The sequence below is a fragment of the Budvicia diplopodorum genome, from assembly GCF_009800925.1.
GTDB classification, from domain to species: domain Bacteria; phylum Pseudomonadota; class Gammaproteobacteria; order Enterobacterales; family Enterobacteriaceae; genus Budvicia; species Budvicia diplopodorum.
Map to the genome: position 1 here is coordinate 1 of NZ_WOYF01000014.1, position 57,671 is coordinate 57,671.

The 57,671-nt window shown below is 48.6% G+C and carries 50 protein-coding genes and 1 riboswitch (1 of these 51 running past the window's edge); of the genes, 30 read left to right on the plus strand and 20 right to left on the minus strand.

All coding sequences use genetic code 11. From position 1 onward, the window contains the following. Positions 1-198: 198 nt before the first annotated feature. Both murI and btuB read right to left on the minus strand, forming a co-directional pair. Positions 199-990, minus strand: coding sequence for a glutamate racemase (murI, locus tag GVI43_RS12285; RefSeq protein WP_159567154.1), 792 nt, complete (start codon positions 988-990; stop codon positions 199-201). A gap of 29 nt (positions 991-1,019) precedes the next feature. Continuing rightward, positions 1,020-2,882, minus strand: coding sequence for a TonB-dependent vitamin B12 receptor BtuB (gene btuB / locus GVI43_RS12290; protein ID WP_159567155.1), 1,863 nt, complete (start codon positions 2,880-2,882; stop codon positions 1,020-1,022). Positions 2,883-2,955: 73 nt separating this feature from the next. Next, a riboswitch (cobalamin riboswitch) is annotated at positions 2,956-3,174 on the minus strand. A 166-nt stretch (positions 3,175-3,340) separates the two neighbouring features. On the opposite strand from btuB, the gene trmA reads away from it, so the two are divergent. Next, a complete protein-coding gene (trmA, locus tag GVI43_RS12295; RefSeq protein WP_159567156.1) occupies positions 3,341-4,441 on the plus strand; it encodes a tRNA (uridine(54)-C5)-methyltransferase TrmA in 1,101 nt (366 codons plus the stop codon). 90 nt (positions 4,442-4,531) lie between these two features. On the opposite strand, the gene GVI43_RS12300 is transcribed toward trmA, so the two are convergent. The 3 genes from GVI43_RS12300 to oxyR form a co-directional block, all read right to left on the minus strand. Next, positions 4,532-4,891, minus strand: coding sequence for a YijD family membrane protein (locus GVI43_RS12300; RefSeq protein ID WP_159567157.1), 360 nt, complete (start codon positions 4,889-4,891; stop codon positions 4,532-4,534). A gap of 21 nt (positions 4,892-4,912) precedes the next feature. After that, complete coding sequence (gene fabR, locus GVI43_RS12305) at positions 4,913-5,548, minus strand: HTH-type transcriptional repressor FabR (protein ID WP_170324332.1); 636 nt, start codon at positions 5,546-5,548, stop codon at positions 4,913-4,915. 147 nt (positions 5,549-5,695) lie between these two features. Beyond that, positions 5,696-6,613, minus strand: a complete 918-nt coding sequence (gene oxyR, locus GVI43_RS12310) for a DNA-binding transcriptional regulator OxyR (RefSeq protein ID WP_159567159.1) — start codon at positions 6,611-6,613, stop codon at positions 5,696-5,698. A gap of 159 nt (positions 6,614-6,772) precedes the next feature. Here oxyR and GVI43_RS12315 point away from each other — a divergent pair, with 159 nt between their 5' ends. Both GVI43_RS12315 and GVI43_RS12320 read left to right on the plus strand, forming a co-directional pair. Beyond that, positions 6,773-7,504 (plus strand): glutathione peroxidase, encoded by a 732-nt coding sequence (locus GVI43_RS12315; protein ID WP_159567160.1) that lies wholly within the window; start codon positions 6,773-6,775, stop codon positions 7,502-7,504. Positions 7,505-7,658: 154 nt separating this feature from the next. Beyond that, a complete protein-coding gene (locus tag GVI43_RS12320; protein WP_159567161.1) occupies positions 7,659-9,107 on the plus strand; it encodes a dihydrolipoyl dehydrogenase in 1,449 nt (482 codons plus the stop codon). A gap of 174 nt (positions 9,108-9,281) precedes the next feature. Here the strand turns inward: GVI43_RS12320 and GVI43_RS15990 are convergent, their stop codons facing one another. Beyond that, on the minus strand, positions 9,282-9,437 hold the full coding sequence (locus tag GVI43_RS15990; RefSeq protein WP_343032123.1) for an RNA 2'-phosphotransferase: 156 nt from the start codon (positions 9,435-9,437) through the stop codon (positions 9,282-9,284). A gap of 410 nt (positions 9,438-9,847) precedes the next feature. Between GVI43_RS15990 and GVI43_RS12330 the strand changes: the two genes are divergently transcribed. The 3 genes from GVI43_RS12330 to GVI43_RS12340 all read left to right on the plus strand — a co-directional run bounded on the left by GVI43_RS12330 (position 9,848) and on the right by GVI43_RS12340 (position 12,899). Next, the gene (locus tag GVI43_RS12330; RefSeq protein WP_159567162.1) at positions 9,848-10,426 is read left to right on the plus strand and encodes an Ail/Lom family outer membrane beta-barrel protein; all 579 of its coding nucleotides are present in this window, start codon (positions 9,848-9,850) and stop codon (positions 10,424-10,426) included. A 380-nt stretch (positions 10,427-10,806) separates the two neighbouring features. Further along, positions 10,807-12,090 (plus strand): MFS transporter, encoded by a 1,284-nt coding sequence (locus GVI43_RS12335; RefSeq protein ID WP_159567163.1) that lies wholly within the window; start codon positions 10,807-10,809, stop codon positions 12,088-12,090. A 56-nt stretch (positions 12,091-12,146) separates the two neighbouring features. Then, positions 12,147-12,899 (plus strand): GolD/DthD family dehydrogenase, encoded by a 753-nt coding sequence (locus tag GVI43_RS12340; RefSeq protein ID WP_159567164.1) that lies wholly within the window; start codon positions 12,147-12,149, stop codon positions 12,897-12,899. Positions 12,900-12,982: 83 nt separating this feature from the next. Here the strand turns inward: GVI43_RS12340 and argH are convergent, their stop codons facing one another. The 4 genes from argH to argC form a co-directional block, all read right to left on the minus strand. Further along, complete coding sequence (gene argH, locus GVI43_RS12345) at positions 12,983-14,359, minus strand: argininosuccinate lyase (protein WP_159567165.1); 1,377 nt, start codon at positions 14,357-14,359, stop codon at positions 12,983-12,985. A gap of 139 nt (positions 14,360-14,498) precedes the next feature. After that, on the minus strand, positions 14,499-15,719 hold the full coding sequence (locus tag GVI43_RS12350) for an argininosuccinate synthase (protein ID WP_159567166.1): 1,221 nt from the start codon (positions 15,717-15,719) through the stop codon (positions 14,499-14,501). Between the two features lie 85 nt (positions 15,720-15,804). Beyond that, complete coding sequence (gene argB / locus GVI43_RS12355) at positions 15,805-16,578, minus strand: acetylglutamate kinase (RefSeq protein ID WP_159567167.1); 774 nt, start codon at positions 16,576-16,578, stop codon at positions 15,805-15,807. 11 nt (positions 16,579-16,589) lie between these two features. Continuing rightward, positions 16,590-17,594 (minus strand): N-acetyl-gamma-glutamyl-phosphate reductase, encoded by a 1,005-nt coding sequence (gene argC, locus GVI43_RS12360; protein ID WP_159567168.1) that lies wholly within the window; start codon positions 17,592-17,594, stop codon positions 16,590-16,592. A 212-nt stretch (positions 17,595-17,806) separates the two neighbouring features. Here argC and argE point away from each other — a divergent pair, with 212 nt between their 5' ends. Together argE and ppc are read left to right on the plus strand one after the other, a co-directional pair. Continuing rightward, complete coding sequence (argE, locus tag GVI43_RS12365) at positions 17,807-18,964, plus strand: acetylornithine deacetylase (protein WP_159567169.1); 1,158 nt, start codon at positions 17,807-17,809, stop codon at positions 18,962-18,964. 146 nt (positions 18,965-19,110) lie between these two features. Beyond that, positions 19,111-21,747, plus strand: a complete 2,637-nt coding sequence (gene ppc / locus GVI43_RS12370) for a phosphoenolpyruvate carboxylase (RefSeq protein WP_159567170.1) — start codon at positions 19,111-19,113, stop codon at positions 21,745-21,747. Positions 21,748-22,025: 278 nt separating this feature from the next. Here ppc and metF read toward each other — a convergent pair whose 3' ends face one another. The 3 genes from metF to metB form a co-directional block, all read right to left on the minus strand. Beyond that, the gene (gene metF / locus GVI43_RS12375; RefSeq protein ID WP_159567171.1) at positions 22,026-22,913 is read right to left on the minus strand and encodes a methylenetetrahydrofolate reductase; all 888 of its coding nucleotides are present in this window, start codon (positions 22,911-22,913) and stop codon (positions 22,026-22,028) included. A 232-nt stretch (positions 22,914-23,145) separates the two neighbouring features. After that, positions 23,146-25,581, minus strand: coding sequence for a bifunctional aspartate kinase/homoserine dehydrogenase II (locus GVI43_RS12380; protein WP_159567172.1), 2,436 nt, complete (start codon positions 25,579-25,581; stop codon positions 23,146-23,148). 9 nt (positions 25,582-25,590) lie between these two features. Further along, complete coding sequence (metB, locus tag GVI43_RS12385) at positions 25,591-26,745, minus strand: cystathionine gamma-synthase (protein WP_159567173.1); 1,155 nt, start codon at positions 26,743-26,745, stop codon at positions 25,591-25,593. Positions 26,746-26,996: 251 nt separating this feature from the next. Between metB and metJ the strand changes: the two genes are divergently transcribed. Beyond that, the gene (gene metJ / locus GVI43_RS12390) at positions 26,997-27,314 is read left to right on the plus strand and encodes a met regulon transcriptional regulator MetJ (RefSeq protein ID WP_159567174.1); all 318 of its coding nucleotides are present in this window, start codon (positions 26,997-26,999) and stop codon (positions 27,312-27,314) included. 153 nt (positions 27,315-27,467) lie between these two features. Here the strand turns inward: metJ and rpmE are convergent, their stop codons facing one another. After that, the gene (rpmE, locus tag GVI43_RS12395; RefSeq protein WP_159567175.1) at positions 27,468-27,683 is read right to left on the minus strand and encodes a 50S ribosomal protein L31; all 216 of its coding nucleotides are present in this window, start codon (positions 27,681-27,683) and stop codon (positions 27,468-27,470) included. 232 nt (positions 27,684-27,915) lie between these two features. Between rpmE and priA the strand changes: the two genes are divergently transcribed. The 7 genes from priA to rraA all read left to right on the plus strand — a co-directional run bounded on the left by priA (position 27,916) and on the right by rraA (position 36,124). After that, complete coding sequence (priA, locus tag GVI43_RS12400; RefSeq protein ID WP_159567176.1) at positions 27,916-30,111, plus strand: primosomal protein N'; 2,196 nt, start codon at positions 27,916-27,918, stop codon at positions 30,109-30,111. Positions 30,112-30,441: 330 nt separating this feature from the next. After that, positions 30,442-31,467, plus strand: coding sequence for a DNA-binding transcriptional regulator CytR (gene cytR, locus GVI43_RS12405; protein WP_281351009.1), 1,026 nt, complete (start codon positions 30,442-30,444; stop codon positions 31,465-31,467). A gap of 55 nt (positions 31,468-31,522) precedes the next feature. After that, on the plus strand, positions 31,523-32,347 hold the full coding sequence (ftsN, locus tag GVI43_RS12410; protein ID WP_159567177.1) for a cell division protein FtsN: 825 nt from the start codon (positions 31,523-31,525) through the stop codon (positions 32,345-32,347). Between the two features lie 194 nt (positions 32,348-32,541). After that, entirely contained in the window at positions 32,542-33,072 is a 531-nt protein-coding gene (hslV, locus tag GVI43_RS12415) for an ATP-dependent protease subunit HslV (RefSeq protein WP_159567178.1), read from the plus strand. A gap of 11 nt (positions 33,073-33,083) precedes the next feature. Then, complete coding sequence (gene hslU / locus GVI43_RS12420; RefSeq protein WP_159567179.1) at positions 33,084-34,415, plus strand: ATP-dependent protease ATPase subunit HslU; 1,332 nt, start codon at positions 33,084-33,086, stop codon at positions 34,413-34,415. A 207-nt stretch (positions 34,416-34,622) separates the two neighbouring features. Continuing rightward, entirely contained in the window at positions 34,623-35,540 is a 918-nt protein-coding gene (locus GVI43_RS12425) for a 1,4-dihydroxy-2-naphthoate polyprenyltransferase (RefSeq protein WP_159567180.1), read from the plus strand. Positions 35,541-35,638: 98 nt separating this feature from the next. After that, positions 35,639-36,124: a ribonuclease E activity regulator RraA gene (gene rraA, locus GVI43_RS12430; RefSeq protein WP_159567181.1), complete on the plus strand. Its 486-nt coding sequence runs from the start codon at positions 35,639-35,641 to the stop codon at positions 36,122-36,124. Positions 36,125-36,241: 117 nt separating this feature from the next. Here the strand turns inward: rraA and zapB are convergent, their stop codons facing one another. Further along, on the minus strand, positions 36,242-36,484 hold the full coding sequence (gene zapB / locus GVI43_RS12435; protein WP_159567182.1) for a cell division protein ZapB: 243 nt from the start codon (positions 36,482-36,484) through the stop codon (positions 36,242-36,244). A 520-nt stretch (positions 36,485-37,004) separates the two neighbouring features. On the opposite strand from zapB, the gene GVI43_RS12440 reads away from it, so the two are divergent. From GVI43_RS12440 to glpX, 3 genes are all read left to right on the plus strand, one after another. After that, entirely contained in the window at positions 37,005-37,823 is an 819-nt protein-coding gene (locus GVI43_RS12440) for an MIP/aquaporin family protein (RefSeq protein ID WP_159567183.1), read from the plus strand. Positions 37,824-37,872: 49 nt separating this feature from the next. Next, on the plus strand, positions 37,873-39,384 hold the full coding sequence (gene glpK / locus GVI43_RS12445; RefSeq protein ID WP_159567184.1) for a glycerol kinase GlpK: 1,512 nt from the start codon (positions 37,873-37,875) through the stop codon (positions 39,382-39,384). Positions 39,385-39,655: 271 nt separating this feature from the next. Then, positions 39,656-40,666 (plus strand): class II fructose-bisphosphatase, encoded by a 1,011-nt coding sequence (gene glpX / locus GVI43_RS12450; protein WP_159567185.1) that lies wholly within the window; start codon positions 39,656-39,658, stop codon positions 40,664-40,666. Positions 40,667-40,794: 128 nt separating this feature from the next. On the opposite strand, the gene pyrE is transcribed toward glpX, so the two are convergent. From pyrE to GVI43_RS12465, 3 genes are all read right to left on the minus strand, one after another. Further along, positions 40,795-41,436: an orotate phosphoribosyltransferase gene (gene pyrE, locus GVI43_RS12455; RefSeq protein ID WP_159567186.1), complete on the minus strand. Its 642-nt coding sequence runs from the start codon at positions 41,434-41,436 to the stop codon at positions 40,795-40,797. Between the two features lie 164 nt (positions 41,437-41,600). After that, the gene (rph, locus tag GVI43_RS12460) at positions 41,601-42,317 is read right to left on the minus strand and encodes a ribonuclease PH (RefSeq protein WP_159567187.1); all 717 of its coding nucleotides are present in this window, start codon (positions 42,315-42,317) and stop codon (positions 41,601-41,603) included. Between the two features lie 248 nt (positions 42,318-42,565). Beyond that, positions 42,566-42,943, minus strand: coding sequence for a hypothetical protein (locus GVI43_RS12465; RefSeq protein ID WP_159567188.1), 378 nt, complete (start codon positions 42,941-42,943; stop codon positions 42,566-42,568). A gap of 274 nt (positions 42,944-43,217) precedes the next feature. Between GVI43_RS12465 and GVI43_RS12470 the strand changes: the two genes are divergently transcribed. After that, positions 43,218-44,081: a YicC/YloC family endoribonuclease gene (locus GVI43_RS12470; protein ID WP_159567189.1), complete on the plus strand. Its 864-nt coding sequence runs from the start codon at positions 43,218-43,220 to the stop codon at positions 44,079-44,081. Between the two features lie 192 nt (positions 44,082-44,273). Here GVI43_RS12470 and GVI43_RS12475 read toward each other — a convergent pair whose 3' ends face one another. Continuing rightward, entirely contained in the window at positions 44,274-44,435 is a 162-nt protein-coding gene (locus GVI43_RS12475; protein ID WP_159567190.1) for a DUF1328 family protein, read from the minus strand. A 638-nt stretch (positions 44,436-45,073) separates the two neighbouring features. On the opposite strand from GVI43_RS12475, the gene GVI43_RS12480 reads away from it, so the two are divergent. The 5 genes from GVI43_RS12480 to GVI43_RS12500 all read left to right on the plus strand — a co-directional run bounded on the left by GVI43_RS12480 (position 45,074) and on the right by GVI43_RS12500 (position 49,876). Beyond that, on the plus strand, positions 45,074-46,171 hold the full coding sequence (locus tag GVI43_RS12480) for a M14 family metallopeptidase (protein ID WP_159567191.1): 1,098 nt from the start codon (positions 45,074-45,076) through the stop codon (positions 46,169-46,171). 255 nt (positions 46,172-46,426) lie between these two features. Beyond that, positions 46,427-47,296 (plus strand): cysteine peptidase family C39 domain-containing protein, encoded by an 870-nt coding sequence (locus GVI43_RS12485; RefSeq protein ID WP_159567192.1) that lies wholly within the window; start codon positions 46,427-46,429, stop codon positions 47,294-47,296. A gap of 132 nt (positions 47,297-47,428) precedes the next feature. Then, the gene (gene mltB, locus GVI43_RS12490) at positions 47,429-48,520 is read left to right on the plus strand and encodes a lytic murein transglycosylase B (protein WP_159567193.1); all 1,092 of its coding nucleotides are present in this window, start codon (positions 47,429-47,431) and stop codon (positions 48,518-48,520) included. 351 nt (positions 48,521-48,871) lie between these two features. Further along, positions 48,872-49,336: a hypothetical protein gene (locus tag GVI43_RS12495; protein ID WP_159567194.1), complete on the plus strand. Its 465-nt coding sequence runs from the start codon at positions 48,872-48,874 to the stop codon at positions 49,334-49,336. Positions 49,337-49,396: 60 nt separating this feature from the next. Continuing rightward, complete coding sequence (locus tag GVI43_RS12500; RefSeq protein ID WP_159567195.1) at positions 49,397-49,876, plus strand: acyltransferase; 480 nt, start codon at positions 49,397-49,399, stop codon at positions 49,874-49,876. Between the two features lie 49 nt (positions 49,877-49,925). On the opposite strand, the gene ligB is transcribed toward GVI43_RS12500, so the two are convergent. Beyond that, positions 49,926-51,650 (minus strand): NAD-dependent DNA ligase LigB, encoded by a 1,725-nt coding sequence (ligB, locus tag GVI43_RS12505; protein ID WP_159567196.1) that lies wholly within the window; start codon positions 51,648-51,650, stop codon positions 49,926-49,928. Between the two features lie 288 nt (positions 51,651-51,938). Between ligB and gmk the strand changes: the two genes are divergently transcribed. The 5 genes in view from gmk to recG are tightly spaced (at most 53 nt apart) and all read left to right on the plus strand, a layout consistent with a single transcriptional unit that may run on beyond the window. Next, on the plus strand, positions 51,939-52,562 hold the full coding sequence (gene gmk, locus GVI43_RS12510; RefSeq protein WP_159567197.1) for a guanylate kinase: 624 nt from the start codon (positions 51,939-51,941) through the stop codon (positions 52,560-52,562). Positions 52,563-52,615: 53 nt separating this feature from the next. Continuing rightward, positions 52,616-52,891 carry a DNA-directed RNA polymerase subunit omega gene (rpoZ, locus tag GVI43_RS12515; RefSeq protein ID WP_159567198.1) on the plus strand — a complete coding sequence of 92 codons (276 nt, stop codon included), beginning with the start codon at positions 52,616-52,618 and terminating at the stop codon, positions 52,889-52,891. 19 nt (positions 52,892-52,910) lie between these two features. Further along, positions 52,911-55,019, plus strand: coding sequence for a bifunctional GTP diphosphokinase/guanosine-3',5'-bis pyrophosphate 3'-pyrophosphohydrolase (gene spoT, locus GVI43_RS12520; protein WP_159567199.1), 2,109 nt, complete (start codon positions 52,911-52,913; stop codon positions 55,017-55,019). A gap of 5 nt (positions 55,020-55,024) precedes the next feature. Beyond that, positions 55,025-55,732: a tRNA (guanosine(18)-2'-O)-methyltransferase TrmH gene (gene trmH / locus GVI43_RS12525; RefSeq protein WP_159567200.1), complete on the plus strand. Its 708-nt coding sequence runs from the start codon at positions 55,025-55,027 to the stop codon at positions 55,730-55,732. 1 nt (position 55,733) lies between these two features. After that, positions 55,734-57,671, plus strand: the 5' portion of a protein-coding gene (gene recG / locus GVI43_RS12530; RefSeq protein WP_159567201.1) for an ATP-dependent DNA helicase RecG. 144 nt of this gene lie beyond the right edge of the window; the window shows 1,938 of its 2,082 coding nt (coding positions 1-1,938); the start codon lies at positions 55,734-55,736; its stop codon lies beyond the right edge, outside the window.

Sequence of the window (57,671 nt, forward strand, 5' to 3'; positions counted from 1 at the left end):
CTTCCTGCAACACGGGCTGCGAATAATACGCTAACCCGCCGGAGAGTCAAGGATTAAATCTGAGATTTTTGCCTGAACGCCTCGTGCTGAACGGCGGTTTGCCGTGTCAGTGGAGGCGCATTATAGGGTCTGAGAATCATCTGGCAAGCGTTAAATCGCAATTATTATCTGAACGCTTTATTTTTCGCCAAAACGAGTCTAAATCGACTGTTCTGCGAGCGATACAAAACCAAACTGGCGCAATACCGGCATCAGTTTTTCCGTTTCATCATTAATGCGCGAACAAAAAGCCAAATTGCCTGCTAAATGATTACCGTTTCTGGGAACCTCAGACAACAATGAGGAAACTCGCCGGGCAATGGCTGCGCCAGAATCCACCAGTTGAGTTCCTTCTGGCAGGACAGCCGCTAGCTCTTCTTTCAATAATGGGAAATGAGTACAACCAAGAACAATGGTATCAGGCCGCGATTCGGCATAAATCCACGGGGAAAGAATTTCGCGCAATTCATTAAGGTCAATAACCTCACCGTGAAGCTTTGCTTCTGCAATCACCACCAGACGGGAAGCGCCCATTAACTCAATTTGGCAGTCCTTAGCAAAGCTGGCGATCAGCTCATGCGTATAAGGACGATTGACGGTAAATTTAGTCGCCAACAACCCGACAATACCATTACGGGTCAAGCTAGCCGCCGGTTTAATGGCAGGAACTACGCCAACAATGGGCAAGTTGAAATTTTCACGCAGAGCGGGAAGAGAAATGACGCTCGCCGTATTGCAGGCAATAACAATGATGTCGATTGGATAGCGCTGACAAATCGCCCCGACCATTTTAACCACCCGTTCCACAATAATCTGTTCAGGCTGTTCACCGTAGGGAAAACCCGCGTTATCAAAAGCATATATAACGGATAAATCCGGCATTAGCTGCCGGATTTCCTGATAAACAGAGAGTCCGCCCACACCAGAATCAAAAACTAAAGCTGTTGGCATGCGGGGCTCCTTTGTTAAATAGCCATGGGTTAGAAGGCATAAGTTGCAGTGACATAATACTCCCGCCCTGCAGTTTGGTATTTGTACGCAGTTTCATAATCTCGATCGAATAAATTGGCAACTCGACCCCGAATCGTCAAACGTTCAGTAACAGGGTAAGCCGCCGACACATCTACCGTGCTGTAGCTTGATAAGCGTATTTGCTCATTAGAATAGGCCGAAGTATTGTTGTCATAACGTTTTCCATAATATTGATATGATACATCCATATCTAGACCAAACATATTCCAATCGAGCTGATATTTTGCTTTCTGTTTTGAACGGCGGGCAAGCACTTGATTATCTTTATCACGGCGCGGGTCTAGATATTCCAGCGTCATACGGTGATTCAAGAAGCCAGTAGCGAAGCTACCGGTCCATTCAACGCCTTTAATGGTGGCCGATTCGATATTGGTATATTGGCCGTCATAGGTCACAGGATCGGACTCATAGCCAATCAGATTAGTGATTTTATTTCTGTATCCGGCAAGGCGCCAGTTCAAAGGACCGGTTTCACCTTCTAGTCCGGCTTCCCACTGACGGGATTCTTCCGGTTTCAAGTCATCATTAGATACAATGCCATAACGTGAAGCGCCGTGCAGTTGCCCCAAAGTCGGCGCTAAAAATCCGGTACCATAAGACAGCGTAAAACGATAAGCGGGAATAAATTCCCATGCGACGGCTGACTGCCAGGTTTCATGCCAGCCGAACGCCTGATTTTTATCAGTTCGGAATGCACCTTCCAAGATAAAATCGCCTAATTCCTGCTGCCCCGTCAGGTAAAACCCGGTATTATCGCGCTGATAGCTATCGGTCACACTATTACTTGATGACTCAAGCTGTTCCTGACGCCAGTCGACACCACCACTAATTGCACCACGGCCTAGCGTGTAGCTATTACCCCACTGAATATTGCGTTGCGATGCGTCATCCAGCGAGGTACCGTCGTTATACAACCCATTTTCGCTGTTGTAGTTATAGTCTTTGTATTTTTGGTAGCTCGCGATTAATTGAGAAGAATATTTTCCTTCAAGAAAGCGCAGTCCCATATCGTAATTATGGCTGTATAGCTGGCGTTCATTAGCAGAATCAGGATAAGTCGAGTTGGCATCATATTCACTATTATTGCCATACCCATAGCCACGAACGAAGGCTGAAAACTGAGAGTTAAATTTATGGTCAACGCCGGCCCAGAACGATTTACTTCTGAATCCGTCGCGGTCGCTATCCGGGCCATATGGGGAATAAGGGCTAGTGTTAAAGCCCCGAGTATCCTCAAATGAACCGGCAGCGGTAAGAGTGGTATTTTCAGCCACAGTCTGGCGCACGCTACCGTCATAAAGCTGGTAATGGTTGGAACCTAATCCGGCTTCAACCTTAGCGCCATCAGTATCTGACTGGGTAATGATATTAATGACGCCGCCAATAGCTTCAGAGCCGTAAACCGCAGAACGAGGCCCTCGGATAAACTCCACTTTTTGAATTAATGAAATCGGGATCTGATTAAAGTCGGCAACGCCTACGATGCCGGAAATCGGTACACGAATACCATCAACCAGCACTAATACGTGACGAGCCTCGTTGCCGCGAACATACAGGGTTGCAGCCTGCCCACGGCCACCGCTTTGGGCAATATCAACGCCCGGTAAACGACGCAAAACGTCGCTTATACTTTTAGCCTGCCAGAGTTCAATATCATCACGGTCGACAATATCCATTGGCGCTAAAACGGTGGAAACTGGCTGAGGGAAACGGCTGGCAGTAACCACCAATTTTTCAGGTTCTTCCTGAGCTAATCCTGAGAAAGCCGTAACGGAAAGAGAGGTGAGTAATACTATTTTTTTTGTAGACATAGTGAATAAAGCATCCGACCTTAAGTTGCAGGATGCCGCAAGAAGACAGCACGTAGTACGCGACGGCTGTAATAAATGCGACGGAATTCCGGCAGGTCTTCGGACTTAAGGACAATCACTTAACAACAACTTCCCATCAATATCGACAGTGTCTGCACCGGTTACTCAATGATAATTCAATGAATAATAGTGCGGTTGTAGCTTTCCTATTTACCGCTGCGCGTCAGTTCTGGATTCACACCAGATTCCCTTTTAACTCAGTGTTAAAGAGGCCGGAACCCGCACATGCTACAAGCAATTAGATATAGATGTCTAGACTTCTATTTATTCAAGCTGGGTTGAAACCCGATTATTGGTTGAATAAAGTTCACAATGCTGGACATCACGCCGTCATTCCTTACAATTCCGCCTGAATAAATTAATCTTCCGAATGCAATACCCTGACACCCGAGAATGCGATGACACCAGATAATCTGCCGATAGATCGATATGATGCCCAGCTGACTGAAAAGAGAGAACGCTTAGTCTCTATGATGGCGCCTTACTCAGCGCCGGAACCGGAAGTATTCCGTTCACCGATCGGCCACTATCGCATGCGGGCAGAGTTTAGGATCTGGCACGATGGCGACGAGATTTATCATATTATGTTCGATCAGGGCACCAAACGGCGGCTTCGCGTCGATAGCTTTCCGGCAGCCAGTTTATTGATAAATCAAGTGATGCCGAAGCTACTGCAGGGCATAACGCCGCATAAAGCCCTTCGCCATAAGCTATTCCAAATAGATTATCTGTCGACACTAAGCGGCGAAATTTTGGTGTCATTGCTCTATCATCGCCAATTAGATGAAGCCTGGCAGCGGCTGGCTGAACAGCTTCGCGGCAGCTTACGGGCTGACGGTTTTAATCTGCAATTAATTGGCCGGGCATCCAAGCAAAAAGTATGTTTGGATCGGGACTATGCGGATGAATGCCTGATGGTCAACGGGCGCGGAATGATCTATCGCCAAACAGAGAATAGCTTTACCCAACCCAATGCGGCGGTAAATATTCATATGTTGGAATGGGCGCAGGACGTAACAACCGGCGCTCAGGGAGATTTATTAGAGCTTTACTGTGGCAACGGTAACTTTTCGCTAGCGTTAGCGAAAAATTTTAATCGCGTATTGGCCACTGAAATTGCCAAGCCATCGGTAGCGGCAGCCCAGTTCAATATCACTGCCAACCAGATTAATAACGTACAAATAATACGAATGTCGGCCGAGGAGTTTACTCAGGCGATGCAGGGCATCAGAGAATTTAACCGGTTAAAAGGTATCGATCTTAGCGGGTATCAGTGTGAGACGATTTTTGTCGATCCTCCCCGCAGCGGGCTGGATGCTCAAACTCTCAAGATGGTTCAGGCTTACCCGCGAATACTCTACATTTCCTGCAACCCGGAAACGCTAAGTGATAATTTAGCGACGCTAAGCCAAACGCACAACATCACCAGACTGGCGCTGTTCGATCAATTCCCCTACACCCACCACATGGAATGTGGTGTATTGCTAGAAAAGCGTTAATAACCGGCAATAAAAAACCCCGATATCTATCGGGGTCAGCAAACGTTCATTTAGCGCTATTCTTATTATATTGATGAATTTTTCTATCGGTTAAGACGGTTTATGTTGAGTCAGGTTGAGTTTATAGCCAATCCAGAATACTAACGCAACACATATAATAGTCAGCAGGAAATTAGAACCCAATTCACTGTACTCAGCACGAATGGCTGAACTATAAAGAAAAATACCTAACAGAAAGCAAGACGCAGCTAGTCCGGGTGTCCCTTCGGGCAATGAATAAGTCACATAGCGCTGATATAAACAATAAACAGAAAGGCATAGCGCAATTATCGGGAATATCGAAAAGCTGATAACGGAATCGAACAGCGCGTTAAAGGTTCCGTTAATTGATAAACCGGTAATAAACGCTAATAGCAGCGTACGATAATCTCTGATTACTTTTTCTGTCATCGCAACCTCCCTTCAGGCCATTTATAGCGAAATTATTGTTGCGCCTTTTTCCTGCTCGCGGCGATACCAATAATAAACGCCTTTCGAAATCATACGTAGCTGTAGAACTAACCGTTCTTCCAGCTGCTTTCGTTGGGCCAAGTCAATATCTAAGGCTTCGGCACCGGCACTAAACACGATAGTGACCATCGCTTCTGCCTGCGCCTCAGTAAAACTACGCGGCATCTGATTGGCTGATTCAAGATAGTCAGCCAGCTCAGCAATAAAATGTTGAATTTCCCGGGCCACTGCCGCACGAAACGCAGCAGACGTTCCCGAACGTTCCCTGAGTAACAGGCGAAACGCATTAGGATTATCGCCGATAAATTCCATAAAGGTTGAAACGGACGTGCGAATCACACTGCCACCCCGGGCGATACGCTGGCGAGCCTGGCGCATTAACTGCCGTAGCATTAATCCGCTCTCATCCACCATGGTTAACCCGAGCTCATCAACGTCACGAAAATGGCGATAAAAGGAGGTTGGCGCGATACCGGCTTCACGCGCAACTTCACGCAAGCTTAGGCTAGCAAAACTTCTTTCTGCACTTAGTTGGCTAAACGCGGCCTGAATAAGCGAACGGCGAGTACGTTCTTTCTGTAGTGCCCTTACTCCTATCACACCTTTTTCCTCATCATTTCACCGATCGCAATATTACTCATAATACCCGTCAACGGTTGATCATAAACTGTCTTACAAGGCGATTGCTGCGAAGCAGCTCAAGAACACGACGTTTAAATTTATCGCCCAATTCGTCGAAACAAATCAACCAATACGCTTTTGCTCGGTGTCAATAACGACCGGCATATGCTCACCGATGGTTTTAGCCAGTTGCTCATAGCGAGCCCGAAGTGGAGAACCCGGACGATAGACTAAACCAATCGTTCTTTTTGGCTCGGGCTTATAGCAAGACAGATAGCAAATACCGTCGCGCTCACGCTGAGGAGGCGTAGCCAATAGCGGAAGCAATGTAATACCGCTGGCCGCCGCTACCATGTTACGTAAGGTTTCCAGACTGGTGGCACGAAAGTGTGAATCTTCATCCGCTCCGGCTTCAAAGCAAAATCCCAACGCCTGATCGCGTAAACAGTGACCATCTTCTAGCATCAGCAGCTTCTCGCCGGCCAGCTCAGACATCATCACTTTATCTCTACTGGCCCACGAATGGTCTGAGTATATCGCCAAACGCATTGGTTCATCGTATAGAGGCATTTCAATAAATGATTCTGTTTCTTTAACTAACGCCAGAATTGCACAATCCAGCTTTCCGCTATCTAGCTGAGCTAAAAGCTCTTTTGTCTGAGCTTCATGTAAATACATCTCTAACTTCGGAAACTCTTTGTGCAGCATCGGAATAATATGCGGTAACAAATAAGGAGCCACGGTCGGAATTAAACCAATATGCAGCGGCCCTGACATGGCTTCACCCTGCTGGCTGGCCATCTCCTTTAAAACTTTCACTTCCCGTAAAACTTTTCTGGCCTGATCGACTAGCAACATACCGGCCTGAGTAAATAATACTTTACGGCTAGTACGCTCAAGCAGCATAACGCCCAGTTCATCTTCTAGCTTACGAATTTGTCCACTCAACGTTGGCTGGCTTACATGACAGGAATCAGCCGCCCGCCTGAAGTGACAGTGCTCAGAAAGGGCAACAAGGTATTCCAAATCGCGAATATTCATAGGTCAAACCCTTAATTTTAGATAGATGCTATCAATAGATAGGATAGTGACTAACGATTGTACCTATTAATCTTACCAATGGATAATCCTCATAACGAAAATATGATGCGTAATGAAAAAAAGTTAATACGCACTTTTAAATAACCAAGAGGCGACAAAATGTTTACCACTCAGGAAGGTAAGAACGTACCAAATACCGTTTTTCACACCCGTCAGGGAGACCAATGGATCGACATCACCACAGAAGAACTATTTAAAGACAAAACGGTTATCGTTTTCTCGCTACCGGGCGCATTTACCCCCACCTGTTCTTCTAGCCACTTACCTCGCTATAACGAGCTGACCCCGATATTTAAACAATACGGCGTAGACAGCGTACTGTGCATTTCGGTTAACGATACCTTTGTCATGAACGCATGGAAATCCGATCAACATGCGCAAAATATTACGTTTATTCCTGATGGTAACGGTGAGTTCACTAACGGCATGAATATGCTGGTAGAGAAAGCCGATCTAGGCTTTGGCCCACGTTCATGGCGCTATTCCATGCTGGTTCGTAACGGCATCATCGAAAAAATGTTCGTTGAGCCTAACAAGCCGGGCGACCCGTTTGAAGTGTCTGATGCTGACACCATGCTGAAATATCTCGCTCCGGAATGCCGGCTGCAGGAATCTATTTCACTGCTGACCAAACCCGGCTGCCCGTACTGCGCCAAAGCAAAACAAATGCTACAAGACCGTGGCCTACAGTATGAAGAAATCATTTTAGGTACTGACGCAACAACCGTTAGCCTGCGCGCTATCACCGGTCGCTCCACGGTTCCACAGGTTTACATTGGTGGAAAACATATCGGTGGCAGTGACGATTTAGAAAGTTACTTTACCGCTTAATCGGTGACGGAAAGGACTGTTTGATATCGCTCATAAACAGTTGCCAATGGTAGTTCTTGGCGGACTTTGGTCCGCCTTTTTTAATCGCTATTTCTCTAGAAAGTAGTTGGCAATTCAGCTAACGCCACCAAGAGTATTGTCAGGAGACATCAGGATGAAAGAATTACAGGTCGACGTAGCTGTTATCGGCGGCGGCACTGCGGGGCTAGGAGCCTATCGGGCGGCAAAATGCTTAACGCCGAACGTAGTTATGATCGAAGGCGGCCCTTACGGTACAACCTGTGCCCGCGTTGGCTGCATGCCATCCAAATTGTTAATCGCTGCCGCTGAAGCCGTGCACCAGATTGAACGCGCACCAAAGTTTGGCATTCATCCTCAAGGTGAAATAAAAATCAATGGCCGTGAAGTGATGAGTCGGGTTAAGCGCGAACGCGATCGTTTTGTCGGCTTTGTACTCGAAGGCGTAGATGAAATTCCAGCGCGGGATAAAGTTAGCGGTTATGCCCGTTTTATCGATGATAATACGCTTGAAGTCGGTAACCATACCCGGATTCAGGCAAAACGCATTGTTATCGCCAGTGGTTCACGCCCAGCGTGGCCAGCTGCTTGGAATGCCTTGGGCGATCGCCTGATCGTTAACGATAACGTTTTCGACTGGGATGATTTACCCTCTTCCGTTGCCGTATTCGGCCCCGGCGTTATCGGGTTAGAACTGGGTCAGGCGCTCCATCGGCTGGGCGTTAAAGTCACCATGTTTGGCGTGGGTGGTGGAGTAGGTCCACTGACCGATAGCGCTATTCGCCAATACGCAGCCGACACGTTGAATAATGAATTCTATCTCGACCCGAATGCTAACGTCGATGTTGTTGAACGCCGGGGCGACAGCGTATTTATTCGTTATCACGATCGCAGCGGTCAGGTTCAGGAAATTACCGTCGATTACATGCTGGCGGCCACCGGGCGCCGCCCGAATGTTGATAACATTGGCTTAGAAAACACCACGCTCAAGCTGGATGAGAAAGGCGTTCCGCTAGCCGATGGTTTAACAATGCAAACCAGCGTACCTCATATTTTTATCGCCGGTGATGCCAGCAATCAATTACCGTTACTGCATGAAGCCAGCGATCAGGCTCGTATTGCCGGTGAAAATGCGGGCTCATTCCCAGAAGTATCGCCCGGCCTGCGCCGTAGCCCTATTTCAGTCGTATTCTCAGACCCACAAATCGCTATGGTTGGCTCTACCTACCGTGAACTAAGTCAGAAATTCGGCGCCTGCGGCTGTTTTGAGGTTGGCGAAGTCTCATTTGAGAATCAGGGCCGTTCACGGGTGATGTTGCGCAATAAGGGCTTACTCCATGTTTATGGTGAACAGGGTACAGGCCGTTTCTTGGGCGCTGAGATGATCGGGCCTGACGTAGAGCATATCGCTCATTTACTGGCCTGGGCTCATCAACAGCAAATGACCGTTGAACAAATGCTGGATATGCCGTTTTATCATCCGGTGATTGAAGAAGGGCTGCGCACGGCACTGCGCGATCTGGAAAGTAAATTGCAGCTGGGTCATAGCGAAATTGAACGCTGCCAGCGTTGTCCTGGGGATTAATCACCTAGTGTTTCACTGAACAATAACCATTGTCTTGCTCAGTCGAACTGAAAGAAAGCAAAAATATCTCGAATACCTACAGAACCGACAGGAATGCTTTGGCCGTAGATCACAACCGGAACTCGTTCACGGGTATGATCTACGGACATGTCGGCTCACAACCGTGATCGGCGGTCAGAGACAGCACGTCATCAGGCCGCATTTTTGCCATAATTTCTGGCAGGCGCAGGTAATCAGAGCATTGATGTCGACCCACCCTTCACTATCGAGCGTCAAACCTATAGCTTGCGGCTCATGTCGTAATACATAGCTTAAACTTGCTGGTCTCAATGTGTTGCATACTCATTATTTATCATCCCAATATATTTATAGAACAAATGATATTAAACTCATTTGATAGAAAATTAAGGTGAAAAAACTAACATCAGATTACCCATATTATATTGAACACTTGATTATCATGACGCCAAATCTCCTTCGCGAAATATTCAGCTACTGCAGGCCTCAATCATCAGAATATCTTTAATGTTACAGCAACACTTTAGTGACGATTTTTTATATTTATAAACTGGAGCAAAAATTTACTGTTTACTAGCTCCATTTATTAAATAACGCGGATAAATTAATCCGCATTGATTCTATTAGTAATAATTCTATAAAAATAAATATATATCTACAAAATGTATGTGTACAATTCGGCCGCTTCATATTTTATTAATATTTATTAGGGACAATGTGTTATGAACAAAGTATTAGTAGCTGCGGCCGTATTTGCTGCATTAACGGCGGGCAATATTGCCCATGCAGGTAACCATACTGTAACTCTGGGCTATGCTCAAAGTACCGTTCAGGATTTCGATGATATTGACGGTGTAAACGTAAAATACCGTTACGAGTGGGATTCTCCCGTTAGCATAATTTCATCATTCACTTATATGAGCGGAAATGATGATACTAGCTATTTAGTTACTAGAGACATCATCAATACTCACGCAGAAATTAAGTATTACTCTCTGTCAGTAGGCCCAGCCTATCGCTTTAACGATATGGTCAGTATCTATGGCTTACTCGGCGTTAATCTAAATAAAGTAGACTACTCCTCTTCATGGTTGAACTATAACGGTAGCGGCACCTATCAAAATATGGGTTCGATTAACGGCAGCGAACGTAAAACCTCACTGATGTATGGCGCTGGTTTACAAATCAACGCATGGGAAGGCGTGACGGTAGGCGTCGGCTATGAAGGTTCACAATTAGACGTTGATGGTCAAAATCATTCAATCAATGGATTCAACGTTGGCCTTGGCTATCACTTCTAATAATTGAATTAATGAAGCTCCGGTTAAACCGGAGCTTTTTTGTTTCTGGCTAAAATTTCATATCGAATTGCCTATACCCAAAATAATTCGAGCTGCAGGAAGGCGGTGACGCAGTGAATCCCCTGAAGCTTATTGTAGTTAAGTGACTGGGGTGAGCGAGGAAAGCCAACGCACATGCAGCTTTAAGTATGACGGGTATATAAGTTAGTTATCAAACGTCTCACCTAACGGCTCAGAAATAATTTTAATTTTGAGACTACGCACGATTCAACCCGTTCATTACTGCCACTTTCACCAGCAATGTGGCAACAACACAAAGGTCAACCTGGTGGTTATCATCCAATATCATTGTTCATTTTTCACTCGAAAAAGGATGATATATGACAGCCATACTATCCGAGAACACAAATCAAGACGTTGGATATTCTAAAATAGTCTTTGGTATGCCAGTTAAACTCTTTTGGGGATACGTTGCTATTGCCGTCTTTATGACAGGTGATGGCGTTGAGCTAGCATTCTTATCGAAATACATTATTGAGCTAGGCTTTAGCGTTTCACAAAGCGCGCTGGTTTTTACCGTATATGCAGTTACCGCCGCTATTGCAAGTTGGTTATCCGGGGGAATCAGTGAAATTTATGGGCCGCGTAAGATCATGGCGCTAGGCGTAATATGGTGGGTGGTTTTCCATATTCTATTTGTTAAATTTGGTCTGATGGCTAAAAACTACCAACTAATATTACTCTTCTATGCCATCCGCGGCTTTGCTTATCCATTATTCTTTTATGCCTTCTATGTATTAGTGGTACAGAGAACGCCGGGCCACCGGTTAGCCTCGGCAACCGGCTGGATATGGTCAATGTTCACCATCGGTTACGGCATCGTGGCCTCCTTCTTACCCAGCGTGACTATTCCATTAATCGGCTTTATTAGTACTTTATGGATGTCGTTAGCATGGGTTATTGTCGGTGGATTAATCGCGTTATTCTGTATTAAAGATATTGGCTCAAATAGAGATAGTAAAATTACATTATCCTCAGCAGAAAAAATGAAAGAAATTAGCCGAGGTATTACGCTAATCTTTGAGGATAAGAATATTTCACTGGCGTTGATTATCCGAGTTCTATGTAATTTAGCACTGTTTGGTTTCCCTATATTTATGCCGTTGCATTACACCTCTCAGGGCGTCGGATTTACATCCGAACAGTGGATGCGTATATGGGGTATATTCTTTTTAGTTCAGCCGGTAACTAACGTGCTATGGGGGTTAATCGGCGATAGAATTGGCTGGCTATTCCAAATGCGCTGGGTTGGCTTTTTTGGCTGTACCCTAACTACGCTTATATTCTATTTTCTGCCGCTCTATTTCCCTGGAAACCTAGGAGTAGCAATATTTGGCGCTCTGTTACTGGCTCTGACATTAACCTCATTCGTACCTATGGGTGCAATATTCCCAATGCTGGCCCCGGATCATAAAGGTGCTGCCATTTCGGTTCAGAACTTAGGCGGTGGTATTGGCAATTTTATCGGCCCGGCCGTAGCGACCATATTATTCAGCGCGTCATTTGATATTCAGAGTGTGGTTATTGCCTATTCGGCTTTATATTTTGTTGGCGGAATTTTGACTTACTTTATTCGTAATCCACAGCCAAAAAACCAATTTTAGTCTTAGTTTAAATAATTAGAATTTAACTCATACTTTAAAAAATATTAAGGAATCATATGACAAACCATAATTTATTTAATCTAGACGGACAGGTTGCTATCGTTACGGGAGCATCCGCAGGCATCGGCTTAGCCATATCAGAATTACTGTCGAGCCTGGGCGCTAAAGTGGCCATGGTGGATAAGAACCCGGACGTTGTTACTCAAGCCGAAAAGATGCCAAGCCATTGCCTTGGCATTACTGCCGATCTGTCTGAAATAGACAAAATGCCAGCATTGATCGATCGGGTTGTTAACACGTTTGGCAGACTGGATATATTAGTCAATAACGCAGGCATTGGCATACTGGAGCCGGTACTTGAAGTTAAGCAACAGAGTTGGGATGCTACCTTACTGATAAATTTAACCGCACCTTATTTCCTTTCTCAGGCGGCAGGTAAGGTTATGACGCAGCAAAAATACGGGCGCATCGTCAATATTGCCTCACAGGCCAGCGTGATCGCACTAGAAAACCATGCGGCATACTGCACCAGCAAAGCCGGTTTAGTCATTGCATCAAAAGTATTGGCTGCAGAGTTAGGAAAATATGGTATCACGGTGAATTGTATTTCCCCGACGGTAGTGGAAACCGAATTGGGTAAACGCTATTGGCACGGCGAGCGGGCTGAAGAGATGAAAGCGAAGATCCCGGTCGGGCGCTTCGCTACGCCGGAAGAAATCGCATCCGCGGTGGCTTACTTGATAAGCAAACAGGCAGGGATTATTACCGGTGAAAATATGATTATTGACGGAGGCTATACCATTATTTAACGGTCACTATAGGTCATATTTTCCGTAGAATTTAGCGGGCAAATAACGTAGTTATTTGCCCGCATTTAATTGACCAGTTAAAACTAAATATCTAACCGGGTCTTAGCCGCATCAATTGCGCTAGCAACCTGCTCGGGGCCTACACCGCCTTTAGCACAGCGTTTTTCCAGACAGGACTTTAGCGACAGCGCCGAATAAACATCGTCCTCAATTGCCGGATTAAACTGCTTCAGCTGAGCCAGTGAAAGCGCTTCTAATGCCTTGCCCTGCGAAATAGCTTCCAGTACCGCGGAGCCAACAATATGGTGGGCTTCACGAAACGGAATACCTTTAGCAACCAGATAGTCTGCCAGCTCAGTCGCATTAGCATAACCTTGCTGAGCCGCTTCCTGACAGCGCGAACGCTTAATCTGAATGCCGTCCAGCACCAACACCGCCATATGCAGACAGTCTAACCAAGTATCTAGTGCGTCAAAGATGCCCTCTTTGTCTTCCTGCATATCTTTGTTGTAAGCCAGAGGAAGGCCTTTTAACGTCATCATCATGCCGGTCAATGCGCCCTGAACCCGGCCACATTTTCCGCGAATGAGTTCCAGTGCATCCGGGTTTTTCTTCTGCGGCATCAGAGATGAGCCAGACGTCACGCGGTCCGACAGTTCGATAAACCCGGCTTCACCGGTATTAAAGAAAATCAGATCTTCAGCAAAGCGTGACAGGTGCACCATACTGATAGAGGCATCGGACAGCAGCTCCAGAACGTGGTCACGGTCCGATACGCTGTCCAAACTATTTCGAGTTGCGGCGCTGAAGCCTAACCAACCCGCAAGCAGATCGCGATCGATCTCATAAGCCGTTCCGGCCAGCGCACCGCTGCCTAACGGACTGGTGTCCATGCGCTTTAACGCATCCTGTAAACGACTTTCATCACGAGCCAGCATTTCAACGTAGGCCATGCACCAGTGGGCAAAAGTCACCGGCTGAGCCCGCTGTAAGTGGGTGTAACCGGGCATAACGGCATCCTGATTCTGCTCAGCGGTAATGACCAGAGCCTGTTGCAGTTCTTTAACGCCCTGAAGCAGTAAACCCACCTGCATTTTGCACCACAGCTTAAGGTCAGTGGCTACCTGATCGTTACGGCTGCGCCCGGTATGTAATTTCTTACCGAGGTCACCCACTTTACCAATCAGCTTTTGCTCAACCCAGCTGTGAATATCTTCGGCATCACTGGCAAGGATAGCATCAGGATCCGCCTGAACTTCAGTCAGTAATTCATCCAGTGCCTGTTCGAGTTTTTGTTGTTCTTGCGAACTTAACACGCTGACGGTTACTAACGCTTTCGACCACGCCACGGAGGCAATGATATCCTGCTCGGCTAAGCGATAGTCAAAACGCAGTGAATCATTAAACAGCTTAAAGCGCCGATCTGCCGCCTGACTGAATCTGCCACCCCACAATGCCATACCTTTCTACTCCTAAAAAATCAGGGCGATATCATAATCGCCCTTGGCTTTACGCTATAAACCGTAGTGTATAGCTTATGTGAACTACTCATCCATACAGAATAACGTTTCATCAGATAAACGTTAACTATTTTATGAATTAGTTAGTCTTTAGCTCATTCAACGCACGAATACGTGAAGATAAAGAGAACAGGCGAATAAACCCACCCGCATGGCTGTGGTCATAAACTTCATCTTCGCCGAAGGTCGCAAACTCTTCAGAGTACAGGCTGTTTGGTGATTTTTTCTGAATCGCCGTCGCCTGACCTTTATATAGCTTAACCACGACTTCGCCGTTAATGTCCTGAGCCAGCGACTCTGCCGCCGCCTGTAGCGATCTGCGCAATGGTGCGAACCAACGGCCATCGTATACCACATAGGCCATTTCTAGGCCGAGCTGCTCACGCCATTTGAAACTATCGCGATCCAAAACCAGTTGCTCGACGCCGCGCAGCGCGGTCACCATAATGGTGCCGCCCGGGGTTTCGTAGCAACCGCGGGACTTAATGCCCACCAGACGGTTTTCAACAATATCAATACGGCCAATACCGTGTTTCGCACCCAGCTCGTTTAACGCTTCCAAACACTTGAACGGGCTCATGGCTTTACCGTTTACCGCGGTCACTTTACCTTTCTCAACGGTAACGGTAACCAGCTCAGCCCGATCCGGTGCATCTTCAGGGGCTACGGTCCACACCCAACAGTCTTGATTCGACGCATTCCAAGGCGTTTCTAGCACCCCACCTTCGGTAGAAATATGCCATGCGTTTTCATCACGGCTGTAGATTTTCTCTAACGATGCCGTGGTCGGAATATTACGCTCTTTCAGGTAATCGAGCAGAGCTTCACGAGAGCGCAAATTCCACTCACGCCATGGAGCAACCACTTTAAGATGAGGGGCCAGCGCCGTATAGGTAGTTTCAAAACGCACCTGATCGTTACCTTTACCGGTTGCACCGTGGCACAAAGCATCGGCACCCAGCTTAAGAGCCAGCTCAACCTGCGCTTTGGCAATTAGCGGACGGGCCATTGACGTGCCCAGCAAATAACTACCTTCATACAGCGCACCGGTTTGCAGAACGGGATAAACATACTCGCTGATGAACTCTTCACGCAGGTCAACAACGTAGCAGGATGATGCCCCGGAGTTCAGCGCCTTTTGCTCTACGCCGTCTAAATCTGCTCGTTCTTGCCCAATATCGGCAACGAAGGCAATCACTTCACATCCACCGTAGTTTTCTTTCAACCATGGAATAATCGCCGATGTGTCGAGGCCACCTGAATATGCTAAAACAATTTTCTTAATACCTTGGTTATTCATCACTATTTCCTCGATCGCTAGTCTGAAATTTATTGAGTCACTAACTATTCTATTGATTAAAAGATAAACGCTATTCTCTGCCCGACTAAGCCAATATTCGGGTTCCCACCGGCACGCCGTTAAATAGCGCGGGTAACTGCTCAGCGTTACGCCAACTGGCTATATCCACGGGGCGGCCTAAGGTACGGGCCGCATCAAGTGCTGCATTAACCTTGATAATCATGCCGTCGGTAATAATTCCCTGATCGATCAGCTTCTGGGCTTTATCGGCGGTCATTTCGGTAATGCGCTGGCCTTTACCATCGAGAATACCGCTAACGTCAGACAACAGAACCAAATCGGCGCTTAACGTTGCCGCTAATGCGGTCGCAGCTTGATCGGCATTAACGTTCATTAACGCCCCTTCGGGCGTAATGCCAATCGAGCTAATAATCGGTAAATAGCCGGCGGCTAGCAGGGTTTCAATGAACTTTTTACTACCCGCTTTAGCTTCACCAACGTGGCCTAAATCGCCCGACAGCTGGCTGACTTCAACCATATCGCCGTCCGCAAGACACAGCCCTACCGAGCTGATTTTATGTTTTTTTGCAACGGCTAATAGGGTCTTATTCGCCGTCCCGGCCAGCGCGCCGGTAATGGTGCCGATTTGATCTTCTGGCGTAACCCGCAGGCCATTTCTTCTGATAACCGGCAGGGCCAGCTTTTTCATCAGTTCGTCAACCAGACAGCCACCGCCGTGCACAATCAGCATATTCCGCGAGCTCTTTTGCTTATAGCATGCCAGCGCAACAAACAGACGTTCCATTGCTTCATCGCTATCGAGCAGTGCGCCACCGAGTTTAATAATTAACGGATTCATCCTTTTTCTCCCTAGAGTAAGGATTGGGTTTCACTAAAGCCAAACCGCAGGTTCATACACTGTACCGCCTGCGCGGCGGCGCCTTTTAGTAGATTATCTTCCGCGGCCACCACAATAATATGCTGGCCATTAACGGCAAAACCGATATCGCAGAAGGGCTGCCCAATAACCGACTTCAGTGCCGGAAGGTTTTTCTCATACACCCGGACCAACGGTTTATTGTGATAAGCGTTGTGAAACGCACGCTTAATCTCTGGCTCCCCAATATCTACTTTTAGCTTACAGGTAATCGTCGCCAATATTCCTCTTGGGAAGTTACCCAGATGAGGAGTAAAAATGACCGGAATACCCAAATGAGTAGAAATTTCTGGCTGATGGCGATGGGTAAACACGCCATAAGGCTGCAAACTCACTTCGCAGAAACTGGTGGTCATACTGGCTTTACGCCCCGCACCGCTAACGCCGCTGACGGCATTAATCACTGGCCACTGCTGTTTATCTAATAATCCGGCTTCGACCAGCGGTTTTAGCGCCAGCTGAGAAGCGGTCGGATAACAGCCCGCAACGGCTATCAGCCGGGCTTGTTTGATTTTGTCTGCATTCCACTCAGCCAAACCGTAAGCCGCCTGCTTTAACAGATCGCTATGCTGATGAGTGAAACCATAATATTGAGTATAAAATTCAGCCCGATCGACACGGAAAGCCCCCGACAGATCGATAACTACGCAACCGGCGGCCAGAAACTGAGGAGCAAGATCGTGGCTTACTTGGTGATCGGTAGCCAAAAACACCACGTCAACGCCCTTGGCCGCTTCTGCCACATCGCTCAACGGCTGCAAAGGGAGATCGACCAATCCTTTTAGCTGAGGATGCAAATCTGAAAAGATTTTCCCGGCATCAGCGCTGTGTGCTGACACCATCAAACCGACAATGTTTATTTCAGGATGACGCCTTAAGTAAGCTGCCAGTTCTGCACCGGTATAACCACTTGCGCCGACAATCAGTGTATCTAGCATAAAAATGACCTAGTTAAGTGCGCACATCGCCTGATATCAATATTGGCAGTACCGATTGATAACGTTTATTGATAAAGACAGAGCGCATACGGTAATGTGAACTAATTAATGCTTAAGGTACGAAATTCTGTTCCCTTAGACAATCCTTTATTGTATTTTTATGCAAAATAAATGAATTTATATTGAAAATTCACCCAAATAGGCCGCTACTTGTGAATAAAACATTACCTCCGTTTATCGAGCTGTATAGCAAACTGATAGCCATTCCCAGCATCAGCGCTACCGATGCCGCACTCGACCAAAGTAATGAAACACTGATTAACCTACTGGCGGAATGGTTTACAACACTAGGGTTCAAGGTTGAAGTTCAGCCGGTGCCCGGTACCCGTAATAAATTCAACCTACTGGCATCAATAGGCGAAGGCCCCGGCGGGCTGCTGTTATGCGGTCATACCGATACCGTACCTTTTGATGACGGCCAATGGACTCGCGATCCGTTTACCCTAACGGAGCATAACAATAGGCTTTATGGATTGGGCAGCGCCGATATGAAGGGATTCTTTGCCTTTATACTTGATGCGCTAAGGGATATTGATAGCAAACGGCTGCTCAAACCGCTGCACATTCTGGCCACCGCCGATGAAGAAACCTCGATGGCCGGTGCCCGATACTTCACCGCCACCAGCCATTTAAAACCCGACGGTGCCATTATTGGTGAACCAACTTCGCTGCGGCCAATCCGGGCCCATAAAGGGCATATTTCCAACGCAGTACGTATTACCGGGCAATCAGGACATTCCAGCGATCCGTCGCGCGGCGTTAACGCCATTGAGCTAATGCACGACGCCATCAGCCATTTGAAGCTACTACGAGACGATTTAAAACAGCGCTATCACCACGATGCGTTTACCATACCTTATCCAACCATGAACTTTGGCCATATTCACGGCGGCGATGCCCCTAACCGGATTTGCGCCTGCTGTGAGCTACACTTAGACATTCGCCCGCTACCGGGCCTGACGCTCAATGACCTAGACGAATTGGTCAATAGCGCATTAGCGCCGGTAAGCACCCGCTGGCCGGGCCGGATTGACATAGGGCCTCTGCATGAGCCCATTCCAGGCTATGAATGTGCCGCAGACAGTCCGCTAATTCAGGCGGTGGAGAAACTAGTGGGAGCCCAAGCCGATGTGGCTAACTACTGTACTGAAGCACCGTTTATACAGCAGATATGCCCCACTTTAGTTCTGGGCCCGGGTTCAATTGAACAGGCTCACCAGCCTGATGAATTTTTGGCAACGTCATTTATACAGCCAACCCGCCAATTACTGACACAGGTTATCCAGCATTTTTGTACCACGGCAAAATAAAAAAGCTGGCGTAATTACGGGTTTTTCAGAAATAGTCGTGTAGCAAACTCAACGGATTCAACAAAAACAAGGCAGTACTCATTTTGTGTGATACAACTCTACTTTAGCGAAAATAGCAGAGTTCTCATGAACCAGGCAGGAGACATATGAACGAACAATATTCAGCAATGAGAAGCAATGTCAGCATGCTTGGCACACTTCTCGGTGACACTATCAAAGAAGCGTTGGGAGAAGGCATTCTGGAGAAGGTAGAGACCATCCGGAAATTGTCTAAATCATCCAGAGCCGGTAATGACACCAACCGTCAGGCATTGCTTTCAACCCTACAAAACCTGTCTAACGATCAGCTCTTGCCCGTCGCCAGAGCGTTTAACCAGTTTCTGAACTTTGCCAATACCGCGGAGCAATACCACAGTATTTCTTCTCACGGTGAAGCGACGAATAATCCGGTGGTATTTGCCAATCTGTTCAACAAGCTAAGAGAACAAAATCTGACCGATGATAAGATTCGACAGGCCGTTGAGCAGCTCTCTATTGAGTTAGTACTTACTGCGCACCCCACTGAAATTGCCCGCCGCACCATGATCCACAAGCTGGTTGAAGTCAACAATTGCCTGAGCCAGCTGGATCATAACGATCTGGCTGACTACGAGCATGACAAGATTATGCGTCGCCTGCGTCAGCTAGTCGCACAATCCTGGCATACGGATGAAATCAGAAAGATTCGCCCGTCGCCGGTTGATGAGGCTAAATGGGGCTTTGCCGTGGTAGAAAACAGCCTGTGGGAAGGCGTTCCCGCCTTCATGCGTGAATTTAATGACCAACTGGTCGACGCGCTCGGCTATAACCTGCCTGTCGAGGCCGTTCCGGTCCGCTTTACCTCATGGATGGGCGGTGACCGTGACGGTAACCCAAACGTCACGGCTAAAATTACTGAACACGTCATGCTGTATAGCCGCTGGAAGGCCGCTGAACTGTTCCTGAAGGACATTCAGGTTCTGGTTTCGGAGCTCTCCATGTCAGACTGTACGCCGGAGCTAAGAGAAATGGCCGGCGGCGATGACGTGGTTGAACCTTACCGTGAACTGATGAAACGGCTGCGTACTCGGTTAATGAGTACTCACAATTATCTAACCGCCCGCTTAAACGGCGAACGCGTCAACTGTCCTGACGATGTACTGATTTATAACCATCAGCTCTGGGATCCGCTATACGCCTGTTATCAATCTCTGCGCGACAGCGGCATGGGAATTATCGCTAACGGCCAATTGCTGGATACCTTACGCCGCATCGGCTGCTTCGGTTTACCGTTGGTACGCATTGATATCCGTCAGGAAAGCACCCGCCACAGCGATGCGCTGTCTGAACTGACGCAGTATCTTGAGCTAGGTCATTTCAGCGAGTGGACAGAAAAAGAAAAGCAAGAATTTTTGGTTAACGAACTTCAGTCTAAACGACCGCTGCTGCCTCGAGACTGGCAGCCAAGCGCCGATACGCAAGAAGTGCTCGATACCTGTAAAGTCGTGGCTAAAGCCCCAGAAGGCTCAATTGCCGCCTACGTAATATCTATGGCCCGCACGCCTTCCGACGTGCTGGCTGTACACCTGCTGTTAAAAGAGGCGGGCTGTACTTTCCCCCTGCCCGTTTGCCCGCTGTTTGAAACGTTGGAAGATTTAAATAATGCCAACGATGTCATGACCCAATTGCTGAATATTCAATGGTATCGCAACTTTATCGGCAATAAGCAGATGGTGATGATCGGTTACTCCGACTCCTCTAAAGATGCCGGCGTGCTGGCGGCGTCTTGGGCGCAATACTATGCGCAGGAAGCCCTGATTAAAACCTGTGATGCTGCTGGCGTTGACCTCACGCTATTCCACGGCCGTGGCGGAACCATCGGTCGCGGCGGTGCACCGGCCCACGATGCATTACTGTCACAGCCGCCGGGATCGCTAAAAGGCGGCCTGCGCGTTACGGAACAGGGCGAGATGATCCGCTTTAAGTTCGGTCTGCCGGAAGTGACGCTGAGCAGCCTTTCTAGCTATGCCAGTGCCATTCTTGAAGCTAACCTGCTACCGCCACCGGCGCCTAAGCAAGAGTGGCGCAACCTGATGGATGAGCTTTCTGACGTTTCCTGTCGGGAATATCGCGATATCGTGCGCGAAGAGCCTGACTTTGTTCCTTACTTCCGCTCGGCAACGCCGGAACTTGAACTGAGTAAGCTACCGCTCGGTTCACGCCCGGCTAAACGTAAGCCAAACGGCGGCGTAGAAAGCCTGCGCGCCATTCCTTGGATCTTCGCATGGACACAGAACCGACTGATGCTACCGGCATGGTTAGGTGCAGGTACGGGCTTACAGCACGCAATTAAACACGGTAAACAGCAGCAGTTAGCAGAAATGTATCGCGACTGGCCATTCTTTAATACGCGTATCAATATGTTAGAGATGGTCTACGCCAAAGCGGATCTGTGGTTGGCCGAATATTACGATCAGCGTTTAGTCGATAAGTCGCTCTGGCCTTTGGGTAAGAAGCTACGTTCACTGCTGGCCGAGGATATAAAAGTAGTGCTGGCTCTGGCTAACGACCAGCATCTGATGGAAAAAATGCCGTGGATTGCCGAGTCGATCGCACTGCGTAACGTCTACACCGATCCGTTAAACGTTTTACAAGCGGAACTGCTTCACCGTTCACGCCAGCAAGAAACGCCGGATCCGCGGGTAGAACAAGCCCTGATGGTAACAATCGCCGGTATCGCCGCCGGTATGCGCAATACCGGTTAGCGCAACCGTAAGCGATAAAAAATGCCGCGATATGCGGCATTTTTTATTGATGACAAAGTGGTTTAATTTGATTTCAGCGCAAGTTTCGTCCGCAAAAATAATATCGAAATATTATCTTTTTCTAGCGGCCGAGGGGCGGTGTTTCTGAACGTATCGAACTCCAAGCCAAATAAGCACGGCCCCTCGGCCGCCAGAGAATGTCCATATTCCGGTGCGATCAATGCGGACGAAACCTACGTTAAAATCAAATTACGTCATCAGTAGTATCTAAAAGATACTTAAACCGGGCGCACGCCCAACGTATGGCAAATCGCATAGCTCAGCTCAGCGCGGTTCAGCGTATAGAAGTGGAAGTCTTTCACCCCTTCACGGGACAGGATCTTCACCATGTCCATGGCAATAGATGCGCCCACAAACTTACGGGTTTCAGCATCATCATCAAGGCCAGAGAACATCTGAGTCATCCACTGTGGAACCCGTACGTTGGTCATGGTCGCAAAGCGCTGTAGCTGCTTAAAGTTAGACACCGGCAAAATGCCCGGCACAATCTCAACGTCAATACCGGTAGCAACGCAGCGATCTCTAAAACGTAAATAGCTTTCAACGTCAAAGAAAAACTGAGTAATGGCGCGACTAGCACCGGCATCGATCTTCTTTTTCAGGTTAATTAAGTCTGCCTGAGCGCTTTTGGCTTCAGGATGAACCTCAGGATAGGCCGCGACAGAAATATCAAAGTCACCGATGCTTTTTAGCAAACGAACCAGATCTTCTGCATACATTTCAGGCTTACCGCTGCCGGGTGGTAAATCACCGCGCAGTGCAACAATATGGCGGATACCGCTGTTCCAGTAGTCCTGCGCTATTTCCCGCAGCTGGCCGGGGTTAGCATCAATACAGGTCAAATGGGGCGCTGCATCTAAGCCGGTTTTATCTTTAATGCCTTTAATGATGCTATGAGTTCTGTCGCGCTCTCCTGAATTGGCTCCGTAGGTGACAGAAACAAATTTTGGCTTCAGCTTTTTTAAACGATCGATAGACTGCCAGAGTGTCTGCTCCATTTCAGCGGTGCTCGGTGGAAAAAACTCAAAAGACACGTTAATTTGGCCGCTGATTTCTGCCAGACTTTGGTTCAGCGCTTCACGTTGGTTAGCGTGGAAAAAGCTCATATCCTGTCACCCTATTTTTTACTCATCACCCGACATTTTCATTATACATCCATACGTACGGATGTTTAGACGTCTAAACAAGATGACTTAAGTCGCCCAATCTGTCAACACCAAAATAAATAATAAGAAAGAATACCTGATTAACGATACAAGACCGGCAGGAAAAATACGCCAATAAAAACGCCTGAGTCAGTCAGGAACTCAGGCGTCAACCACAACATAAAATTATTAATTACAGCAACTTAGCTAGCCGATTGAGGTCAGACTGTATTGCACCGGCGGTAACATCTCTGCCAGCACCCGGCCCGCGGATAATCAGAGGGTTATCGCGATACCAGCGGCTTTCAATAGCGAACAGATTATCGCACGGCAGCAAAGACGCTAGCGGATGATCGTCGCGCACCGCTTCAACGCCAACTCTGGATTTACCGTTAGCATCAAAACGCGCCACATAGCGCAACACAAGCCCCATTTCACGGGCCGCCTCTAAACGTTCCAGCATCTGGTTATTCAGCGCCTGAGCATTTTCGAAAAAGTTATCGACCGAGCCATTATTGGCACTTTCCGCCACTAATGACTCTACGCGCACCTGATCCGGCTCAATGTCATAACCCGCTTCACGGGCGAGGATCACCAGCTTGCGCATAACGTCTTGGCCGGAAAGGTCAACCCGAGGGTCAGGCTCCGTAAGCCCCTGTTGCCAAGCCTGTTCAACTAGCTCAGAGAACGGAACGCTACCGTCAAACTGCAGGAATAACCATGACAAGGTGCCAGAGAAAATACCGCTCAGGGATAAAATGGTATCTCCGCTATCGCGTAAATCCCGCACCGTATAGTTAATCGGCAACCCCGCACCAACCGTGGCGTTATACAGCCAGTGGCGGCCCGTTTTAGCAAACGCATCCCGGATCTGGCGATATTCATTGCCCGATGAAGCGCCGGCGAGTTTGTTGGCGCTAATCACGTGGAAGCCATAGCTGGCGAAATCCAGATACTGACCGGCCAGCTCTTCGCTGGCGGTGATATCTAAAATCACTAAATCATCAAACGGATGTTCACGCATCCAGCTGACCAGCGATGCAGGCTCAAAAGGTTGAGACTCATCATCAAAAAAGCCCAAAACCCGGCTGGCATCCAACCCCTGATAGTTCAGCCAACACCGGCTGCTGTCTACTACGCCAGCCAGAATAAATTCAAAGCCGGTCCGGGCTGAAATGTTTTTCTGCTCACGAGCAAACAGCTCTAGCCAGCGGGATCCAATATTGCCTTTGCCGCATAGCACCAGACCAATGCATTTTTCAGCCCTGAACAGGCTTTGGTGCAATCCCTGAACCAGATGTTCAGTTGGCCCTAAACGCAGCACGGCCACCAGACTGATGTCGTCTTCAGCATGCCAGATAAACTCAACCGGCTGGTCTTTCAGCTGCTGATAAAAACGGTGACTATGAAGCGGATTCCTACACACGCCAGCCCCGACTAACGCTACCAGCGCTAAACCCTCCCGCAGCTGTAGCCGACCGGGAAGACGGGCGTCATCCAGAATCTGCAATATGCTATTAACCACTTCAGAGGTATAACACAGCTGAAGCAGGTTACGATCGGGGTGGACGCCGGTTGCCAGAGGCTTAACCTGCACCCGGTTTAAAATCTTCTCAACGTCTTTCTGGATTTGAACAAAATCATGCTGAACCGAAACGTGCAGCTCAATCAGACAAACGTCATCGTGGCTGGTAACAATTTTAGCTCCGGTTCCGGAAGCAAGTACGCGCTCAATGCGGGTCGAACCCTGCTCCGGCTGGTAGCTACAGCGTAGTTGAAGGTCGATATCACTGCCGGATACTGGCTGTAAGGTACGGGCATGCAGTACCGGAGCGGCCAAACGCGCAAGCTCACTGGCTTCGTCCAATCGCAACAGCGGCAGCAGGCAGGCATCGCTGACTTTACGCGGATCGGCGCTATACACCCCGGCCACATCACTCCAGATAGTCACCCGGGTTACGCCGGCCAGCGCACCGACCTGAGTCGCCGAATAGTCACTGCCGTTACGGCCAAGCAGCACCGTTTCGCCAATATCATTGCGGGAGATAAAGCCGGTCACCACCAGCCGCTTATTGGGATTCTGGGCCAGTAACTGCTGAAGCAGCGGATAAGATCGCCCCTCATCGACCTGCGGCTGAGCCGAGCGCTCGGCGCGTAAAAAATTACGAGCGTCGAGCCATTCGGCTTCCATTCCCTGATTATTTAACAGGGCAGACATTAACCGGGCAGACCAGATTTCACCATGGCCTACGACTTCAGCGTATACCGCGTCGCTCATCGGGCCATCGAGCAACCCGGCCAAATATTCAAGGTCAGCAATAAATTGCTGAATCAAAGGGGCAGCTTGCTGGGCCTGCAATAGGCCATTAATCAGTTCACTCTGATAGCGACGCAGCTCTTGCTGAACCTGATGGGCAGCAATCCGATCGCTTTGGCTTAGCTGGAGCCAGCGGATAAGCTGATTAGTGGTGCTTCCCGCCGCGGAAACCACCATGATGTCCCCAGCCCGACTGTATTCCGCCATAATCCCTGCGACGCGCAGATAGCACTTGCTGTCTGCCAGACTACTTCCGCCAAATTTATGCAACTGACGGCTTGCAGGAAGCCCGGAGGCCCCTAATGTGCTCATACTTACCTCTTAAGCGGACGCCCTGAAAGCCTGTTCCAGATCGGCAATTAAATCGTCACAGTCTTCAATACCAACAGAAATTCGCAATAGACTGTCTGAGATACCGGCAGCCTCACGCGCTTCGGCGGCCATCCCGGCATGGGTCATGGTTGCCGCATGAGAAATTAAACTTTCGACTCCGCCCAACGATTCAGCCAGAGTAAATAAATTCAGCGCTGACAGAAACCGCCGCATCGTCTGCTCATCACCGCCGAGTTCGAAACTGAGCATCGCACCAAAGCCAGCTTGCTGCTTACGGGCAATCTCATGCCCTTGGTTATCAGGCAACGATGGATGATACAATTTTTTCACCTGAGGCTGCTGTTGTAAATACGCAACTACCGCATCGGCGTTAATCTGTTGCTGCTTTATTCTCGGAGCCAAAGTACGTAGGCCTCGCAATAGCAAATAGCTATCGAACGCGGCGGCCGTTACGCCAATATTATTGGCCCACCACGCCATCTCAATGCCCAGCGTTTCGTCTTTAGTAATCACCACGCCGGCAACAACGTCAGAATGACCGTTTAAATATTTAGTACAGGAGTGAACCACGATGTCAGCACCCAGCGTAATTGGCTGCTGCAATATCGGACTTAAGAAGGTGTTATCCACTACCGCCAGCGCACCGGCCTGATGGGCTGCATGACAAATTTTTTCAATATCCACCACCCGTAGCAACGGGTTGCTCGGAGATTCCACTAAAACCATCTTTGGCTTTTGAGCCATGGCATCGGCCAAGGCTTTTTCATCATCCTGATCGACAAACAGCACGCGGTAAGCACCGCGACGGCCTAAACTGTCAAATAAACGGTAGCTACCGCCGTAGCAGTCGTGAGGAGCAACGAGTAAGTCGCCCGGCTTGAGTAATACGGTGCACACCAGATGAATAGCCGACATGCCGCTGCTGGTCAAGACGGCACGGCTTCCGCCCTCAAGCTCGGCCAGCGCTGCCTGCGCCACATCACGAGTCGGATTGCCTCTGCGTGAATAGTCATGGGCTCTGGGCTGATTAAAATCTGCGAAATTATAAGTACTGGAAAGATGGATCGGGGGAACGACGCAGCCATACTGCTCGTCTGAATTAAGTCCACCCCGAACTGCGATTGTTGCCAATTTACGCTTCACCAGAGTCACCTCAATATAAAGGAAGTTACCGAATAGGCTGACTAAGATAATACTTAATCACAATAGACGTCAATACTTCTAGACATCTAAACCTCTTGACGTGTAGATTGAGGAAATTATAGATATCCGTTAAAATTGTAGTGTTATACTTATTCAATGCACTTCTGAGGCTTTAAACTCATAAGTGGGTAAAGTTAGTCCGTAATAGGCTAACTTTAAAATTTCAGCTTTTAACTAATGTAAGGTGCCCCATGGCTGAGTGGAACGGTGAATATGTCAGCCCCTATGCTGAACATGGCAAAAAGAGCGAACAGGTTAAGAAAATTACAGTATCTATTCCGTTAAAAGTACTGAAAATTTTAACTGATGAGCGTACCCGCCGTCAGATTAATAACCTACGACACGCCACCAATAGTGAACTGCTTTGCGAAGCGTTTCTTCACGCATTTACCGGCCAGCCGCTGCCAAACGATGAAGACCTAAGAAAAGAGCGCAGCGACGAAATACCTGAAGCGGCTAAAATTCTGATGCGTGAAATGGGTATTAATCCCGATAGCTGGGAATATTAAAGCGTATTTCAGGCAGTTGGCATCAGGCTATTTTATAACGATCACAGGGCGGCGTTTTTAGTTCAAACGGTAAATTTTAAAAATGCCGTTTTAGATGGGTAAGTTCAGATACAAAAAAGGCGCCTCAGGCGCCTTTTTTCAAGCTCAGCAAAATTACTTAGCGCTGCCAACAATGTTGAAACGCTTGTTGAAGCGGTCTACACGGCCACCGGTAGCAACATCACGCTGTTTACCAGTATAGAACGGGTGACATTCGCCACATACGTCCAGATTCAGATCGCGACCCACGGTAGATTGAGTTTTGATTACGTTGCCGCATGAACAAGTTGCAGTAACTTCTTTGTATTCTGGGTGAATACCTTTTTTCATGATAGACCTCTCTTAAGTCGCGTCGCTATTCGGTCACTATTGCCGAACACCACGCGAACGAATTATATAAATAATATTGGTGAGATATGTTTTGACTCACATACATGAACCAAAGGAGGCGCATTATACAGAGTTGATATTATCAGCGCAAGATAAGCAGTTAACTCAGCTTATGGTATGCTTCTCAGCTCGCATCTTTATTATTTACTTTTGCCGGATCTGGATTGCCATAATGACCGTCGCTAGCATTGTTTTACCCGTTCCTTTGGATCGCTCTTTTGACTATCTCTTACCTGAAGGTGAGGTCGCCACCGTTGGCGCCAGAGTCAGCGTGCCCTTCGGCAACCGGGAAGCGATCGGCATTGTTATTGGCGTTAGCGAACACAGTGAACTGCCGCTATCACAGCTAAAACCAATCAACCACCTGATTGATAACCAGTCCCTGTTTCCACCTACGATGTGGAAAACCTTAATCTGGGCCTCTGACTATTATCAATTCCCGCTGGGCGAAGTCCTTTTTCATGCCCTACCCGTTCTGCTTCGTCAGGGAAAACCGGCAGAAGAGCAGCCGATCTGGCAATGGGCCATCACTGAGTCCGGAAAAACCACTGAGCTGGCATCGCTAAAACGAGCACCGAAACAGCAACAGGCTTTAGCGGCGCTGCTCAAAGCCAATATTTATCGCCATCAGATTAGCGAATTGGAACTGAATGAAGCGGCATTTCAGGCTCTGCGGGCTAAAGAACTGGCGGAACTACAGGCGATTCATCCTACTTCCATTGCGTGGCAAACTCATTTTTCGATTAACGGTGAACGGCTCAAGCTCAATACCGAACAGGCAACGGCCATTGGTGCCGTACGCAGCGACGATAAACAATTCGGCGTCTGGCTACTGGAAGGGATTACCGGATCGGGAAAAACCGAAGTTTATCTTAGCGTTTTAGAAAACGTGCTATCTGAAGGCCGACAGGCATTGGTTTTGGTACCGGAAATCGGCCTAACTCCGCAGACGATTGCCCGTTTTAAAGAACGATTCAATGCGCCGGTTGACGTGGTTCATTCTGGACTGAATGACAGTGAACGCCTGGCAGTATGGCTACGGGCTCGCAGCGGAGAAACCGCGATTGTTATCGGAACCCGTTCTGCGCTATTCACACCGTTTAAACATCTGGGCATCATCGTTATCGATGAAGAACACGACAGTTCTTATAAACAGCAGGAAGGATGGCGCTACCACGCGCGGGATCTGGCAATTATCCATGCCCGGCAAGAGAATATTCCAATTGTTCTTGGGTCCGCTACCCCGGCAATTGAAAGCCTGTATAACGCGCAAACCGGTAAATATCACCATTTGCGGCTAACCATTCGCGCCGGACATGCTAAACCGGCAGTACAACATATTTTAGATCTCAAAGGCCTGCCGCTCAAAGCCGGGCTGGCACCGCCGCTGCTAAAAAGAATGCAGGATCACCTACGGGCTAACAATCAGGTTATCCTGTTCCTTAACCGCCGCGGATACGCGCCAACGCTACTGTGCCATGAATGCGGCTGGATCGCCGAATGCTCCCGCTGCGAGCGTTATTACACGCTCCACCAGCATCAGCGTATGCTGCGATGCCACCACTGTGACAGCCAGCGGCCAATTCCGTATCAATGCCCAAAATGTGGCTCAACCCATTTGGTACCGGTCGGCGTAGGAACCGAACAGTTGGAGAGTGAACTGACCAAACATTTTCCTGACACGCCGATTACCCGGGTCGATCGGGATACCACCAGCAGGAAAGGTGCGCTGGAACAGCACTTATCCGATATTCATCAGGGCGGCGCGCGCATTCTTATCGGCACTCAGATGCTGGCAAAAGGCCACCACTTTCCCGACGTTACCTTAGTCGGGCTGATTGATGTCGACGGCGCGCTGTTTTCGGCAGATTTTCGCGCAGCGGAACGCTTTGCCCAGCTTTATACTCAAGTATCGGGACGGGCCGGACGCGCGGGCAAGCGGGGAGAAGTGCTATTACAAACTCACCATCCTGAGCACCCCTTACTGCAAACGTTGCTACATCACGGCTATGAGGCGTTTGCTAAAGAAGCGTTGCAAGAGCGTAAAAGCGTATTTCTTCCACCTTTTACTTACCACGCCATATTTCGTTCAGAAGACCATGACAATCAGCAGGCCCCATTATTCTTGCAAGAACTACGTAAGCTGTTGGAAGCTCATCAGGTTAATGATAACAATCTTTGGGTATTAGGCCCGGTTCCGGCACTACAGGCCAAACGCAGCGGTCGATTCCGCTGGCAACTACTGATTCAGCACTCATCAAGAGGGCGGCTGCAACAGGTTTTGCATACGCTACGCTCACAGATCGCGACGTTACCACAGGCTAAAAAAGTGAAGTGGATGCTCGATGTTGATCCTATAGAGGGATAAAAACCTATTGTTTGCGAACCAGCTCTAAAAACTAGGTTTACATCGTACTATTCGTCTAAAGAATAGAATAAAACTGTGAACTGTTAACAACAGGTCCTTGGTATTTATTCAATATTTTACTGAAAAATAGAATGACGATAAAAATGATTATTTTTCAGATACGGTTGAAATGACATTACGGCTATATACCCTAAATAATTCGAGTTGCCAAAACGCGGCTTGAAATATAACGCATATAAACGAGACCAACCGGAATAAATAAAAGGAGTGAACCATAAGCCAGCCCCCGCCAGCCATCAGGCCTAAGCGTCGACGGGAAGGAGCCTTACATTGGCACAGAATAATACGAATATGCAGGTAACTATGAAAGACGTTGCCAATTTGGCGGGCGTTTCAACAGCAACCGTTTGCCGCGCATTAATAGAGCCAGACAAGGTCGCAAATAGGACCCGTAATAAAATAGAACGGGCAATAATACAAACCGGATATATTTCCCCCCAGATACAGGCCAAAAGCCATAACCAGCACGAGTCTAAAATATTACTGGCGATGGCATTAGATATTACTGACCCTTTTTTTACTGATGTGATTGAAGGGATTAGAGAAACAGCGGCGGCTCACGGGTATATCGTTCTTTTTCTCGATAGTCGCCACCAGCCCATTGAAGCCATCTCCCTGTCTGCGATTATGCGACAAATCAACGGTGTGATCCTATTAGGTGCAAACATTCCTTTTAATCTAAACGAGCAAGAACCTCATCCGTTTCCCCCGATGGTAATGGCGAATGAATATTTGCCCGAGCTGAAATTGCCCACCGTCCATATTGATAACATGACCGCCGCGTTCAATGCGGTCCACTATCTACAACGCATTGGTCACAATCGCATCGCCTGTATATCCGGTCCGGAACATTTACACCTCAGCCACTACCGCCAGCAGGGCTACATTCAAGCCCTGCATCGAGGTGGCATTGCCATAGAAAAGAGCTATATTATTTCAGGGCCGCTTAGCTTTGAAGCAGGCGCAGCATCGCTGTCTCAATTAATGTCACTGCCTCAACCGCCAAGCGCTATTTTTTGCCACAGTGATATTATTGCCATCGGAGCCATTCATCAGGCCAAGAAATCAGGCATAAAAATTCCTGAAGATCTCTCTATTATTGGCTTTGATGATATTGCTCTGGCACAATATGTCGATCCACCGTTAACCACGGTGGCGCAGCCCCGCTATAAAATTGGCCAAAAGGCAGTTTTGCTACTGCTTGAACAGCTGTACAGAAATAGTGTAAAAAGTGGTTCCATACTGCTTGATAGTGAACTCATTATTCGTGAGAGCACCGCTAAACCTCATGATTAGGTTTAATGCGGCTCTCTTTTAATTTATTTTTAGAAATATACGTAGCGAAGTCATAGTGGCACAACGAGATTATGTAAGCCGTAGCCGTTCAGGGACGCAGAAAAAAAATAGCCGGAAGAAAAAAGGCTCATCAGGCAGCGCCTCTAAGCTGATGATCGTACTTGCTGCCACCGTATTGGTTGTGTTCGCAGCCGGTCTCTATTTTATCACTCAGCATAAGCCCGACGTTTCACCGGAAACAACCGGTCACCAAAAGAAGCCGGGTAACGGCTTACCGCCAATACCAGAAGAACGCTGGACCTACATCAAAGAGCTGGAAAACCGGCAGGTCACTAATTCAGAGAATACCGGAACTAAAACGCCGAACATCAACCCACAGGCTGATTTAACGCCGGAACAGCGCCAGTTCTTAGAGCAAATGCAGGCAGATATGCGCCAGCAGCCAACTCAGCTAACCGATGTTCCGTCCAATGCCACTTCTCGCGATGGCGGAACGAAGCCAGCGGCAGTGCAACAACCGGCACAAACGCAAACGCAGGTCACTACACCACCTCCGCCACCTCCGCCGCCACCGCCAGCAAAAAAAGCCGAACCAACCGCGCCACCTCCACCGGTAACGCCGCCAGCAACACAAACGGCAGCACAGGCACAAAACCAGCGCTGGACCATTCAGTGCGGTTCATTTAAAACTACGGAGCAGGCAGAGTCCGTCAAAGTCAGTCTAGCTTTCGCCGGTTTTGAGAGCCGTATATCCCCTAGCGGTGGCTGGAACCGTGTCGTTCTGGGTCCGTATAATAATAAAGAGAACGCAGACAAAACTTTACAACGAATCAAAGGCGCAGGCATTGGCAACTGTATTCCCGTTGCCGCTGGAAAATAAAAAATAGTCATTTTATTAAGTTAGATAATCACTACGGTTACTTTACGTAGCCGTAGAACTATCGGTCATCCCTTCCTCACAGAGATGTTTCACCCGCAAGGGTTGAAAACCGATTATTCCTTCCCCATCTATAGATGCAATAAGCCTTACCGCATTTATAAAGGCATCTTTTATCAGCTAACGAGGGTATGCACGTGACAACAATTGTAAGCGTTCGTCGGAATGGTCATGTGGTAATTGGTGGTGATGGCCAAGTCACACTGGGCAACACCGTAATGAAAGGTAACGCCCGTAAAGTCCGTCGCCTGTATAACGATAAAGTGATTGCCGGTTTTGCTGGCGGTACCGCAGATGCCTTTACGCTGTTTGAACTATTCGAACGCAAGCTAGAAATGCATCAGGGGCACTTGGTCAAAGCTGCGGTAGAGCTCGCCAAAGACTGGCGTACCGATCGCATGCTTCGCAAGCTGGAAGCCTTATTGGCCGTCGCGGATGAAAATGCCTCATTAATCATTACCGGCAACGGTGACGTGATCCAGCCAGAAAACGATCTGATCGCCATTGGATCGGGCGGCCCCTATGCTCAGTCATCGGCCAGAGCCTTGCTTGAAAATACCGATTTAAGCGCTCGTGATATCGTCGAGAAGTCACTCTCTATTGCCGGTGATATCTGTATTTATACCAACCGATTCCAAACCATCGAAGAGCTAACGGCTAAACAATAAGGACCGAAACGATGTCTGAAATGACTCCTCGCGAAATTGTCAATGAACTTGATAGCTATATCATCGGTCAGAACAAAGCCAAACGTGCCGTTGCCATCGCCTTACGTAATCGCTGGCGCCGGATGCAGCTTGATGAAATGCTGCGCCATGAAGTTACGCCTAAAAACATTCTAATGATCGGCCCAACCGGCGTCGGTAAAACCGAAATAGCCCGTCGTCTGGCTAAGCTGGCAAACGCTCCGTTCATTAAAGTTGAAGCGACAAAATTCACCGAAGTAGGCTATGTCGGTAAAGAAGTTGATTCTATTATTCGTGATTTAACCGATGCCTCAATCAAAATGGTGCGTCAACAGTCGGTTGAAAAAATGCGCTTTCGAGCAGAAGAGCTAGCGGAAGATCGTATTCTTGACGTTCTGATCCCTCCAGCCCGTGACAACTGGGGCCAGTCTGAAGGCAGCTCTGATAGTTCAGCCGCCCGCCAAGCGTTTCGTAAGAAACTACGCGAAGGCCAGCTGGATGACAAAGAGATCGAAATCGAATTAGCTTCAGTGCCAATGGGCATTGAAATTATGGCGCCTCCGGGCATGGAAGAGATGACTAACCAGCTTCAGTCTATGTTCCAAAATATGGGCGGACAAAAGCAGAAGCCGCGCAAGATGAAAATTAAAGACGCGTTCAAGCTGCTGATTGAAGAAGAAGCCGCCAAGCTGGTGAATCCTGAAGAGCTTAAACAACAGGCTATTGACGCCGTTGAACAGCATGGCATCGTATTTATCGATGAAATCGATAAAATCTGTAAGCGCGGTGAAACCTCCGGGCCAGACGTTTCCCGCGAAGGCGTGCAGCGCGATTTGCTGCCTTTAGTCGAAGGCTGTACGGTATCGACTAAACACGGCATGGTCAAAACTGACCATATCCTGTTTATTGCCTCCGGTGCGTTCCAAACTGCCAGCCCGTCAGATTTAATTCCTGAGCTACAGGGCCGTTTACCCATTCGCGTTGAGCTACAGGCATTAACAACCGAAGACTTCGAAAGGATCCTGACTGAACCTAGCGCGTCTCTGACTGAACAATACAAGGCGCTGATGGCGACCGAAGGCGTAACAATCAACTTCTCAACCGACGGTATCCGCCGCATTGCAGAAGCCGCATGGCAGGTGAATGAGCGTACAGAGAACATCGGTGCCCGCCGCTTACATACCGTGCTAGAACGCCTGATGGAAGATATCTCTTACGATGCCAGCGAAAGCGCAGGCTCAAGCTTTGAGATTGACGCTGGCTACGTGCGCAGTCACTTAGATGAGCTGGTTGATGACGAAGATCTGAGTCGTTTTATTCTGTAACACATCTCTTATACTACTAGCACGGTATTTACGGGGAGCCTACGCTCCCCGTAAACTCGTATAGTGGTTTATATAACCGGCATTAGGCCTGTTTTATCCAAGAATCAAAGCAAACTCTCGTTAAATTTTTTTTTAATGTGCGTATAATTAGCGGTGTTTTTTTAATCACCAACTTGAATTGAACCTGAATAAAATTAAAAGTAAAACATGAGCCAAACTCACTCGACAAGCAAAACTACGGCCTGGATAGAAAGCTTACGCCCACGAACGCTACCGCTCGCGCTCGCGTCTATTATCACGGGCTCGGCATTAGCCGCATGGATGAACCATTTTCAGTTAGATATCGCCCTGATGGCGCTGCTCACGGCTGCCCTGCTGCAGATCTTATCTAATCTGGCGAATGACTACGGCGATGCAATTAAAGGCAGCGATACCGAAACCCGAATTGGCCCTAACCGCGGTATGCAAAAAGGGCTTATCAGCCGAACCCAAATGAAACGCGCGCTTATTTTGACGATCGTTTTGACCGTCGCTTCAGGCATTGGCCTGATCGCTATCGCCTGTAAAAAACCTGAAGATATTCTCGGTTTTCTGGCACTGGGGCTCATGGCCATTGTTGCATCGATTAGCTATACCGTAGGCCGTAAGCCTTACGGGTATATGGGCCTTGGCGATATTTCAGTACTTATTTTCTTTGGCTGGCTAAGCGTTGCCGGCACTTACTACCTTCAGGCAGGAGCCTTTGACAGCGTCGTCATGTTGCCCGCTACGGCCTGTGGCCTGTTGGCCACCGCGGTGTTGAATATCAATAACCTGCGGGATATCGACAGCGATCGCATGAACGGTAAAAACACGCTTGCGGTTCGTCTTGGGCCACTGTGGGGCCGTCGCTATCACTTTATGCTGCTGGCCGGTGCGCTGTTATGCCTGATTCTTTTTGCTCTGTTTGACCTACGCAGCTGGGTTGGCTGGCTATTTATTCTCGCCGTTCCACTACTTTATCGCCACGCGATGTACGTGTTGCATGAGCTAACCGCAGTCGCAATGCGCCCGATGCTAGAGCAAATGGTCAAAGGTGCTTTACTGACCAACCTGCTATTTGCCGTTGGCGTCATATTAAGTTAATCCGGGGCGAGGATGGCTTTGCCATCTTCACTGGGTTCGGGATATACTGAAAATTCCCAGCGATAAATAAACAGACAACGCAAACAGGCAACTATCTTATGAAATATGATACTTCCGAACTATGCGACATCTACCATGAAGAGATAAACGTTGTGGAGCCCCTGTTTTCTAACTTCGGCGGGCGTGCATCATTTGGTGGTCAAATTACCACGGTAAAATGCTTCGAAGACAACGGGTTACTTTACGATTTATTAGAAGAAAATGGTCAAGGCCGTATACTGGTAGTTGACGGCGGCGGTTCAGTACGCCGTGCGCTGATTGATGCTGAACTGGCACGTTTAGCCACTCAAAATCAATGGGAAGGTCTGGTTGTTTACGGTGCCGTCCGTCAGGTTGATGAATTAGAAGAGCTAGAGATCGGCATTCAGGCTCTGGCCTCTATTCCGGTTGGCGCTGATGCTCAAAGCATCGGAGAAAGTGATATCCGCGTTAACTTCGGCGGCGTAACCTTCTTCTCTGGCGATCACCTTTACGCTGACAATACCGGCATTATCCTGTCAGAAGAAGCGCTAGATTTAGAATAAATAGAATCGCCTTTCTTCAGCCATAAAAAACGCCGCTATTGCGGCGTTTTTTCGTTAACATGAATATACCCTAAGCAATGAGAGTGGCATCAAAGCTGCATTCAAGTATCACGGATATCAGTTAACGTCGTCCATTTTACCTAACAGTATGCGTAAACGCTCCTGCCAAAGCTGTTGCTCTTGCTTAAGCTGAGCGTTTTCATTAACTAATGACTCACGCCCGTTACCGGCAGTCTCAATTTCGCGAACTAAAGAATGATTCTTCTCTTTCAGTTCTTCAATTTCCATCTGCAACAGGGTAATAGTATCAATGGCCTGTTGGACCTTAGCTTCCAGTTTTTCAAATACTTCAAATGACATTATTTCGTCCTCTTATAGACATAGCCGCAAAGCGGAAAATCAAACATTTCTAACAACCGCTAGCGGTAAACGTACACATCCCGGTAGTGGAACGCTAAAATCATATAGACTGATTGTATTTACCTGATAGGACGCTGTCTAGCCATAGACTGATATAAAACCATAATGTTCAAAAATATTATTCGATTACACGGCTTAGCCCACGGTAAATTATTACACGACTATTTCTAATAGCAGATCTGACTAATCAGTATGTTACGCTAAAATAATGACGAATATCCCTCTCTCTCCCGAGTGAACAAGTGTTTCTAAATGCACAAAAGCTTGCGTCAGGTATCACTTTTCGAGCAAAATTTCAGAATTGTTTGACCGATAACACATAATTGTATTTTCGTTATTTTTCGATATAGCTCGATAACGCTAAAATCGCCAAAATACCTCTATTCTTTCAGTAGAGGAATAACGGGTAATCTTCGCTATTCGATTTACCCTCATTTCCTTCATTTTGCGGGACAACATTATGAGTCAAACGGCTAAGTCCTCTCTCAGGGGCCAATGTATTGCTGAGTTTCTTGGTACGGGTTTATTTCTCTTTTTGGGAATTGGATGCGTTGCTGCCCTGAAGGTCGCTGGGGCGAGCTTCGGACAATGGGAAATTAGTATTATCTGGGGTTTGGCGGTGGCGCTGGGCGTTTATCTGACCGCCGGCGTTTCCGGTGCTCATCTTAATCCGGCGGTCACTATCGCATTATGGCTATTTGCCTGCTTCGATCGCAAAAAAGTGATCCCGTATATCCTCGCTCAGATTGCTGGTGCGTTCTGCGGTGCGGCAATGGTGTATGCACTTTACTTCAGCCTGTTTCACGAAGTAGAAACCGCGCAGCATATCGTTAGAGGCAGCATAGATAGCCTGTCGCTCGCGGGCATCTTCTCGACCTATCCACATCCTGCAATTAACATCTTTCAGGCATTATGTGTAGAAATCGTGATTTCTGCCACTCTACTTGCTCTGATTCTGGCCTTGACTGACGATGGTAACGGCGTACCTCGCGGTTCATTAGGTCCATTACTGATTGGTATTTTAGTTGCCGTAATTGGCGCATCAATGGGGCCATTAACCGGATTCGCCATGAACCCGGCCCGTGATTTCGGACCAAAACTGTTTGCCTATTTTGCCGGCTGGGGCAACATAGCCATGACCGGTGGCCGTGATATTCCTTACTTTATCGTTCCAATTATTGGGCCAATTATCGGTGGCTGTTTCGGCGCATGGGGTTACCGCGTATTGATTGGCGGCAACCTGCCCTGTGACGCCTGCGCTATCGACGATAAAAAATAATGGTTTTTCTCACTACTTTTAAAATACGTCAACTCACGGAGTTACCGCTATGACGACTGAACAAAAATATATTGTAGCCCTCGATCAGGGAACGACCAGTTCGCGAGCAGTGATTTTAGATCACGATGCCAACATCATCGGCGTATCACAACGTGAATTTACTCAGATTTATCCTCATGCCGGATGGGTAGAACACGATCCGATGGAAATCTGGGCCACCCAGAGCGCCGTATTGGTTGAAGTGCTGGCTCAGACCGGCATCAGCTCTGATGAAGTTGCCGCTATCGGCATTACTAACCAGCGCGAAACCACCGTAGTTTGGGATAAAGCAACCGGTAAGCCTATTTATAATGCCATCGTATGGCAGTGCCGCAGAACGGCCAGTATTTGTGAGCAGTTGAAGAAAGCCGGTCTCGAAGAGTATATTCGTGAGAATACCGGGCTGGTTGTCGACCCGTACTTCTCCGGCACTAAAGTAAAATGGATTTTAGACCACGTAGAAGGCGCTCGTGAGCGCGCAAAACGCGGAGAACTGTTGTTCGGTACTATCGATACCTGGCTTATCTGGAACATGACTCAGGGCCGCTCTCACGTTACCGACTACACCAACGCCTCGCGCACTATGTTGTTCAACATTCGCACGCTGGAATGGGATGAGCGCATGCTAAAAGAGTTGGATATTCCGCGCGAAATGCTGCCTGAAGTTCGCCAGTCGTCAGAAATTTATGGCAAAACCAATATTGGCGGTAAAGGTGGAACCCGTATTCCAATTTCCGGTATTGCCGGTGACCAGCAGGCGGCCCTGTTCGGCCACTTATGCGTACAGCCGGGTATGGCGAAGAACACCTACGGAACCGGCTGCTTCTTACTGATGAACACCGGCAAAGAAGTGGTGAAATCTGAACACGGCCTGTTAACCACTATCGCCTGCGGCCCGAGGGGTGAAGTTAACTACGCGCTAGAAGGTGCAGTATTTATCGGTGGAGCGTCTATTCAGTGGCTGCGCGATGAACTGAAACTGTTCAACGACGCCACGGACTCCGAATACTTTGCCACTAAGGTTAAAGACAGCAACGGCGTGTACGTTGTTCCAGCCTTTACCGGCTTAGGCGCACCTTACTGGGACCCCTATGCCCGCGGCGCTATTCTCGGCCTGACCCGTGGCGTGAACTCAAACCACATCATTCGCGCAACGCTTGAGTCTATTGCTTACCAGACCCGCGACGTTCTGGACGCCATGCAGGCAGATTCAGGCACTCGCCTGAAGGCCCTGCGCGTAGACGGCGGTGCGGTATCGAATAACTTCTTGATGCAGTTCCAGTCAGACATTCTTGGCACCTCGGTAGAACGCCCTGCGGTTCGCGAAGTCACGGCATTAGGTGCCGCTTTCCTTGCCGGTTTAGCCGTCGGATTCTGGAGCGATCTAGACGAAGTGAAGAGCAAAGCCGACATTGAGCGGGTATTTAAGCCGGGTATTGAGACCACCGAGCGTAATTACCGTTATAAAGGCTGGCAGAAGGCCGTAGCCCGCGCTCAGGACTGGGAAGAGCACGACGCATAGCGTGAGCTCTTAATTAGACTGAGGGGCCCGCGTTGCGGGCCTTTTTTATTCTGTTCGATTCGGTTTTTACGTAAGCTTCATTCACATGGGATCAAGTGGAATATCATGATTTTCTAGCGGCCGAAAGACCGCGTTTCTAACCACAAATCGCCTGCCTTTATGGATAATCTAATTATCATCCCCTACAGTTGTGCGGGAATTATGGTAAAATCCTCGCCATTGTTTACCCTGCCTATAACCAGCATCAATCACTAACGGATCTAATACCTATATGAAACGTGAACTAGCGATCGAGTTTTCCCGAGTCACTGAAGCCGCCGCTTTAGCCGGATACAAATACTTAGGCCGTGGCGATAAAAATGCCGCCGACGGTGCCGCAGTAGAAGCAATGCGTATCGTACTGAATCAGGTCAATATCGACGGTGAAATTGTTATTGGTGAGGGTGAAATTGATGAAGCGCCAATGCTGTATATCGGTGAAAAGGTAGGAACCGGTGAAGGCAGTGCCGTTGATATTGCCGTTGATCCCATCGAAGGGACGCGTATGACCGCCATGGGCCAGCCAAACGCGCTGGCTGTGCTTGCGGTAGCCGAAAAAGGGGCGTTTCTGCATGCGCCTGATATGTATATGGAAAAGCTGGTTGTTGGCCCCGGCGCAAAAGATACCATCGATTTGAACCTGCCTCTGGCTGAAAACCTTAAGCGAGTCGCAATAAAGATGGGCAAACCACTGAGCACCTTAACCGTGATTACGCTGGCGAAACCGCGCCATGACGATGCAATAGCTGAAATGCAAAAGCTCGGCGTGCGGGTTTTCGCTATTCCTGACGGTGACGTAGCTGCCTCTATATTGACCTGCATGCCCGACAGCGAAGTCGACGTAATGTACGGCATCGGCGGTGCGCCGGAAGGGGTTATTTCGGCCGCGGTTATTCGCGCGCTGGACGGTGACATGCAGGCCCGTTTACTGGCTCGTCATCAGGTTAAAGGCGACAACGAAGAGAACCGCCGCATTGGTGAGCAAGAGCTAGCGCGCTGTAAGCAAATGGGCATCGAAGCAGGAAAAGTTCTGCTGCTGGGCGATATGGCCCGCAACGATAATGTTATTTTCTCTGCCACCGGCATTACTAAAGGCGATTTACTGGATGGCATTCAGCGCAAAGGCGACATGGCGACCACTGAAACGCTGTTGATTCGCGGTAAATCACGCACCATCCGCCGCATCCGCTCAATTCACTATCTCGACCGCAAAGGCGCGGCGCTGTGCGATATTTTGCTATAGCTTTTACGTTTAGGCAGGCGTACTGATTAAAGGGTCGCCCGTACTAATGACATAAAAAAGCCGGGGAGCTATTCATATCTCTCCGGCTTTTTTATTTCTTATATTCTATTCACTGACGCAGCGAAATATCAGACCCCGAACTCCTGCTGATAAGCCTTAATCGCCGCCAGTTGCTCGGCCATTTCCGGTTTTTCGGCCAAATATTCAATTAAGTCATCCAGCGTAATAATCGCAATCACCCTACATGCGTAGTCGCGCTGCACTTCCTGAATCGCCGACAGCTCACTGCGGCCGCGTTCCTGGCGGTCGAGGGAGATCAGCACGCCGCTCAGCGATGCCTGTTTCTGGCTAATAATGTCCATCGACTCACGAATCGCCGTACCGGCGGTAATCACATCGTCAACCAGCATCACCCGACCGGTTAACGGGCTACCAACCAGATTGCCACCTTCACCGTGGTCTTTGGTTTCTTTGCGGTTAAAGCAGTAAGGAATGTCGATATTATGATGTTCTGACAGTGCCACTGCGGTAGTCGTCGCAATCGGAATGCCTTTATACGCAGGCCCGAAAAGCAGATCAAATTCAATGCCTGAGTCAACCAGCGCTGCGGCGTAAAAACGCCCTAACAAAGCAAGATCTCGCCCGGTGTTAAAGAGGCCCGCATTGAAGAAGTATGGACTAACTCTGCCTGACTTCAGGTGAAATTCGCCGAACTTTAATACCTGTTTGCTAAGCGCAAACTCAATAAACTGCCGCTGGTAGGGTTTCATGAACGGACTCTCCTTAACGGTAAATACTCGATTATCTGAGCTAATTTCAAGTTAGTGACAAAGCAATTTAGTTTGATTTCAGAGTAAGTTTCGTCCGCATCAATAACGCTGGAATATGAACATTCACTGGCGACCGAGGAGCGGCGCTTCCGTCGCCTTCTGGATTATTGAGCCAGCGCTGCTTTTTGAGCCTCAATAATAGAATCAATTCCCACTCGGGCTAGATCCAACAGAACCAGTAACTCTTCATGGCTGAACGGTTCACCTTCTGCGGTGCCCTGCACTTCAATCATTCGGCCATCATCAGTCATGACCACGTTCATATCGGTTTCAGCCGCGGAGTCTTCAACATATTCCAGATCGCACAGCGCTTCACCGCCAACAATGCCTACGGAAACCGCTGCAACCATGCCCTTCATCGGATTTTTCTTTAACTTTCCGCTGGCCACTAATGCGTTTAATGCATCGGCCAGAGCCACACAGGCGCCGGTGATAGAGGCGGTGCGGGTGCCACCGTCGGCCTGTAATACGTCGCAGTCGAGGGTAATGGTGAATTCGCCTAATTGCTTAAGGTCTACCGCAGCGCGCAGTGAACGGGCAATCAGACGTTGAATTTCTAGGGTACGGCCCCCCTGCTTACCTTTCGCCGCTTCACGCGGGTTACGGGTGTGAGTAGAGCGCGGAAGCATGCCGTATTCGGCGGTGATCCAGCCTTGTCCCTGCCCCTTTAAAAAGCGTGGAACGCCTTCTTCAATGGTCGCGGTACATAATACTTTGGTTGCGCCAAACTCAACCAGAACGGAGCCTTCCGCATGTTTTGTGTAGCTGCGGGTCAGGGTAATCGGGCGTACTTGTTGAGCACTTCGGCCTTCTGGACGCATGCAATAATTCTCCGCTGGTTATTTTTAAGAAATGCGCTTATAGCCAAAGTAATTGGGTAACTTCAAGTACCAAGGGTATCGCGTTGTGCCGCGCATTATACTGACTTAGTCGCGTTATGCCTATCTCGGGTTGGCGGATGTTAACCGATTCGATGTAATCAGAGGAAAATAGAGAAGTACTGGCTGAGGGGAGACAATCGCTGATTGATGACTACCGGCCCGCAGGCCAGCAGTCAGTTTTTATTTAGCTATTTAGATGGAGTCGCAGCGTCAGCTGTCGCTACGGGCGCAGTTGAACTAGAAGGTTGTAAAATGACATATTTAAAAACAAACCGAGGGTACTTAGTCTGTAAGCTAGCTCGCGCATCCTGTGACGTCATTTTTCTAGCCAGAACTTGTTGTTTATACTGGTTTGCAGTAGCCATAATATTAATTGTCCCGTTACCGCGACTCACTTTAGTATCGGCACTAACCAGAGCGTTCATGCAGTCTACATAGGCAACATAAGCATCAGGAGCCTGATTCATTGCATCACACGAATTATGATAGTCCTTCAAAATTGACGTTTTAGATGAACATCCCGCCATTAACAACGCAGCCAAAACCAGAAGAGAAATCTTTTTCATCAGTAATCCTTTGTACCAAAAAAAACATAAAAAAATTTTATTTTATAATTAGTTAACATCAAAATTCACAACATCAAAAACAGCGTTTTTGTTTGCGGAAGTCATCATTACCCATCGAGATAAAACTCGCAATTAGTTCGACGCTTTTCGCTGAAAATAACTCAGATAAATAAATCACAATATGATGAATCAATCAGTGATAGCCTGTTACGTGATTGGTAGATTTGTCGCTCAAAGGTATAATCCTTTTTTCTCTGATAACGGGTACCCGATTATGATCCGCAGTATGACAGCTTATGCACGCCATGAAATTAAAGGCGAATGGGGTAGCGCAGCGTGGGAACTTCGTTCCGTAAACCAGCGTTATTTAGAAACTTACATCCGCCTGCCTGAGCAATTTCGTAGTCTGGAGCCCGTTATACGTGAACGTATCCGTACGCGTTTAACCCGCGGTAAAATCGAATGTAACCTGCGTTTTGATCTCGATCCGTCAATGCAAACCGACCTGATGCTGAATAAGGAGCTGGCTATTCAGCTGGTTCAGGCCGCTAACTGGGTAAAAATGCAAAGCGACGAAGGCGAAATCAATCCGGTTGAAATCTTGCGTTGGCCGGGGGTTATGTCGGCAAAAAGCCAAGATTTAGACGTAATCAGCACCGAGCTGATGGCCTCGCTGGAAGTTGCTCTAGATGACTTCATCACCGCCCGTGAACGTGAAGGCTCAGCGCTGAAAGAGCTGATCGAACAGCGTTTAGAAGGCGTAAGCGCCGAAGTGATTAAAGTCCGCGCCCGTATGCCGGAAGTTCTGGTGTGGCAACGTGAAAGGCTGATGAGCAAGCTGGAAGACGCGCAGGTTCAGCTAGACAACAACCGCCTTGAACAAGAACTGGTGATGCTGGCCCAGCGCATTGACGTAGCCGAAGAGTTGGATCGCCTAGAAGCCCACGTGAAAGAGACTTACGTTATTCTGAAAAAGCAGGAAGCCGTCGGCCGTCGGTTAGACTTTATGATGCAGGAATTTAACCGCGAATCGAATACGCTGGCGTCGAAGTCGATTAATTCCGAGATTACCACCTCGGCGATTGAGCTGAAGGTGCTGATTGAGCAGATGCGGGAACAGATTCAGAATATTGAGTAGCTTCACATAGCGCTTCACTCAATTGTATTGAACCAGAATGCCAGCTGATTAGCTGGCTTTTTTAATGCTGTAGGGTTCTATTTAATTTCAGCAAATCGCAATGAATCCAATAAACCAAAAACAAAAAGCCCGCATCTCTACAGACTTTTTATCATTGATAATTCATTGAGAATGATGAAATCCAGCGCGCTTCTAAAGGTTTCTTCTCCCGGTAAACAGGCTGATAATAAACACGATAATCCCGACAACAAACACTATCTTAGCCGCTGTAGCAGCTGTACCTGCCAACGCGCCGAAACCTAATGCGGCAGCAATCAGAGCGACGACCAGAAAAATAATTCCCCAACGAAACATAACAAACCCCTTACTTTATTTAGAAAGTTGAGATTGATTTGGCTAACCAGCTGTTATTTCTAAGCCAATCGTCTGACGCAAAAAATATCTATCGATTACTATGGATATGTAAGTGGATACCACATGGGTAATTATAGTTCATCAGCAGAAACGTGATGAAAAAATCAAATAGCCAGACTAACCATCTGAAAATATAAAAATAATTTATAATTTGAGTGTGATGAATGGGTAGGCTAAGGGTCATCTGCGGCAATAAGAAGACGAGATCAATTCGGTTGAAAGTTACGGCATCATCCCACAGCAAAATCAATATGGAGTGGCAACATTATCGTCCCTTGTCATTCTCTGTAATTGTATATGTTTAAAATTCTCGTTTTTATGTACACGTGTTTGAAATATGTCGATGCGCTAAACATATCTCCCAAACTCTAGATAAAAACATGGCAGCCAAAATCCCCCAGATTGAATTTGAATAAAAATCCTAAATAATCAATTTAATATGCAAAACTCTCAACTATCACTGTCACAAACCGTCACAATTATGCTAATAATCTAGGGCAATTATAAAACTGCCACTCGCCTCACCGGGTGGCTGACTATTTTAACGTCTGGGTAGTTTTTGAAATCATGGAGAACGTATGCAGTATCTTTCATTAGCAGTAGGTTTAGGGTTGGGTCTGACCGGTTTAAGCGCGCAGGCAGCAACCGAGTACACCGGCGATAAAGTTCAAGGCATTCAGGTTATTTCTAAGCTCGACGTTTCCGATTTAGCGGTAGGCCAGCATCGTTTTATGGTTGAAACCGTAGAAACCGGAACCGGGCAGCGTTGGTATGTACCCGTCATGGTGGCGAAAGGCGCTGCGGATGGCAAAAAAGTACTGCTACAGGCTGGCGTTCACGGTGATGAACTCAACGGCGTACGGGTTGTTCAGCAAGTGATGGCGCAGCTTAAGCCAGCCAAAATGAAAGGTACGGTCATTGGCGTAATCGGCCCTAACCGTTCAGGTATCGAGCGCGTTTCCCGTACTTGGGCGATCTCCACCAGCGGCGGCGAATACGTTGACTACAACCGCGTTCAGCCGGGCAAAGAGTTTGGTACTGCCCCGCAGCGTCAGGCCTGGCTGATGTGGAATAATGTGTATAAAGGCAACGTCGATGTGGCGATTGATTACCACACCCAGTCAACCGGCGCGGCTTACCCGCTGTTTATTTATGCTGACTACCGTAATCCGGAAGTTCCGACTATCGCCGAGCTGTTCCCGGCCGACCAAATTAAGAAAGACCCCGGTGAGCCTGGCTCTGTAGAGACCACCTTCATTGAAAGCGGCATTCCGGCCATTACCGTAGAAGTCGGTACACCTCGCCTCTATGAGAACGACATGATTACCCGCGGTATTCGTGGCGCACAAAACGTGTTGATTCACTATAAAGTCATTGATGGCAAAATTGAGGATACGGCCCAGTCGAGAAAAACCTATATCGGCAACGAAATGACCTCTATCGGCGCAAAAACCGGTGGATTTGCCGAAATACTGGTAAAAATCGGTGATGACGTGAAAAAAGGGCAGAAAGTTGCTATTCAGCGTAATGCCTTTGGCGATGTGGTTGCGGAATACACCAGCGATAAAGACGGCAAAGTACTGTCGATTGGCACAGACGTAACGCGTGAACCACGCGCTCTATTGGTACGGTTACTGAGCATTAATCCAGCAGAAAGCTGTAACAAAGGCTGCTAATTTTAGAAAGCCCGTCTTAGTGTAAACGGCCCAACGTTATGGGGTTCAGTTCATTAGCACGGGCTTTAATCACTCCTTCTTCCCCAAGCTCTCTGGCTCAGAAAATACCGATATAGTTGGTTCACACAAAATTCACAATGAAATAATAGAATTAGCCATTATCAAGCGGTGGCCAGCGCTCTTAATACTATTGATAAAACGCATCAGCCTTCTACCGTAGCCCTGAAGAGACAATGATAAGAAGGATCTTAGATCATGGTGAACCCCAGCTACTATGCTGCTTTAGTGCTCAGCCCGCTGCTATTTTTTACCTCCGCAAAGCTACTGTCTAAAATAAAATCCCGCTCAGGAAAACGCCGCTATATCGCGATAACCTTTATGATGGCACTCATTAGCCTATCTATTCCGGCGGCCTACCTCTCAGACGCTATAGGAGAACATCCGGGCTATGCGCAGTTCAGGGTTCTGGCTTACAGCGAGCTGTTAGTGTGTTTGTCCGCACCCTTTGTCGGCGTAGTTGGCGTAGGGATAGCGTCTGTTTTACTTAAAGCCAGCGGAAAACGATGGTTAAAGCGCGGTATCTATCTGTTCTGCCTGTTCACGGTGCTTGGTTATACCAGTCTGCCTTTCGTCAAACAGTTGGCCAAGCCAAGGCCTTTTTATCCAAATGCCGCTACTATCGGCAACAGATGGATAGACGGCATCGCGCTACAAACCACGCCTTCAACCTGTGGGCCCGCATCGCTGGCAACAATATTAGCCCGCTATGGCAGCGGTGAGACCGAAGCCAACATAGCCGAACAGGCTTATTCGTCGTCCAGAGGCACAGAAAATTGGTATTTAGCCCGCTACGCGGCAAAACTTGGCTATCGGTATCACTTTCTGACCGAGCTCAATCTCGCAAAAGTACCAACCCCTTCAATCATTGGCGTTAACGTTAAAAGAATTAACCGCGCGGGAAAACCTAGCCGGGCGGGCCACTTTATTACCCTACTCGATAGCCACGACGGATATTACCTGATTGCCGATTCACTCAGTGGTTTACACCGGCTGACGGCGGAACAGTTTGATCGGAAATACTATTACCGCGGTTTTGTTCTCCATATCAGTAAGGCTGACGAATAGAAAATATCGCGCTAACTTCGCATTAAGGGCAAACGTACGCTCACAGACAGAAAACATATTCCTGTTTGTTCCCACTGGACAATGAATTACCATAACGGCCAATCTTTTCCCATTTGGCTATATGGATATCCAATGCGTTATTTGGCTGCTATTTTACCCGCGATTCTGTTACTGACTGCCTGTAGCAGCGATCCGCAATCGTCCTCGACAACTGCTCAAAGCTCACCGAAAGGCGGATTTAGGCTTGAACAGGAACATGCTATTCATCCGTTAAGCGGTGACTTTGCGTCTAATCAGTCAACCGAAGCCTTTATCGACAAAATGGTCAAGGTACATGGATTTGACCGCCAGCAGTTACACGACGTATTGGGCCAGACTAAACGCCTCGACTGGGTCATTGGGCTGATGGACAAGCAGGGGCCATCAACCACCCCCGCACCTCCCGGCTATGTCCCAAAGCCTAACGGAGCTTGGATCCGTTATAGCAACAAGTTCATCACCCCAACCAATATTCCAAAGGGCGTCGCTTTCTGGAATGAGCATGAAGCAGCCCTACAGCGTGCCTCGAAAGAGTACGGCGTTCCACCTGAAATTATCGTTGGCATTATCGGCGTAGAAACCGGCTGGGGCCGCAATATGGGCAAAACTCGGATTATCGATGCGCTGGCTACCCTATCGTTCGCCTACCCTCGCCGTGCTGAATACTTCACCAGCGAACTGGAAACCTTCCTGCTGATGGCCCGTACTGAAGGCAACGACCCGCTGTCTTTACGCGGTTCCTACGCGGGAGCCATGGGCTACGGCCAGTTTATGCCGTCATCGTTTAAACAATATGCGATAGATTTCGACGGTAACGGCCATACTAATCTGTGGGATCCGGTTGACGCTATCGGCAGCGTTGCCAACTACTTTCACGCCCACGGCTGGGAAAAAGGCGCACCGGTTGCCATACTGGCAAGCGGTCAAGCACCGCTAATGGATAACGGCTTTAAGACCAAATATCCAATATCTGTACTGGCTTCCGCCGGATTAAAACCGCTCGGCTCGCTCGGTGGTCATACCGAAGCCAGCCTACTGCGCCTTGATATGGGCACCAGTTACCAATATTGGTATGGCCTGCCTAACTTCTACACCATAACCCGCTATAACCACAGCACGCACTATGCGATGGCGATCTGGCAGTTGGGTGAAGCCGTAGGAAAAGCGCGGCTTCAGGCGAAATAGGCTGCGTGATACATGATGCAAAAGGGCCGCTACTGCGGCCCTTTTGGCAAAGTCATTTAATTATATTGCAGCATACGTTTCATCCGCATAATAACGTCGGAATATGAACATTTTCTAACGGCTGAAGTCTGCGTGTTTATCTATCCCTACCCTACTCGTTCATGCGTAACGCCGGTTAAAACCAGATGAATCCACAAATAACATCCTGATAGCCAAGGTTGAAACTTGTCATAAAAATGGTCCCTCCATCACTAAAATCCCGCCATGCCGAGCGTATTATTAAATATCCCCATAGCCTAATTAATAACGCAACTCTCGCGCGTAAGGTATTAGCATAGAGAAGTTAACCTAATGAATATATTTGAAAAATTGAACGCAATGCTCTCATCCGACGAAAACGAATATTACGAAAATGACTATTTTCTGGATGCTGAACGGCAAATAGCGCGGCTATCTGAAAACAACCTTCCCCGGTTACTTGCTGCGTGGCAAAATCAAAACACGGAGTGGTGGAACCGCTTTGCGCAGTCTTCGACCCATATTCCGCAGCCCGTTCTACGCCAGTTGCTGATGGGCACAATAACGGCACCAACTACATCGCATAAAAATAAAATCATACTATCTTTATTGAACCGACTACCGCACGAAACTGACGGTTCAGAGCTGTCTCACACGTTAGTGAATTACGCAGCAAAACTTTGGCGCGCCGAACCGGGGCTTCGTTTACAAATTCAGATGAGTACATGGCACTGCGGCCTTTCACCCCGGCTGTTAGAAAAACTGGGGTTTGGCTCATGGCATGAAGCAGGCCTGTGATAACGTTTCACGATACGAAAAATCAGTAATAGGCTGAAGGTTAAAAATAAAGGCGTTAATATGAGTCACTCACCGGTTATCAAAACCTCTGGAATCGATAATGTCAGCTTCGGCACCAACGTTACCGTTGTTCAGCCAGTTAATATCTATGGCAGCTTTATTGGAGATGATGCCTTTATCGGTCCCTTTGTTGAAATACAAAAAAATACCCACATCGGTCAACGTACTAAAATTCAGTCCCATAGCTTTTTGTGTGAATACACCACTATCGGTAACGACTGCTTTATCGGTCACGGCGTGATGTTTGCCAACGATATGTTTAGAAACGGTAAGCCAGACGCCCGGCCGGAATCATGGGCCCGTATTACTATTGGAAATAGCGTATCCATTGGTTCGAATGCCACAATTCTTGCCGTTAGTATTTGCAACAACGTGGTTATCGGCGCTGGTTCAGTCGTCACCAAAAACATTTCCGCACCCGGTATCTATGCCGGAAATCCGGCCAGATTGCTACGGCATCTGCCCCATGACGCCGCCTGACCTAGGCGTAATTTGCGATATCCAAGCCGCGGATTATCATGCCGAACGGTTAAAAACCGTTGACCTTCAACGCGTTAAGCCTTTCTGCAGCAAGCTGTACCTGCGGGTGACGAATAAACTCGTAGGCTTGCATTGCACTCTTTTTACCTAATTGCTGTTCGCTCTGCCAGTCGGCATGGCTGCGTTCGGTTAACGCCTTCCAGCTAAGCAGATTGTCGCTTCGCACCGGCAGAAAAGTGAATCCTAACGCAGGCAACCACTTCTCGATACCCTTTTCACGGGCGGAAATAAACTGCTGATATACACGCTCGGCCTGAGCCGGACCAAAAACCTCATTCAGGTCTTCAGCCGTTAATGACAGCCAAGACGTGATATCGATGGCTTTTCCTGACGTCACTAACGCCTGCCACGTTTTGGTACTGATACCCTTGAGGCCCAACCCTTGCTTACCGCTCAACCAGACTAAACGAGAGAGAAACTGTTGTTCGCACCCTTTCTCTGCGGTCCAACAGCTCAGAGCGTTATAACGCTCTTCATCGGGAACTATAACCTCAGCCCGGGACTCCAGCCGCCAAACAACCTGATTAATCTGTGGGACCCCCTGACCGGCCAGCGTAAGTGAAACGCGGTCTCCCGGCCGGACATCCCACTGTCGCCAGCGCGCCGGTGAACCTAGGCTGATGCGGCGTATCCATTTATCATCTAGTTTAACCGGATTAACGTTAACCACCGCCGAGATCCGCCCGGTTCTGCCAACGTTGAACTCAACCGACTGAATCTCGGCAACGATGTTTTCTGCCGGATATTTCCACGCCACCGCCCACGTTGGAGGTTTAGCGATCCATAGGTTGCCCACGGGCCGTTCACCCTGACGAATGACGATGCCATCACGAACAAAAGGAAGTTCAGTTCTAAACCAATGTTGATACCAACGATCGGCGTCTTCATATGATGCGACCTGATGGGTGTTATCAGGACCATAAATAAACCCCATATCCTTGAGCTGAGCAATTCTATTGACCATTTCCGGCGGGCCATCCGGCCAGTCCCATAGCCAGAAACCGATGCGTTCAATCGCCTGCGGTAAAAGTTCGCGGCTCATCATCGCCCCTGCGACTTTCGAGCGCGCATTTTGCCCACCATCCCGCTGCTGAATGTGGTTATCCATTCGCCAGAAAAGCTCGCCCTGAACCACCAGTCGCTTACGGTCGGTACGTATTCGACGGGGGATCCCTTTGATATTCAGCGCATGTGCGGTCCAGTCTTCACCCTTGCTATTATCTCCCCGGCTAATGGCTGACGTCAGATGGCCATTCTGGTATATCAACGTTACCGCCACGCCATCGACTTTCGGCTGCACCCATAAATCGCTGCGCTTACTCATCCAACTGGTCACCGCCAGAAGATCCGGCAGTTTCATCAGCCCCGTATGAACAATAGGGTGGACAAGCGGATAAGCCAGCGTATCGCTATTGACGGACACGGTTGCAGAAATCAGTTCTGGAAAGCAGCCGCGCCACTGTTCTCGCTGATTGAACAGGCTATCGTAAATATCGTCATCAATATCGGAAATACCGTGCTGATAATACGCCCGATCCCAGCGGACCAACTGGGCATCCAGCGCGCTAACCTCGCGGGCTGCCTGCTCTTGACTCCATTCAGGACAATCCGGTTGAGGTTGGTTTTGCCCCCATGCCATATTGCTGCTTAAACCGCTTAAATAAAGCAACAGCAGGCTGACCATTAATTTGATAAACAGATTGATAAATAACACCGTTGCGCACTCCGCCTGCCAGAAAACAGCATTGAAGTAAAAATAGCGCAGGGCCACCAGAGGGAATAATCGAGGTTGGAATATCGGCCGCAAAAATGATTCGAACGAGATGTAATACAAGATTATTTCGCGAAATGGATCGAAATAAGAGTAAATAGTGGCGATTCTAATAAAAATTATCCCTTATTGTGTGACGATGCTTTATGCTTCGCCGCAGCGGTGTATACTATACAGGGATTTTGCACGCTTCTATTTTAGACAATTCACCAACAACAAACAGACACAATAATGGCTAAAGGTACGCTTTACATTATCTCCGCCCCAAGCGGCGCAGGGAAATCCAGCCTTATTCAGGCTCTATTAAAAACTCAGCCAGCTTATGATATGCAGGTTTCTATATCTCACACCACGCGGGATAAACGACCGGGCGAAGTTGAGGGTGAGCATTATTATTATGTGTCCGTTGATGAATTTAAACGGCTAATTAAAGAAGATACATTTTTAGAATACGCCGAAGTTTTTGGTAATTATTACGGCACGTCAAAACCAAAAATTGAACGCGTTTTATCTCAAGGCATTGACGTTTTCTTAGATATTGACTGGCAGGGTGCTCGTCAAATCCGTGAAAAAATGCCGCACAGCCGCAGCATATTTATTTTACCACCGTCGAAAGACGAACTGGCTCGGCGCCTTCAGAACAGAGGGCAAGATAGTGACGAAATTATCGCTGGTCGTATGGATAAAGCCATACAAGAAATTTCTCACTATGCAGAGTACAATTATCTGATTATTAATGATGACTTTGATTTAGCTCTACACGACCTGAAGGCAATTGTTCGTACCGAACGACTGCTGTTAGATCGTCAAAAACAGCGAAATGAAGCTTTAATCAGTAAACTATTGGCAGACTGAGGCCGGTTTAAGTATCATGCCCAGTCCTTTCTTTATCTGTGGAGTTTCACAATATGGCACGCGTAACCGTACAAGACGCTGTAGAAAAAATTGGTAACCGCTTTGACCTCGTTCTGGTCGCGGCTCGCCGGGCTCGTCAACTTCAGACTCAGGGTAAAGATCCCCTCGTTCCGGAAGAGAACGATAAATATACCGTTATTGCACTGCGTGAAATCGAAGAAGGCCTGATCACCGGTCAAATCCTTGATTCAAACGCGCGTCAGGAACAGCACGAGCAGGATGCTGCAGAAATGCAAGCGGTCACCGCCATTGCTGAAGGCCGTCGTTAATTAAGGCGGCGTAACTACTTTGTACCTGTTTGAAAGCCTTAATATACTGGCTAAACAATACTTGCCGGATGAGCAAATTGAGTGCCTCAAACAGGCATACATTGTTGCGCGTGATGCCCATGAAGGGCAAGCCCGCTCCAGCGGTGAACCTTACATTACCCATCCAGTCGCGGTGGCCGGCATTCTTGCAGGTATGCGTCTGGACTATGAAACGCTAACCGCAGCACTCCTTCATGACACCATCGAAGACACATCGGTAACCTATCAGGACGTCGAACAGCGTTTTGGAAAAAGCGTTGCCGAGCTGGTCAACGGTGTGTCAAAGCTCGATAAACTCAAGTTTCGCGACAAGAAAGAGGCGCAGGCCGAAAACTTCCGCAAAATGATCATGGCGATGGTACAAGATATCCGCGTCATTCTGATCAAACTGGCTGACCGTACGCATAATATGCGCACGCTGGGCGCACTCCGCCCAGATAAACGTCGTCGCATTGCCCGCGAAACCCTTGAGATATACAGCCCGCTAGCCCACCGGCTAGGTATCCATCATCTTAAAATCGAACTGGAAGAGCTCGGTTTTGAAGCGCTGTATCCAAACCGTTATCGCGTTCTGAAAGAGGTGGTCAAAGCCGCCCGCGGCAATCGTAAAGAGATGATTCAAAAAATTCTCTCTGAGATTGACGGCAGGCTAAAAGAGGCTGGCATCCCTTGTCGCGTCAGCGGTCGTGAAAAGCATCTGTATTCTATCTACCGCAAAATGCACCATAAAGAGCAGCGTTTTCACTCGATCATGGACATCTATGCGTTCCGCATTATCGTCAGCGAAGTGGATACCTGCTATCGCGCGTTAGGTCAGGCCCATAGCCTGTATAAACCGCGCCCGGGCAGAATCAAAGACTATATTGCCATTCCCAAAGCCAACGGCTATCAGTCGCTGCACACCTCGCTAATCGGCCCTCATGGCGTTCCCGTCGAAGTACAAATTCGTACCGAAGACATGGACCAAATGGCTGAAATGGGCGTGGCTGCACACTGGGCGTATAAAGAGAAAGGCGAATCCGGCACCGCCGCGCAAATTCGCGCTCAACGCTGGATGCAAAGCCTGCTTGAGCTACAGCAAAGCGCCGGTAGCTCATTTGAATTTATTGAAAGCGTAAAATCAGATCTGTTCCCGGACGAAATTTACGTTTTCACGCCGAAAGGCCGGATTGTCGAACTACAGGCGGGAGCAACGCCGGTGGACTTCGCCTATGCGGTGCATACCGATATCGGTCATGCCTGCGTTGGTTCTCGTGTCGATCGCCAACCTTACCCGCTCTCCCAAGAGCTGCATAACGGCCAGACGGTAGAGATTATTACCGCGCCGGGCGCACGCCCGAATGCCGCGTGGCTAAACTTTGTCGTCAGTTCTAAAGCCCGGACCAAAATCCGCCAAATGTTGAAAAACCTCAAGCGTGACGATTCAATTGGTCTGGGGCGGAGGCTGTTAAATCACGCCTTAGGGCAGGGCCGCAAGATTGCCGATATCGAACCGCAAAATCTGAACCGTGAACTGAAACGGCTGAAGCTGGCCACCCTTGACGATTTACTGGCCGAAGTAGGTCTAGGCAACGTCATGAGCGTGATGATTGCAAAAAACCTACTGAATGAAGAAAACGTTGAAATTGAACCCGCAATCAACGGGCGTAAGCTGGCTATTCGCGGCGCAGACGGTATTTTGCTGACCTTCGCTAAGTGCTGCCGTCCTATTCCGGGCGACCCTATTATTGCGCATGTTAGCCCGGGTAAAGGGTTAGTTATTCACCATGAATCCTGTCGGAATATTCGCGGCTACCAAAAAGAACCAGAAAAATTCATGGCCGTTGAGTGGGCAGAAGATACTGAGCAAGAATTTATTGCCGAAATCAAAGTCGAGATGTTTAACCATCAGGGCGTGCTGGCTAACCTAACCGCAGAAATTAACTCGGCTAAGTCCAATATTCAGAGCCTGAATACGGAAGAAAAAGACGGCCGAGTTTACGTTGCCTTTATCAGGTTAACTACGCTTAACCGCGTCCATCTGGCCAATATAATGCGTAAAATTCGTATTATGCCGGATGTCATAAAAGTCACCCGTAACCGAAATTAATTCTTATGTCCCCTGAACGCTTCGCACGGATACGCCATATGCTTGTTACCCGGCAAACCGACCTGACGGTTTGTCTGGAACAGGTACATAAACCCCATAACGTCTCTGCGATTATCCGTACCGCTGACGCCGTTGGCGTACATGAAGTTCACGCCGTATGGCCTCATGAGCGGATGAAAACGCAGGTCGCCAGCGCAGCGGGTAGTAACAGCTGGGTACAGGTAAAAACTCACCGCGATATCGCCGATGCAGTCAGCCATTTAAAACGGCAGGGCATGCAAGTCCTTGCGACTAATCTGTCAGATAACGCGGTTGATTTTCGTGAGATAGACTACACCCGCCCGACCTGCATACTGCTCGGTCAGGAAAAAACTGGCATTACCCAAGAAGCGTTGGCATTAGCCGACAGGGATATCATTGTGCCAATGATCGGAATGGTTCAGTCGCTTAACGTCTCCGTCGCATCAGCCATTATTCTGTATGAAGCCCAGCGCCAGCGTCAGATGGCGGGCCTGTACAACCGTCTAAATAGCCCGCTGGACCACGAAGAGCAACAGCGTTTTCTGTTCGAAGGCGGTTACCCTGTGCTGGCCAACGTTGCCAAGCGCAAAAACTTACCCCGCCCGCATATTGACGATCAAGGCCAGATCGTTGCCGATGAAGGCTGGTGGGCGGCAATGCAGGCACTCAAGCCAAAGCGGCTGAGGCCTTAAGATGCAAGGCCGCCTGCTGGACGCCATTTCGCTGAACACGCTGTCCGGCGTGGGCGCTAGTCAGGCTGAGAAACTAGCCAAAATAGGCCTATATAATATTCAGGATCTGCTGTTCCACCTGCCCCTGCGCTACGAAGACCGCACCAAACTTTATCCTATCGGCGATTTAATGCCGGGACTACACGTGACCGTTGAAGGGGAAGTAATACGCAGCGATATCGCCTTTGGCCGCCGCCAGATGCTGACCTGTCAGATAACCGACGGCACCGGCGTTCTGACCCTGCGTTTCTTCAATTTTAATGCCGCAATGAAAAACAGCCTGTCGCCGGGCAAGCGGGTTAAAGCCTATGGCGAGGTTAAGCGCGGTGCCAACAATGCCGAAATCATTCATCCTGAATATCGCATTCAGGGAGATAACAGCGCCATCGAGTTAGAAGAAGCCCTGACGCCGGTTTATTCCACCACCGAAGGCGTACGTCAGGCGACCTTACGCAAACTCACCGATCAGGCGCTTAAGCTGCTAGATACCTGCGCTATTAGCGAGCTTCTGCCACAGGAACTCAGCGCTAACTTAATCAGCCTGCCCGATGCGCTGCGCACGCTACACCGCCCGCCGCCGGATACCCAGCTAACCGATCTCGAGCAGGGTAAGCACCCGGCCCAGCGCCGGCTGATACTGGAAGAGCTGCTGGCGCATAATTTAAGCATGCTTTCAGCCCGTGCCGGAGCGCAAAGCTACAGCGCTTGGCCGCTGAAAGATAGCGGCACGCTGGTACAGCAAATGCTGGCTGCCCTGCCGTTTAAGCCTACCAATGCTCAACGCCGCGTGGTTACTGATATTCAGCAGGATATGGTGAAACCCTTCCCGATGATGCGGCTGGTGCAGGGCGACGTGGGCTCAGGTAAAACGCTGGTAGCCGCGCTGGCAGCTCTCATTGCCATTGAAAACGGTAAACAGGTTGCGTTAATGGCACCGACAGAACTGTTGGCCGAACAGCACGCTAACAACTTTCGCCTGTGGTTTGAACCATTGGGTGTCAAAGTCGGCTGGCTGGCCGGTAAGCAAAAGGGCAAAGCGCGGCAGGAACAAATGGCCGCCATCGCCTCGGGAGAGGTCTCGATGATTGTCGGTACCCACGCCATTTTTCAGGAGCAGGTAAAATTCTCCGGACTGGCATTAGTGATTATCGATGAACAACACCGGTTTGGCGTGCACCAGCGACTGGCCCTGTGGGAAAAAGGCCAAGAGCAGGGCTTTCACCCACACCAGTTAGTCATGACCGCAACCCCAATCCCCCGAACGCTGGCAATGACTGCCTATGCCGATATGGACACCTCAGTTATCGATGAGCTACCGCCGGGGCGAACGCCGGTTACCACCGTTGCCATTCCGGACTCCCGTAGAGAAGAGATTATTCAACGGGTCAGAAGCGCCTGTAAGCTGGAAAATCGTCAGGCTTACTGGGTCTGTACGCTAATTGAAGAATCCGAACTGTTGGAAGCTCAGGCCGCCGAAGCGACAACGGAAGGCTTGAAAGAAGCGCTCCCCGAACTGACTATTGGTTTGGTTCACGGCCGAATGAAAGGCGCAGAAAAACAGGCAATTATGCAGGCTTTCAAGCTGGGTGAAATTCAGCTGCTGGTGGCGACCACGGTCATTGAAGTTGGCGTAGACGTACCCAACGCCAGCCTGATGATTATCGAAAACCCTGAACGCCTTGGTCTGGCCCAACTCCATCAGCTTAGAGGCCGCGTCGGGCGGGGTGCGGTGGCATCCCACTGCGTACTGCTGTACAAAACTCCGCTGAGTAAAACGGCGCAAAAACGCCTTCAGGTATTACGCGATAGCAACGACGGCTTTGTCATTGCCCAGAAGGATTTAGAAATTCGCGGGCCAGGCGAGCTATTAGGCACTCGCCAGACCGGCGTAACTGAGTTT

Excerpts from the sequence above, each read along its gene's own strand:
- GVI43_RS12380 (WP_159567172.1), bottom strand. The coding sequence starts at position 25,581 with ATGAGCACATTAGGGGCCTCCGGGCTTCCTGCAAGCCGTCAGTTGCAT.
- glpK (WP_159567184.1), top strand. The coding sequence starts at position 37,873 with ATGACGACTGAACAAAAATATATTGTAGCCCTCGATCAGGGAACGACC.
- GVI43_RS12495 (WP_159567194.1), top strand. The coding sequence starts at position 48,872 with ATGAATATATTTGAAAAATTGAACGCAATGCTCTCATCCGACGAAAAC.
- murI (WP_159567154.1), bottom strand. The coding sequence starts at position 990 with ATGCCAACAGCTTTAGTTTTTGATTCTGGTGTGGGCGGACTCTCTGTT.
- GVI43_RS12475 (WP_159567190.1), bottom strand. The coding sequence starts at position 44,435 with ATGTTTCGTTGGGGAATTATTTTTCTGGTCGTCGCTCTGATTGCTGCC.
- pyrE (WP_159567186.1), bottom strand. The coding sequence starts at position 41,436 with ATGAAACCCTACCAGCGGCAGTTTATTGAGTTTGCGCTTAGCAAACAG.
- argH (WP_159567165.1), bottom strand. The coding sequence starts at position 14,359 with ATGGCATTGTGGGGTGGCAGATTCAGTCAGGCGGCAGATCGGCGCTTT.
- GVI43_RS12500 (WP_159567195.1), top strand. The coding sequence starts at position 49,397 with ATGAGTCACTCACCGGTTATCAAAACCTCTGGAATCGATAATGTCAGC.
- rraA (WP_159567181.1), top strand. The coding sequence starts at position 35,639 with ATGAAATATGATACTTCCGAACTATGCGACATCTACCATGAAGAGATA.
- GVI43_RS12350 (WP_159567166.1), bottom strand. The coding sequence starts at position 15,719 with ATGAATAACCAAGGTATTAAGAAAATTGTTTTAGCATATTCAGGTGGC.
- ppc (WP_159567170.1), top strand. The coding sequence starts at position 19,111 with ATGAACGAACAATATTCAGCAATGAGAAGCAATGTCAGCATGCTTGGC.
- GVI43_RS12340 (WP_159567164.1), top strand. The coding sequence starts at position 12,147 with ATGACAAACCATAATTTATTTAATCTAGACGGACAGGTTGCTATCGTT.
- oxyR (WP_159567159.1), bottom strand. The coding sequence starts at position 6,613 with ATGAATATTCGCGATTTGGAATACCTTGTTGCCCTTTCTGAGCACTGT.
- hslU (WP_159567179.1), top strand. The coding sequence starts at position 33,084 with ATGTCTGAAATGACTCCTCGCGAAATTGTCAATGAACTTGATAGCTAT.
- GVI43_RS12480 (WP_159567191.1), top strand. The coding sequence starts at position 45,074 with ATGCAGTATCTTTCATTAGCAGTAGGTTTAGGGTTGGGTCTGACCGGT.
- argC (WP_159567168.1), bottom strand. The coding sequence starts at position 17,594 with ATGCTAGATACACTGATTGTCGGCGCAAGTGGTTATACCGGTGCAGAA.
- GVI43_RS12470 (WP_159567189.1), top strand. The coding sequence starts at position 43,218 with ATGATCCGCAGTATGACAGCTTATGCACGCCATGAAATTAAAGGCGAA.
- GVI43_RS12440 (WP_159567183.1), top strand. The coding sequence starts at position 37,005 with ATGAGTCAAACGGCTAAGTCCTCTCTCAGGGGCCAATGTATTGCTGAG.
- zapB (WP_159567182.1), bottom strand. The coding sequence starts at position 36,484 with ATGTCATTTGAAGTATTTGAAAAACTGGAAGCTAAGGTCCAACAGGCC.
- btuB (WP_159567155.1), bottom strand. The coding sequence starts at position 2,882 with ATGTCTACAAAAAAAATAGTATTACTCACCTCTCTTTCCGTTACGGCT.
- GVI43_RS12330 (WP_159567162.1), top strand. The coding sequence starts at position 9,848 with ATGAACAAAGTATTAGTAGCTGCGGCCGTATTTGCTGCATTAACGGCG.
- GVI43_RS12300 (WP_159567157.1), bottom strand. The coding sequence starts at position 4,891 with ATGACAGAAAAAGTAATCAGAGATTATCGTACGCTGCTATTAGCGTTT.
- glpX (WP_159567185.1), top strand. The coding sequence starts at position 39,656 with ATGAAACGTGAACTAGCGATCGAGTTTTCCCGAGTCACTGAAGCCGCC.
- mltB (WP_159567193.1), top strand. The coding sequence starts at position 47,429 with ATGCGTTATTTGGCTGCTATTTTACCCGCGATTCTGTTACTGACTGCC.
- GVI43_RS12425 (WP_159567180.1), top strand. The coding sequence starts at position 34,623 with ATGAGCCAAACTCACTCGACAAGCAAAACTACGGCCTGGATAGAAAGC.
- GVI43_RS12485 (WP_159567192.1), top strand. The coding sequence starts at position 46,427 with ATGGTGAACCCCAGCTACTATGCTGCTTTAGTGCTCAGCCCGCTGCTA.
- metF (WP_159567171.1), bottom strand. The coding sequence starts at position 22,913 with ATGAGCTTTTTCCACGCTAACCAACGTGAAGCGCTGAACCAAAGTCTG.
- trmH (WP_159567200.1), top strand. The coding sequence starts at position 55,025 with ATGTCCCCTGAACGCTTCGCACGGATACGCCATATGCTTGTTACCCGG.
- GVI43_RS12315 (WP_159567160.1), top strand. The coding sequence starts at position 6,773 with ATGTTTACCACTCAGGAAGGTAAGAACGTACCAAATACCGTTTTTCAC.
- rph (WP_159567187.1), bottom strand. The coding sequence starts at position 42,317 with ATGCGTCCAGAAGGCCGAAGTGCTCAACAAGTACGCCCGATTACCCTG.
- argB (WP_159567167.1), bottom strand. The coding sequence starts at position 16,578 with ATGAATCCGTTAATTATTAAACTCGGTGGCGCACTGCTCGATAGCGAT.
- trmA (WP_159567156.1), top strand. The coding sequence starts at position 3,341 with ATGACACCAGATAATCTGCCGATAGATCGATATGATGCCCAGCTGACT.
- GVI43_RS12335 (WP_159567163.1), top strand. The coding sequence starts at position 10,807 with ATGACAGCCATACTATCCGAGAACACAAATCAAGACGTTGGATATTCT.
- rpoZ (WP_159567198.1), top strand. The coding sequence starts at position 52,616 with ATGGCACGCGTAACCGTACAAGACGCTGTAGAAAAAATTGGTAACCGC.
- gmk (WP_159567197.1), top strand. The coding sequence starts at position 51,939 with ATGGCTAAAGGTACGCTTTACATTATCTCCGCCCCAAGCGGCGCAGGG.
- priA (WP_159567176.1), top strand. The coding sequence starts at position 27,916 with ATGACCGTCGCTAGCATTGTTTTACCCGTTCCTTTGGATCGCTCTTTT.
- GVI43_RS12465 (WP_159567188.1), bottom strand. The coding sequence starts at position 42,943 with ATGAAAAAGATTTCTCTTCTGGTTTTGGCTGCGTTGTTAATGGCGGGA.
- rpmE (WP_159567175.1), bottom strand. The coding sequence starts at position 27,683 with ATGAAAAAAGGTATTCACCCAGAATACAAAGAAGTTACTGCAACTTGT.
- GVI43_RS12320 (WP_159567161.1), top strand. The coding sequence starts at position 7,659 with ATGAAAGAATTACAGGTCGACGTAGCTGTTATCGGCGGCGGCACTGCG.
- metJ (WP_159567174.1), top strand. The coding sequence starts at position 26,997 with ATGGCTGAGTGGAACGGTGAATATGTCAGCCCCTATGCTGAACATGGC.